At 46.0% G+C, this 57,671-nt stretch carries 63 protein-coding genes and 1 pseudogene (2 of these 64 only partly in view); 58 read left to right on the top strand and 6 right to left on the bottom strand.

The window, feature by feature from the left end; translation table 11 throughout:
- Positions 1-889: the 5' portion of an ABC transporter substrate-binding protein gene (locus ACWGXJ_RS15330; RefSeq protein ID WP_452567093.1), read on the bottom strand. The gene continues 113 nt to the left of window position 1, outside the view; 889 of the gene's 1,002 nt are visible here — the first part of the coding sequence; it begins with the start codon at positions 887-889; its stop codon lies off the left edge, out of view.
- 286 nt (positions 890-1,175) lie between these two features.
- Between ACWGXJ_RS15330 and ACWGXJ_RS15325 the strand changes: the two genes are divergently transcribed.
- From ACWGXJ_RS15325 to ACWGXJ_RS15155, 35 genes and pseudogenes are all read left to right on the top strand, one after another.
- The gene (locus tag ACWGXJ_RS15325) at positions 1,176-1,757 is read left to right on the top strand and encodes a YqhR family membrane protein (protein WP_452567092.1); all 582 of its coding nucleotides are present in this window, start codon (positions 1,176-1,178) and stop codon (positions 1,755-1,757) included.
- Positions 1,758-1,838: 81 nt separating this feature from the next.
- A complete protein-coding gene (locus ACWGXJ_RS15320) occupies positions 1,839-2,912 on the top strand; it encodes a M24 family metallopeptidase (RefSeq protein WP_061829060.1) in 1,074 nt (357 codons plus the stop codon).
- Positions 2,913-2,945: 33 nt separating this feature from the next.
- Positions 2,946-3,503 carry an elongation factor P gene (gene efp, locus ACWGXJ_RS15315; RefSeq protein ID WP_029517249.1) on the top strand — a complete coding sequence of 186 codons (558 nt, stop codon included), beginning with the start codon at positions 2,946-2,948 and terminating at the stop codon, positions 3,501-3,503.
- 196 nt (positions 3,504-3,699) lie between these two features.
- Positions 3,700-4,953: an aspartate kinase gene (locus tag ACWGXJ_RS15310; protein WP_028540593.1), complete on the top strand. Its 1,254-nt coding sequence runs from the start codon at positions 3,700-3,702 to the stop codon at positions 4,951-4,953.
- 412 nt (positions 4,954-5,365) lie between these two features.
- On the top strand, positions 5,366-6,361 hold the full coding sequence (gene spoIIIAA, locus ACWGXJ_RS15305) for a stage III sporulation protein AA (protein ID WP_452567091.1): 996 nt from the start codon (positions 5,366-5,368) through the stop codon (positions 6,359-6,361).
- Complete coding sequence (gene spoIIIAB / locus ACWGXJ_RS15300) at positions 6,354-6,872, top strand: stage III sporulation protein SpoIIIAB (protein WP_029517252.1); 519 nt, start codon at positions 6,354-6,356, stop codon at positions 6,870-6,872. The genes spoIIIAA and spoIIIAB overlap by 8 nt, the downstream gene beginning before the upstream one ends.
- Before the next feature lie 12 nt (positions 6,873-6,884).
- Positions 6,885-7,088, top strand: a complete 204-nt coding sequence (gene spoIIIAC, locus ACWGXJ_RS15295) for a stage III sporulation protein AC (protein ID WP_010345636.1) — start codon at positions 6,885-6,887, stop codon at positions 7,086-7,088.
- Positions 7,089-7,096: 8 nt separating this feature from the next.
- The gene (gene spoIIIAD, locus ACWGXJ_RS15290) at positions 7,097-7,486 is read left to right on the top strand and encodes a stage III sporulation protein AD (RefSeq protein ID WP_452567090.1); all 390 of its coding nucleotides are present in this window, start codon (positions 7,097-7,099) and stop codon (positions 7,484-7,486) included.
- Between the two features lie 12 nt (positions 7,487-7,498).
- Positions 7,499-8,689, top strand: a complete 1,191-nt coding sequence (spoIIIAE, locus tag ACWGXJ_RS15285) for a stage III sporulation protein AE (protein ID WP_039270939.1) — start codon at positions 7,499-7,501, stop codon at positions 8,687-8,689.
- Between the two features lie 39 nt (positions 8,690-8,728).
- Positions 8,729-9,499 carry a stage III sporulation protein AF gene (spoIIIAF, locus tag ACWGXJ_RS15280; RefSeq protein ID WP_452567089.1) on the top strand — a complete coding sequence of 257 codons (771 nt, stop codon included), beginning with the start codon at positions 8,729-8,731 and terminating at the stop codon, positions 9,497-9,499.
- Between the two features lie 16 nt (positions 9,500-9,515).
- Entirely contained in the window at positions 9,516-10,157 is a 642-nt protein-coding gene (gene spoIIIAG / locus ACWGXJ_RS15275) for a stage III sporulation protein AG (RefSeq protein WP_029517255.1), read from the top strand.
- 62 nt (positions 10,158-10,219) lie between these two features.
- Complete coding sequence (locus ACWGXJ_RS15270) at positions 10,220-11,044, top strand: SpoIIIAH-like family protein (protein WP_452567088.1); 825 nt, start codon at positions 10,220-10,222, stop codon at positions 11,042-11,044.
- Positions 11,045-11,182: 138 nt separating this feature from the next.
- Entirely contained in the window at positions 11,183-11,674 is a 492-nt protein-coding gene (gene accB / locus ACWGXJ_RS15265) for an acetyl-CoA carboxylase biotin carboxyl carrier protein (protein WP_039270944.1), read from the top strand.
- A 60-nt stretch (positions 11,675-11,734) separates the two neighbouring features.
- Positions 11,735-13,078 carry an acetyl-CoA carboxylase biotin carboxylase subunit gene (gene accC / locus ACWGXJ_RS15260; RefSeq protein ID WP_039270945.1) on the top strand — a complete coding sequence of 448 codons (1,344 nt, stop codon included), beginning with the start codon at positions 11,735-11,737 and terminating at the stop codon, positions 13,076-13,078.
- Positions 13,079-13,203: 125 nt separating this feature from the next.
- Positions 13,204-13,617: an Asp23/Gls24 family envelope stress response protein gene (locus tag ACWGXJ_RS15255; RefSeq protein ID WP_013310820.1), complete on the top strand. Its 414-nt coding sequence runs from the start codon at positions 13,204-13,206 to the stop codon at positions 13,615-13,617.
- Positions 13,618-13,690: 73 nt separating this feature from the next.
- A complete protein-coding gene (gene amaP / locus ACWGXJ_RS15250; protein WP_013310819.1) occupies positions 13,691-14,230 on the top strand; it encodes an alkaline shock response membrane anchor protein AmaP in 540 nt (179 codons plus the stop codon).
- A gap of 15 nt (positions 14,231-14,245) precedes the next feature.
- A complete protein-coding gene (locus ACWGXJ_RS15245; protein WP_023989248.1) occupies positions 14,246-14,479 on the top strand; it encodes a DUF2273 domain-containing protein in 234 nt (77 codons plus the stop codon).
- Positions 14,480-14,614: 135 nt separating this feature from the next.
- Entirely contained in the window at positions 14,615-15,064 is a 450-nt protein-coding gene (gene nusB / locus ACWGXJ_RS15240) for a transcription antitermination factor NusB (RefSeq protein ID WP_039270947.1), read from the top strand.
- A gap of 37 nt (positions 15,065-15,101) precedes the next feature.
- Positions 15,102-15,959, top strand: a complete 858-nt coding sequence (gene folD / locus ACWGXJ_RS15235; RefSeq protein ID WP_452567087.1) for a bifunctional methylenetetrahydrofolate dehydrogenase/methenyltetrahydrofolate cyclohydrolase FolD — start codon at positions 15,102-15,104, stop codon at positions 15,957-15,959.
- Between the two features lie 12 nt (positions 15,960-15,971).
- Positions 15,972-17,336: an exodeoxyribonuclease VII large subunit gene (gene xseA, locus ACWGXJ_RS15230; RefSeq protein WP_039270951.1), complete on the top strand. Its 1,365-nt coding sequence runs from the start codon at positions 15,972-15,974 to the stop codon at positions 17,334-17,336.
- Positions 17,326-17,586: an exodeoxyribonuclease VII small subunit gene (xseB, locus tag ACWGXJ_RS15225; protein WP_013310814.1), complete on the top strand. Its 261-nt coding sequence runs from the start codon at positions 17,326-17,328 to the stop codon at positions 17,584-17,586. The genes xseA and xseB overlap by 11 nt, the downstream gene beginning before the upstream one ends.
- The gene (locus tag ACWGXJ_RS15220) at positions 17,558-18,481 is read left to right on the top strand and encodes a polyprenyl synthetase family protein (RefSeq protein WP_254325377.1); all 924 of its coding nucleotides are present in this window, start codon (positions 17,558-17,560) and stop codon (positions 18,479-18,481) included. The genes xseB and ACWGXJ_RS15220 overlap by 29 nt, the downstream gene beginning before the upstream one ends.
- A 107-nt stretch (positions 18,482-18,588) precedes the next feature.
- Positions 18,589-20,487 carry a 1-deoxy-D-xylulose-5-phosphate synthase gene (dxs, locus tag ACWGXJ_RS15215; RefSeq protein ID WP_452567086.1) on the top strand — a complete coding sequence of 633 codons (1,899 nt, stop codon included), beginning with the start codon at positions 18,589-18,591 and terminating at the stop codon, positions 20,485-20,487.
- Between the two features lie 76 nt (positions 20,488-20,563).
- Positions 20,564-21,415 carry a TlyA family RNA methyltransferase gene (locus ACWGXJ_RS15210; RefSeq protein ID WP_023989243.1) on the top strand — a complete coding sequence of 284 codons (852 nt, stop codon included), beginning with the start codon at positions 20,564-20,566 and terminating at the stop codon, positions 21,413-21,415.
- A 155-nt stretch (positions 21,416-21,570) separates the two neighbouring features.
- Complete coding sequence (locus ACWGXJ_RS15205) at positions 21,571-22,047, top strand: hypothetical protein (RefSeq protein ID WP_452567085.1); 477 nt, start codon at positions 21,571-21,573, stop codon at positions 22,045-22,047.
- 16 nt (positions 22,048-22,063) lie between these two features.
- Entirely contained in the window at positions 22,064-22,513 is a 450-nt protein-coding gene (ahrC, locus tag ACWGXJ_RS15200) for a transcriptional regulator AhrC/ArgR (RefSeq protein WP_013310809.1), read from the top strand.
- A 58-nt stretch (positions 22,514-22,571) separates the two neighbouring features.
- A complete protein-coding gene (recN, locus tag ACWGXJ_RS15195; RefSeq protein ID WP_028540598.1) occupies positions 22,572-24,290 on the top strand; it encodes a DNA repair protein RecN in 1,719 nt (572 codons plus the stop codon).
- Positions 24,291-24,413: 123 nt separating this feature from the next.
- The gene (spoIVB, locus tag ACWGXJ_RS15190) at positions 24,414-25,574 is read left to right on the top strand and encodes a SpoIVB peptidase (RefSeq protein ID WP_452567084.1); all 1,161 of its coding nucleotides are present in this window, start codon (positions 24,414-24,416) and stop codon (positions 25,572-25,574) included.
- 216 nt (positions 25,575-25,790) lie between these two features.
- Complete coding sequence (spo0A, locus tag ACWGXJ_RS15185; protein WP_023989239.1) at positions 25,791-26,594, top strand: sporulation transcription factor Spo0A; 804 nt, start codon at positions 25,791-25,793, stop codon at positions 26,592-26,594.
- 456 nt (positions 26,595-27,050) lie between these two features.
- Positions 27,051-27,524 carry a hypothetical protein gene (locus tag ACWGXJ_RS15180; protein ID WP_452567083.1) on the top strand — a complete coding sequence of 158 codons (474 nt, stop codon included), beginning with the start codon at positions 27,051-27,053 and terminating at the stop codon, positions 27,522-27,524.
- A gap of 597 nt (positions 27,525-28,121) precedes the next feature.
- Positions 28,122-28,451 (top strand): tyrosine-type recombinase/integrase, encoded by a 330-nt coding sequence (locus ACWGXJ_RS15175; protein ID WP_452567912.1) that lies wholly within the window; start codon positions 28,122-28,124, stop codon positions 28,449-28,451.
- Between the two features lie 314 nt (positions 28,452-28,765).
- Positions 28,766-29,514: pseudogene (locus ACWGXJ_RS15170) on the top strand (class I SAM-dependent methyltransferase).
- A gap of 290 nt (positions 29,515-29,804) precedes the next feature.
- On the top strand, positions 29,805-31,505 hold the full coding sequence (locus ACWGXJ_RS15165; protein ID WP_452567082.1) for a methyl-accepting chemotaxis protein: 1,701 nt from the start codon (positions 29,805-29,807) through the stop codon (positions 31,503-31,505).
- 164 nt (positions 31,506-31,669) lie between these two features.
- The gene (locus tag ACWGXJ_RS15160; RefSeq protein WP_241081057.1) at positions 31,670-32,176 is read left to right on the top strand and encodes a hypothetical protein; all 507 of its coding nucleotides are present in this window, start codon (positions 31,670-31,672) and stop codon (positions 32,174-32,176) included.
- A gap of 234 nt (positions 32,177-32,410) precedes the next feature.
- Positions 32,411-32,815 carry a hypothetical protein gene (locus ACWGXJ_RS15155; protein ID WP_452567081.1) on the top strand — a complete coding sequence of 135 codons (405 nt, stop codon included), beginning with the start codon at positions 32,411-32,413 and terminating at the stop codon, positions 32,813-32,815.
- 107 nt (positions 32,816-32,922) lie between these two features.
- Here the strand turns inward: ACWGXJ_RS15155 and ACWGXJ_RS15150 are convergent, their stop codons facing one another.
- Positions 32,923-33,699: a sporulation protein gene (locus tag ACWGXJ_RS15150; protein WP_039270969.1), complete on the bottom strand. Its 777-nt coding sequence runs from the start codon at positions 33,697-33,699 to the stop codon at positions 32,923-32,925.
- 171 nt (positions 33,700-33,870) lie between these two features.
- Positions 33,871-34,467, bottom strand: coding sequence for a thymidine kinase (locus ACWGXJ_RS15145; RefSeq protein WP_023989232.1), 597 nt, complete (start codon positions 34,465-34,467; stop codon positions 33,871-33,873).
- A 208-nt stretch (positions 34,468-34,675) separates the two neighbouring features.
- Here ACWGXJ_RS15145 and ACWGXJ_RS15140 point away from each other — a divergent pair, with 208 nt between their 5' ends.
- The 6 genes from ACWGXJ_RS15140 (at position 34,676) to lipB (ending at position 40,836) form a co-directional block, all read left to right on the top strand.
- On the top strand, positions 34,676-34,909 hold the full coding sequence (locus tag ACWGXJ_RS15140; RefSeq protein ID WP_013310799.1) for a hypothetical protein: 234 nt from the start codon (positions 34,676-34,678) through the stop codon (positions 34,907-34,909).
- 126 nt (positions 34,910-35,035) lie between these two features.
- Positions 35,036-36,457 (top strand): dihydrolipoyl dehydrogenase, encoded by a 1,422-nt coding sequence (gene lpdA / locus ACWGXJ_RS15135; protein WP_452567080.1) that lies wholly within the window; start codon positions 35,036-35,038, stop codon positions 36,455-36,457.
- A gap of 140 nt (positions 36,458-36,597) precedes the next feature.
- Positions 36,598-37,626: a thiamine pyrophosphate-dependent dehydrogenase E1 component subunit alpha gene (locus ACWGXJ_RS15130; RefSeq protein ID WP_039270972.1), complete on the top strand. Its 1,029-nt coding sequence runs from the start codon at positions 36,598-36,600 to the stop codon at positions 37,624-37,626.
- Between the two features lie 2 nt (positions 37,627-37,628).
- Positions 37,629-38,615, top strand: a complete 987-nt coding sequence (locus ACWGXJ_RS15125) for an alpha-ketoacid dehydrogenase subunit beta (protein ID WP_452567079.1) — start codon at positions 37,629-37,631, stop codon at positions 38,613-38,615.
- A gap of 88 nt (positions 38,616-38,703) precedes the next feature.
- Positions 38,704-40,092: a dihydrolipoamide acetyltransferase family protein gene (locus ACWGXJ_RS15120; protein ID WP_452567078.1), complete on the top strand. Its 1,389-nt coding sequence runs from the start codon at positions 38,704-38,706 to the stop codon at positions 40,090-40,092.
- 45 nt (positions 40,093-40,137) lie between these two features.
- A complete protein-coding gene (lipB, locus tag ACWGXJ_RS15115) occupies positions 40,138-40,836 on the top strand; it encodes a lipoyl(octanoyl) transferase LipB (protein WP_452567077.1) in 699 nt (232 codons plus the stop codon).
- 119 nt (positions 40,837-40,955) lie between these two features.
- On the opposite strand, the gene prli42 is transcribed toward lipB, so the two are convergent.
- Positions 40,956-41,060 (bottom strand): stressosome-associated protein Prli42, encoded by a 105-nt coding sequence (gene prli42 / locus ACWGXJ_RS15110; protein ID WP_023989226.1) that lies wholly within the window; start codon positions 41,058-41,060, stop codon positions 40,956-40,958.
- Between the two features lie 85 nt (positions 41,061-41,145).
- Between prli42 and ACWGXJ_RS15105 the strand changes: the two genes are divergently transcribed.
- On the top strand, positions 41,146-42,279 hold the full coding sequence (locus tag ACWGXJ_RS15105; protein WP_039270980.1) for a tripeptidase T: 1,134 nt from the start codon (positions 41,146-41,148) through the stop codon (positions 42,277-42,279).
- A gap of 71 nt (positions 42,280-42,350) precedes the next feature.
- Here the strand turns inward: ACWGXJ_RS15105 and mciZ are convergent, their stop codons facing one another.
- Positions 42,351-42,494, bottom strand: a complete 144-nt coding sequence (mciZ, locus tag ACWGXJ_RS15100; protein WP_076159536.1) for a Z-ring formation inhibitor MciZ — start codon at positions 42,492-42,494, stop codon at positions 42,351-42,353.
- A 125-nt stretch (positions 42,495-42,619) separates the two neighbouring features.
- On the opposite strand from mciZ, the gene ACWGXJ_RS15095 reads away from it, so the two are divergent.
- From ACWGXJ_RS15095 to ACWGXJ_RS15065, 7 genes are all read left to right on the top strand, one after another.
- Positions 42,620-43,231: an NUDIX domain-containing protein gene (locus ACWGXJ_RS15095; protein WP_452567076.1), complete on the top strand. Its 612-nt coding sequence runs from the start codon at positions 42,620-42,622 to the stop codon at positions 43,229-43,231.
- A 4-nt stretch (positions 43,232-43,235) separates the two neighbouring features.
- Complete coding sequence (locus ACWGXJ_RS15090) at positions 43,236-44,432, top strand: endonuclease Q family protein (RefSeq protein WP_452567075.1); 1,197 nt, start codon at positions 43,236-43,238, stop codon at positions 44,430-44,432.
- Positions 44,433-44,621: 189 nt separating this feature from the next.
- Positions 44,622-45,275, top strand: coding sequence for a stage II sporulation protein M (spoIIM, locus tag ACWGXJ_RS15085; RefSeq protein ID WP_103048700.1), 654 nt, complete (start codon positions 44,622-44,624; stop codon positions 45,273-45,275).
- Positions 45,276-45,374: 99 nt separating this feature from the next.
- Complete coding sequence (gene fur, locus ACWGXJ_RS15080) at positions 45,375-45,872, top strand: ferric iron uptake transcriptional regulator (RefSeq protein ID WP_039270985.1); 498 nt, start codon at positions 45,375-45,377, stop codon at positions 45,870-45,872.
- Between the two features lie 166 nt (positions 45,873-46,038).
- Positions 46,039-46,281: a YqzK family protein gene (locus ACWGXJ_RS15075; protein WP_452567074.1), complete on the top strand. Its 243-nt coding sequence runs from the start codon at positions 46,039-46,041 to the stop codon at positions 46,279-46,281.
- Between the two features lie 105 nt (positions 46,282-46,386).
- Complete coding sequence (xerD, locus tag ACWGXJ_RS15070) at positions 46,387-47,331, top strand: site-specific tyrosine recombinase XerD (protein WP_250268723.1); 945 nt, start codon at positions 46,387-46,389, stop codon at positions 47,329-47,331.
- Between the two features lie 72 nt (positions 47,332-47,403).
- Positions 47,404-48,228, top strand: coding sequence for a purine-nucleoside phosphorylase (locus tag ACWGXJ_RS15065; protein ID WP_452567073.1), 825 nt, complete (start codon positions 47,404-47,406; stop codon positions 48,226-48,228).
- A gap of 124 nt (positions 48,229-48,352) precedes the next feature.
- On the opposite strand, the gene ACWGXJ_RS15060 is transcribed toward ACWGXJ_RS15065, so the two are convergent.
- Entirely contained in the window at positions 48,353-49,564 is a 1,212-nt protein-coding gene (locus tag ACWGXJ_RS15060; RefSeq protein WP_452567072.1) for an O-antigen ligase family protein, read from the bottom strand.
- A gap of 204 nt (positions 49,565-49,768) precedes the next feature.
- On the opposite strand from ACWGXJ_RS15060, the gene ACWGXJ_RS15055 reads away from it, so the two are divergent.
- The 9 genes from ACWGXJ_RS15055 to lysA all read left to right on the top strand — a co-directional run.
- Positions 49,769-51,412, top strand: a complete 1,644-nt coding sequence (locus ACWGXJ_RS15055) for a glycosyl hydrolase family 28-related protein (protein ID WP_452567071.1) — start codon at positions 49,769-49,771, stop codon at positions 51,410-51,412.
- 213 nt (positions 51,413-51,625) lie between these two features.
- Positions 51,626-52,819 (top strand): D-alanyl-D-alanine carboxypeptidase family protein, encoded by a 1,194-nt coding sequence (locus ACWGXJ_RS15050; protein WP_250268720.1) that lies wholly within the window; start codon positions 51,626-51,628, stop codon positions 52,817-52,819.
- Positions 52,820-52,915: 96 nt separating this feature from the next.
- Positions 52,916-53,269, top strand: a complete 354-nt coding sequence (gene spoIIAA / locus ACWGXJ_RS15045) for an anti-sigma F factor antagonist (protein WP_013310782.1) — start codon at positions 52,916-52,918, stop codon at positions 53,267-53,269.
- Complete coding sequence (spoIIAB, locus tag ACWGXJ_RS15040) at positions 53,266-53,721, top strand: anti-sigma F factor (RefSeq protein ID WP_039270996.1); 456 nt, start codon at positions 53,266-53,268, stop codon at positions 53,719-53,721. The genes spoIIAA and spoIIAB overlap by 4 nt, the downstream gene beginning before the upstream one ends.
- 11 nt (positions 53,722-53,732) lie before the next feature.
- Complete coding sequence (gene sigF, locus ACWGXJ_RS15035; RefSeq protein WP_023989213.1) at positions 53,733-54,488, top strand: RNA polymerase sporulation sigma factor SigF; 756 nt, start codon at positions 53,733-53,735, stop codon at positions 54,486-54,488.
- Positions 54,489-54,664: 176 nt separating this feature from the next.
- Positions 54,665-55,318 (top strand): stage V sporulation protein AA, encoded by a 654-nt coding sequence (locus ACWGXJ_RS15030; RefSeq protein WP_039270998.1) that lies wholly within the window; start codon positions 54,665-54,667, stop codon positions 55,316-55,318.
- Positions 55,315-55,737 (top strand): stage V sporulation protein AB, encoded by a 423-nt coding sequence (locus tag ACWGXJ_RS15025; RefSeq protein ID WP_039271000.1) that lies wholly within the window; start codon positions 55,315-55,317, stop codon positions 55,735-55,737. The genes ACWGXJ_RS15030 and ACWGXJ_RS15025 overlap by 4 nt, the downstream gene beginning before the upstream one ends.
- 25 nt (positions 55,738-55,762) lie before the next feature.
- Complete coding sequence (locus ACWGXJ_RS15020; RefSeq protein WP_250268719.1) at positions 55,763-57,448, top strand: spore germination protein; 1,686 nt, start codon at positions 55,763-55,765, stop codon at positions 57,446-57,448.
- Positions 57,449-57,558: 110 nt separating this feature from the next.
- Positions 57,559-57,671 carry the start of a diaminopimelate decarboxylase gene (gene lysA / locus ACWGXJ_RS15015; RefSeq protein ID WP_250268718.1) on the top strand. Its footprint extends 1,255 nt past the window's final position, so 113 of the gene's 1,368 nt are visible here — the first part of the coding sequence; it begins with the start codon at positions 57,559-57,561; its stop codon lies beyond the right edge, outside the window.

Raw genomic sequence — 57,671 nt, 5'->3', positions numbered from 1 at the left:
TTAGACCGTTCCAGACCGAATTATTTTTCATAGGTGCGCCGAAAACATTATCGTCCGGCTGCACAATATAGATAAAGTTGCTGTCCTGAACGGCAGACAGAGCTTCAATGCCTACAGTTGAAAAGCCATACTGTTCAACTTTGCTCGGTTTCCAATCATTAATCATACCGATCTTCGCCAGTGTTGCCGCGACGACTGAATTATCCGAAAACATACGGAGGCTGGCCGCATTTTGCGAAGTGAAAGCCTGTGTCAGTATATAATGATAATCCGACTTGCCAGCAGCGGTGAGCTTTTCTTTGGCTTCAGCATAATGCTGATCCAGTTCGGCAAGCACCTGCTTAGCTTTGTCTTCTTTTCCAAGAGCGACTGCGATGCTATTAAAAATTTCTACCATTTTATCATGATCGTAGCCGTTACCATCGTTCAGATTATATTCGATCGTCGGAGCGATGGCCTTGAGTTGATCATAGATAGCTTCATTCCCATCAACATTGGAAATGATCAGATCCGGCTTCAATGCAGCAATCGCCTCCAGATTCGGCTCGTTACGAGTACCGACATCGATCACGCTGCTGTCCAGAGCCGCCTCCGGTGTCACATACACCTTGTAGTTGGCATTGTCAGCATTACCAACCGGCTGAACGCCCAATGCAATCAAATCCTCTGTAAATGTCCATTCCAGTACTACGACACGCTGTGCGGGCTTGTTGAGCGTGATCGCACCACGATTATGCTTTACCGTCACAGGACCGGTCGCTGTGTCAGTCGGTTTGCTACCCGACGTGGGTGCCTGATCTTTATCCGATGCTTTGTCGTCTGCTCCGCAACCTGCCAGAGTGAGCGTAAAAACCATTAATAATAAAATGCCAATGAGTCCCTTTTTCATAGAAGCATTCTCCCGTATATATGTTTTTAGAAAATGATAATGATTATCATTTTCATCGTTATATTATGATAGAGGATTTAAATTTTGTCAATGCAAAAAATGGGTCCGAACGCTTAACTGGTAAGCTGCTATTATTCTGCATTCCGGTTCATTGTTAAACGATCCTCCTTTTGAGCATACTACCTAGCAAAATGGGAATGCAGAATCCGATGGAAGTACATGTATCTTCGATTGCAATAGTCTTTACCATGAAAAAAGTTTGCATCTTGAAAGGGGATTAAACAACATGAGTGAAACCTACTCTATACCCAAGATAGGCCATGAACAGGAGCAGTCTCGCGAATCTCAGGATCAACGTAATCATAACGACAGTGGTGGAGGCAGGCAGCAGTCAGGCAAAATACATACGCCTCTCATTCCTTTTGCACTTGAGTTGGGTTTTTTTGCGGGTGTGCTCTGGGGATTGCTGCGCTGGCTGTTTTATAAGTTGCACTTTACGATAGTAGCGCCTGGGTTTCTCGCAGAGCCTTTTTTCAAGCATTCGTTTATGAACACCATGGCGGGGCACCTGGTAGGGCTACTGTTTTTTATTGCATTATCCGTCGTAGCTTCACTGGTGTACACTCTGTTGCTGCGCAGATTTAAGGGTCCTTTACCCGGAATTGTATATGGCCTGATTTGGTGGGTTGTTTTATTTGTATTAACAGGTCCTAAGCTAGGGATGATGAATCCTCCTAATCGGTTAACATGGAATTCCTTATATACGGAAATTTGTGTGTTTTTGCTGTGGGGACTATTTATCGGATATACTGTTGCTGTCGAGTATACGGATGAAAGAAAGCGCGAGCCTGAGAAAGCTGAGGGCTGAACGTAACAAAAACTTCTCAAGCGCCTATTCCCTGTGTTAAAATAGCATTTGGTTATTTGACAGAGGGGAGCGGAATGAAAGATGAAGAATGACCGGGTGTTAAAGCTGCGGCAGGCGCTGGGCGAGCATAATTTGCGGGCTATGCTAATTACTAGCCCTGTCAATCGTCGATATTTGACAGGCTTCACAGGTTCGGCGGGTTATGTGCTGATTACGGAATCCCATAGCTATTTGCTGACTGACTTTCGCTATATGACGCAAGCGACCGAACAAGCCGAAGGCTTCACGGTGGTGCAGCACGCTGCACAGGTCATGGAAACGGTGAAAGAATTGCTGTCTTCCCATCAGATCAGCGAAACAGGCTTCGAGCAAGATGCTGTAACTGTTGCGACGCATAAAGCTTATAGCGAAGATTTGTCACCTATTTCACTGGTTCCGGTGTCGGGCATTGTGGAGAAGTTAAGAGTGTACAAGGATGCAGAAGAGCTGGAAGTAATGCAGCGGGCAGCGGATTTGGCAGATGCTACATTTGCGCACATTTTACCTTACATCAAGCCAGGTGTCAGCGAGCGTGAGCTGGATCTGGAAATGGAATTCTTCATGCGCAAGCAGGGAGCTACATCCTCTTCATTTGACACAATTGTGGCTTCCGGGGTTCGTTCGGCATTGCCTCATGGCGTAGCCAGTGCTAAGTTAGTACAAGCAGGCGAGCTGATTACGTTTGATTTTGGTGCGTTGCTGGATGGCTACTGCTCCGATTTGACACGTACAGTGGCTACACAAGGGGATTTGGCGCCCCAGTTGCGCGAAATCTACGATATTGTACTTAAGGCGCAGCTTCACGCACTCGAACATATTAAGCCGGGCATGACAGGCCGTGAAGCGGATGCACTGACCCGGGATATTATTGCGAGCCATGGCTATGGAGACAATTTCGGGCATAGTACAGGTCATGGTCTGGGTCTTGAAGTACATGAATCTACACGTCTGTCGAAGGCGAGTGATGATATTCTGGAGCCGGGTATGGTGGTAACGGTCGAGCCAGGTATCTATGTCCCTGGATTGGGCGGTGTACGGATCGAGGATGATATCGTTATTACAGATAGCGGCATCAAAGTATTAACACATTCGAGCAAAGAATTTACAGTCGTTTAATAACGATAACAGTCCTGTAGGAGGGGTATTTTAGTGATTAACGTAAATGATTTTAAAACAGGTTTGACCGTCGAGGTAGACGGAGATATTTTTACGGTGCTGGATTTCCAACACGTAAAACCGGGTAAAGGTGCTGCATTCGTACGCTCCAAGTTGAAAAACTTGCGTAACGGTAACACCGTTGAACGTACATTCCGTGCGGGTGAAACGATCGGTCGGGCGCAAATCGAAAATCGTGGTGTGTCCTATCTGTACGCTAGTGCAGACGACCATACATTCATGGATAATGAAACATATGATCAATTCACATTGTCCAGCGATCAACTGAAATGGGAGCTTAACTTCCTGAAAGAAAACATGAATGTAAATATCGTCAGCTATAACGGCGAAATTCTGGGTATTAACCTGCCTACCAGTGTGGAACTGAAAGTAATCGAAACAGAGCCAGGCATTAAAGGTAATACGGCTACAGGTGCTACCAAAAATGCCAAACTGGAAACGGGTTTGAATGTTCAAGTTCCTTTGTTCATTAACCAAGATGACGTATTGTTGATTGATACACGTGACGGCAAATACATGTCTCGCGCATAAAATTTGCAACTTTTAGATTTCCTCTGTCCTTGTTAAGGGCAGGGGATATTTTTATAAGCACTAATATTAAAAAACATTGGCTCCACACAGCACTTTCGTATTATACTGTACTAAAGTTATGCCGCAGGATGTCACGTTCAGTCGTTTGGTGCCATCTCAAGGTTACATACTGTTGAGTCTGAGGGAGTGAATAACGTTGTCTTTGTATGTCATGAAATTCGGAGGCAGTTCCGTCGGTGACACGGAGCGCATGAAGCGCGTGGCAAAACGCGTTGTTGAGAAACAGAGTGAAGGGCATCAATGTGTAGTGGTCGTTTCCGCAATGGGAGACACGACAGACGAACTGATTGACCAGGCCAAATTGTTGAATGAGCAGTTGCCTGCACGTGAGTTGGATATGTTGATGACGACGGGTGAGCAAATTTCAATCGCCTTATTGTCGATGGCTATTCAGCAGTTGGGTCATGAAGCGGTATCGTTTACGGGATGGCAGGCTGGTTTCCGTACTGAATCTGACTTTGGTCGAGCACGGATTACGGATATTCAACCTCAGCGTGTGCTGGATGCACTGAGCAGCAACAAGATCGTTGTTGTAGCTGGTTTCCAAGGGATGTCTGCAGAGGGAGACATTACGACGCTGGGACGTGGTGGCTCTGATACGACGGCCGTTGCGCTGGCGGCGGCGATTCAAGCGGATGCCTGCGAAATTTACACGGATGTGGACGGTATATATTCAACAGATCCACGGATCGTGAAAGTTGCTCGTAAGCTAAAAGAAATTTCTTATGATGAAATGCTGGAATTAGCCAATCTGGGTGCAGCTGTATTGCATCCTCGTGCGGTAGAATATGCCAAACATAACCGGGTACCGCTGATTGTGCGGTCCAGTTTTAACCATAATGAAGGAACGGTCGTAAAGGAGGATGCAGTAATGGAACAGGGCGTTGTAGTCAGTGGGATTGCATATGATAAAAATGTAGCAAGAATCAGTATTTTGGGCGTCGCCGATATCCCCGGTGTACTGGCGAAAGTATTCGGAACACTGGCGGCAGCTAAAATTGATGTAGACATTATTGTACAGAGCGGGGTCGAAGCTGGTAAAGCAGATTTCTCCTTTACAGTAGCTCTGACGGATCGTGAAGCAGCACTGAAGACGCTGGAAGGTATTCGCGGAGAGCTTCCATACCGTGAAGTAACGTCTGAGGAAAATCTGGTGAAGGTATCCATTGTAGGTGCAGGAATGGTTAGCCATCCAGGTGTTGCTGCGCAAATGTTTGCCGTACTGGCAGAGCAAGGCGTTAGCATTAAAATGGTAAGCACATCTGAAATCAAAGTATCGTGTGTAATTGAAGCGGGTAAACTTCATGAGGTTATTCAGGCGCTGCATACAGCTTATAACCTGGACACCGAGGAGCAAGCGTTTGTGGGTGGACCGCAAGACCGTCGTTAATAACTGCAACGTGATCTAGCCACTGAATATGTCTAATGTGAACGATGCTATGACAGGTAAAGGTTGATACATTATAAGTCCTCTATTTATAGTTTGATAAATCATAGAATACAGCAGTAGGTTAAGAGGTTGTTCCATCAGTGAGAGTTAAACTGAGGGGCAGCCTCTTTTTTGCTGAATCTATCTTTTCTACCCAAGGGTATCCCTTAGCCGACAAGGCTTTGAGAGGCCCTTTTTTATTTGTGCGAATTAGAGAATGGTGCTTTAACAAGCGGGGGAAAGGTCTGTTGAGCGTTGGTAGGAGTTAGCAAAAGTTTGCCTAGGTTTTCAATATATTTTCGGCATAAAAAGCGAGAGTCAACCATAGACTTGTCTTAAAGAAAAAGGACAACTGTGAGGGGGCGGCATCGGTATGGAATGGCTGGAGTTATTTCCCGAACCGTTGCACGGTATACTCGGAAGGCTTCCGGAAACGGTATTTAAGCAACTGGAAGAAATCCGGGTCAGGGAAGGAAGGCCGTTGGAAATTAATGCAAATGGTGATCATCATTTTGTAACGTCTGCGGGTCGGCTGACTTTGAACCATGTAGAAGCCTATAAGCCTGACCGTGAGGATGCCCACCGACTGCTGGATTTTATCAGCAATCATTCCCTGTATACCATGGAAGAGGAGCTTCGTAAAGGGTTTATTACGATCCCTGGCGGTCATCGTATTGGCTTGGCAGGGAGAACCGTGCTCAACCGAGGACGAGTGGAACATTTGAGGGATATAAGCAGCTTTAATGTAAGAATTGCTCGTGCAATTCCCGGCATAGCTGATCGGATATTGCCTTATGTAGCAGATCGAATGTCCGGGAAAATCCGGCACACCCTCATTTTGTCCCCTCCTCAGTATGGCAAAACGACACTGCTTAGGGACTTGGCTCGGCAACTCAGTTACGGAGGGATGGAAAGCAATGGGGGGCGACGGAATGGACTCAAGGTAGGCATTATAGACGAACGCTCTGAGATCGCTGGCAGTCACAAAGGTATCCCCGGTTTTGATGTCGGACCTCGCACCGATGTATTGGACGGATGTCCGAAAGCAGAAGGCATGATGATGATGATCCGCTCGATGTCACCGGATGTCCTCATTGTTGATGAAATCGGACGACCGGAAGATGCGGAGGCGGTGCGCGAAGCGCTTCATGCAGGCATTGCAGTCATTGCTTCCGCACATGGTCGCGATGTGGCTGAAATGGCGACCCGGCCTGCTTTTGCTGGATTAACTACAGGGCAAGAGCTGTTTCAACTCTACGTCATGCTGGACCGGACGAGCCGGGGCGTCTCATTCCGGCTGGCAGATGCCAAGCAACGCAGGATTACACTGCCTGGAGAAGGGCAGAATGGGGGCATCTCCTATGCTTAAGTTGCTGGGTGCCGCCTTGGTTATACTGGCCGCTACGCTGGCAGGCTGGCAGCGGGCAAGGCAGTTTGCGATGAGGCCGCGGCAAATCAGGGAGTTGATTCTTGCGCTGCAAAGACTGACCACCGAGGTTTCCTACGGGGTGTCTCCGCTACCAGATGCTTTCGCCAAGACAGGAGAGCCCTTGCGAGAGCCGCTGCGCACTCTGTTTCAGCAAGCCTCACGCTGGATGCACCCTTCTTTTGGCCTGACTGCCAGAGAAAGCTTGCATAAAGCCATCGAAGACTCGTGGAGCCGTTCCTCTATGAAGCAAGCCGAGAAGGAAGCGATGCGGCAGCTTGCTTACAGTCTTGGAACCAGCGACCGTGAAGACCAGATCAAGCACATTGCGCTGACCATCCAGCAGTTATCCCATGAGGAAGCGCAGGCGCAGGCAGATCAGGTGAGGTACGAGCGTATGAGCAGGAGCCTGGGACTGCTGATCGGAGCATTGATCGTCATTTTGATCTATTAGCGGGGTGCTCGAATGAATTTAGAAGTGAATGCGATTTTCCAGATTGCCGGAATTGGCATTATTATCGCTATGATTCATACCGTATTAAAGCAAATGGGCAAAGAAGACATGGCCCACTGGGTAACGGTCATCGGTTTCGTCGTGGTCCTGTTCATGGTGGTGCGAATGCTGGATAACCTTCTGCAAGAGATCAAATCTATCTTTCTTTTTCAGTAGGTGGACACATGGAAATCATTCAGGTGGTGGGCTTCGCCCTCATTGCCACAGTCCTCATTTTAGTCATTAAGGAACAGAAGCCGATGTTTGCCTTTTTGATTGCAACAGCTGCGGGAATCATCATTTTTTTGCTGCTGATTGGCAAGATCGGATCTGTGGTTTCTGTACTGGAGCGACTGGCTCGGTCTTCGGGCATGGATATGATCTATTTTAAAACCGTATTGAAAATAATCGGTATCGCTTATATTGCTGAATTTGGAGCGCAAATCGTTCGGGATGCAGGACAAGACGGGATTGCTTCCAAAATTGAGCTTACCGGAAAGGTACTCATTATGGTGCTCGCAATCCCGATTATCAGCATTATTATTGATACCATTCTGAAGCTGATGCCCGCCTGAGGGGGTGATGCCATGAAAAGGCTAGGGGGCATGCCGAATCTCAAAGTAATTGCGATGTTGTTGCTATGTCTTTGGTGTGCCTCAGCTGCGGTCCTCTTTGCAGATACACCGACTAACGAATGGATCAGACAGCAGGCGGAGCAAATGCCCAAAGATGAAGTAGAACATTATTGGGACGGGCTCATGCAGGAATACGGCGGATTTTTCCCTGATCAGAAAACGCCTTCCTTCATGGACATGCTGCTTCCAGGCGGTGAAGGATTCAGCATAAAGGGTGTATTGAGCGCTATAGCTGATTTTTTCATCCATGAAATTCGAGTAAATGCCAAGTTGCTCGTCACCATCGTCATGCTCAGCATTATGAGTATGGTGCTGGAAACGCTGCAAAGCGCTTTTGAAAGCAAACAGGTCAGCAAAGTGGCCTATGCTATCGTATACATGGTCATTATCATTCTGGCGATTAATAGCTTTAGTGTAGCGATTGGTTATGCCAAAGAAGCGATTGATAGCATGATTCACTTCATGATGGCAATGTTGCCCTTGTTGTTTACCATGTTAGCCTCGATGGGGAACGTCGTAACAGTTTCGGTGACCCACCCGCTGATTGTATTTATGATCAACACAGTCGGAACTGTCATTCATACGCTGGTTTTCCCGCTACTGTTCTTCTCGGCTGTGCTGTACTTGGTCAACTCGCTGACGGGCAAATACAAACTGACCCAGCTAGCCGATCTGATGCGGAACGCTGGAGTAGCAGTGCTGGGAGTGCTGCTGACCATATTTCTGGGAGTCATTTCGGTACAAGGCTTGACTTCGTCAGTTACTGACGGATTAACGATCCGCACAGCCAAATATATTACGGGTAGCTTTGTTCCGGTGGTCGGCAAGGCGTTGGCAGATGCGACAGATACAGTCATTTCGGCTTCGCTGCTCGTTAAAAATGCCATTGGTCTGGTAGGAGTCATTATTATATTGTTCCTGTGTGCCTTTCCCGCCCTCAAGATTCTGACACTGGCTCTCATTTATAAAGTGACAGCAGCGATCATGCAGCCTTTGGGTGATACGCCTATCGTGGAATGTCTGGATGCAATCGGCAAGAGCATGATTTATGTTTTCGCGGCGCTGGCGGCAGTGGGATTAATGTCTTTCCTTGCGATTACAGTCATGCTCGCAGCAGGCAATATGACGGTCATGATGAGGTGAACCAATGCATGTAAACCAACAAGGGGGGAGGGGAGTGACGTGACCTGGCTGGGAGGCTGGCTTAAGGAACTGGTGCTCATCGTGTTGCTGGCTTCTTTTGTCGATATGATCTTACCGAGCCGATCTATGGAAAGGTATGTCAAACTCGTTCTCAGCCTGCTTATTTTGCTGACGTTGCTGTCTCCGGTCGTGCGCTTACTGAGTAGCAGCCCCTCCGAGGTTCTAGGGCGAGCATTGGATCTTCAACGTCAGGCTGAGACAGGCAAGAGGGAACCGACATTGGAGGAGATTTTAGCAAAAGGCAGCCAGTTGAAGCAACAGCAAGAACAAAGCTCCATGCAATGGGCCGGCAAAGAGGTAGCTAAGGAAATGAAAGGACAGTTGGAACAATATACTGGGTTAGCAATTCAGTCGGTCCAGGTTACCCTTGCAAAGATTCAACAGAAGGAATCGGAGCTGAAGGCAGGAACGGGTGTCCAGTCGGTAGTGGTCAAATTGGCAGAGCAGCAGCCAGAAAAAGAAAAGAACAACACAGACGTCTCGCCTGGTGCAGATGCCAAGCCGATAATGGTGGAGCCTGTAGCCGAAAAGACAGTGAATATTCGTGTGGAACCGACACATACAAAAAATTCAGAACTTAATGAAGGAACGCGAGAAGAAGATCGTAATCCTGATAAAACTGCTGAGGACGGAAAGCCAACGGATACGAAAGCTTTTGGCCTAATTACAGGACTTCTACGTGAAAAATGGGGGATAGACAGCAAAAATGTTCAGGTGGTTTCTTCGCAGGATGGAACACATGAATGGTAACAGGAGGTGAGCAGAAATGAGCAAATGGCTGAAAAAGCTGGAGCAATGGCTGGGTGGAGGGGCGGATGGGGCGAAAAGATTCAACTCATTTCGTTGGCTGCTTATACTTGGCCTTATCGGTGTAGCGATCATGCTTTTTAATTCATTCGTTAATGTGAAAAAGGTTGATCCAGAAAACGTAGGCCGTGAGCCGCCTGGCGTGATGAAAAATGAGCCTACGTTAGAGACAACAACAGGTGAAGAAAGTTCCTTTGCCGGGATCGAGAAGGTTTTTGAGGACAATATGAAACAGATGCTGGAGCAGATTGTTGGCGTAGGAACCGTCGATGTCATGGTTACGGTAGATTCCACCGAAGAAGTTATCGTTCAACGCAATGTAAAGGACATGCAGGAAGAGAACAACGAGACGGACGCCAATGGCGGACAACGGCACACTACTCAATATACACGTGATGGCGAGATTGTCACCTATGAGTCATCAGGTGGCCAGCACACCCCGATTGTGACAAAAAAAGTAAAACCGCAGGTGAGGGGAGTGCTTGTTGTGGCTATGGGGGCAGAAAACCCTACAGTGAAGCAGCTAATTGTCGATGCTGTACAGAAGGGACTAAATGTACCTTCCTACAAAATTTCAGTCGTACCGCGCAAACAGGGATAATTTGGGATTTAAGAACAAAGAAGTTTATATTTTAAACCATTAATGAATATGGAGGACGGAACATGAATAATAAAAGACAAACCGTTTGGCTGGTGTCCATGCTGAGTTTAATGGTCGTGCTGTCTGCGTATTATTTGTTTACGGAGGACTCAAGCCCTGCAAATCCACCAGTAGCCGATAGTGAGCAAGTGAGCAAGGTTAAGCAGGATGCCGCACAGGAAGCAACGACGAAGGCAGAGGAACAATTGAACGAACTGAAGGTAAATGAAGTAGTGACGAATGGAGAAGTAACTGATGGAGCATCAGCACCTTCCACAAAATCGGATACAGCTTCCACAACTGACCCAGCAACAGAAAACTCAAAAGGCGATAAAGATACGGCAGCTACCCCTACTACTGAACCAGCGACATCCGATCAAAACACAACTGCGACTAAGACGGACGCGACAGCACAAAGTGACGACAAAGCAGCCTCTACAGCCAAAACCGACCAGCAGGTACTGGATCAAGTGGCAACCGATCAAGCTGCCCAACCTACAGCAGCAGCTGTGATTGACAACTATTTGCTGGAACGGGACGTGGAAAATCAGAAGAAAAATGATGAACTGACTACCGCAATGAACGACAGCACACCAAAGAAAGCCGCGGAGGCTCAAAAGGAATTACATGTACTTGAAGATAAGCAGGCTAAAATTACTGGAATTGAAGAAGAGCTTCAGCAGCAGTTCGCCAATGCGGTCGTCCGTGAGGAAGATGCTGATAAATACAAAGTAGTGGTTCTGAGTGAAAAATTGGATGCTAAGCAAGCGGTAACAATTGTTGATAAAGTCATGAAGGAACTGAACGTAACGCAGGATAAGATCAGTGTCCAGTATGTTACACAATAAGACAAAAAACGCGAAAAAGCCCGGATTTCTGCATTATTCCGGGCTCTTTCTATTTTTAATGATTGTGATATAATACATAAAGCTGTTTCAACAATGTAATCAGCAACCGGCAAAATGCTGAAGGAGTGATTAATAGAGATGTTTAAATTAAGCGAGATTAAGGAATTGATCAAGCTGGTGGATGAAACGTCTGTGCATGAGCTTGAAATTGAAAATGAAGGAACTCGCCTGTTGATTCGAAAACCTGGCAAAAGCGAGATCGTTACGGTACAGGCTCCTGTGGCAACACCTACTTATGCAGTGGCACCACAAGCTGTTATTCCAAATCCACAAGTACAGTCCGATGTTGGACCTGCAACTGCTGGGGAACCGAGGGAATATGCAAGCAATCTACATAAAATCGTATCTCCGATGGTAGGCACTTTCTATAGTTCTTCATCCCCAGATACGGCTCCGTATGTGAGTATTGGCAGCAAAGTGGGCGAAAAAACAACGGTATGTATCATTGAAGCGATGAAGCTGATGAATGAGCTGGAAGCTGAAGTGAAGGGCGAAATTGTGGAAATTTTGGCCGAAAACGGACAGTTGGTCGAGTATGGCCAGCCATTGTTCCTTGTGAAACCGGAGTAAAGAGCTTGTTTGAACCCTCTTTTGAGGGTTCGGCAAGACTGCTCCCAGGGAGGTAAAGTCATGACATTTCAAAAAGTATTGATTGCAAATCGTGGAGAAATTGCGGTTCGTATCATTCGCGCGTGCCGCGAGATGAATATTTCGACAGTTGCCGTATATTCGGAAGCTGACAAGGATTCGTTACATGTGCGTCTCGCAGATGAGGCTTACTGTATCGGACCGACGCTATCTAAGGACAGCTACCTTAATTTTACGAACCTGATGAGCGTTGCTACATTGACTGAATGTGATGCCATTCATCCAGGTTACGGATTTTTGGCGGAAAACGCAGACTTCGCTGAAATTTGCGAATCGTGTAATATTACGTTTATTGGTCCTTCTCCTGAAGCCATTAACAAAATGGGAGATAAGGCCGTAGCCAAGCAGACCATGAAGGATGCCGGAGTTCCGGTTATTCCGGGTTCAGACGGGCTGGTTGAGGATTTGCAGGATGCGATCAGCATCGCACGTGATATTGGATATCCGGTAATTATCAAGGCTACAGCAGGTGGTGGAGGTAAAGGTATTCGTATCGCCGAAGATGAGGATAACCTTATTCAGCAAATCACTACCGCTCAGCAGGAGGCGCAAAAAGCATTTGGCAACGCGGGTGTGTACCTAGAAAAATATTTGACCGGTATGAAACATGTGGAAATACAGATCATAGCGGACAAGCATGGTAATGTTGCCCATTTGGGCGAACGGGACTGCTCTGTTCAGCGTCGTCGTCAGAAGTTGTTGGAGGAAGCACCATGTCCTGTTATATCCCAGGATGTCCGTGAAGAAATGGGTCAGGCAGCTGTTCGCGCAGCTTTGGCCGTTCAATACTCTGGTGCAGGTACTCTCGAATTTTTGCTCGGCCCGGACAATAATTTCTATTTCATGGAAATGAATACACGTATTCAGGTAGAACATCCCGTAACAGAAATGATTACCGGTGTAGACCTGATTAAGGAAATGATTTCTGTCGCTGAAGGACATCCGCTTTCCTTTACGCAGGAAGAAGTCACCATCAATGGTTGGGCGATAGAATGCCGTATTAACGCTGAGGACCCGGATCGCAATTTTATGCCTGCACCGGGTAAAATCGGATTTTATCTGCCTCCAGGCGGTCCTGGAGTACGGGTAGACAGCGCAGCATATCCAGGTTATAGCATTCCTCCTTATTATGACTCTATGATCGCCAAGCTGATTGTGTGGGCACCTACACGGCAAGATGCAATTGCCAAAATGAAGCGGGCTTTGTCTGAGTTTGCTATTGAGGGCATACCCACAACGATTTCTTTTCATCAGCGCTTGCTAGAGCATCCGACCTTTATTAGAGGCGATTTTGATATTAAATTTTTGGAGGAAAACGAAGTTTAATCGGTATATTTCCTCAGTTTGTCATAATGAACGCCAAATGATATAGTATGGATAATAAGTGAGCATGTCTGCTTTGAAATCCAAAGCTGGAATGAAACTTATTTTGACCGAAAGGTGTTGAAGGTATGAGCACAGTGCCAACCGAATTCGAACGTACAGAAATTGGGGAGATTCAAATCGCCCCAGAAGTTATTGAAGTCATTGCTGGACTGGCTACCGTTGAGGTACCAGGCGTAGCGGGAATGAGTGGCGGATTTGCTGGTGGGTTTGCCGAACTGCTAGGCCGCAAAAATTTATCTAAAGGTGTAAAAGTGGAAGTCGGACAGCGTGAAGCTGCTGTAGACGTCTCCGTCATTATTGAGTACGGTAACCGTCTGCCTGAGGTGGCTGCTGCTATTCAGCATAATGTTAAGCGTTCGATTGAGAACATGACAGGTCTTAACGTTGTTGAAGTGAACGTGCAAATTCATGATGTTCAATTCAAAAATGCCGAAAAAGTAGAAGAGCCGGAAGTGCTGGGCGCCGGACGGGTTAAATAGAGCGATACTTTGTACAAACCCCCGACCCTTATGGGTCGAGGGTTTACTCTAATTTAAGGAGGCTGTGCGTTTCGTGGCTAAAGTTATGGACAGACTTCTGCTGTTCTTGTACAGCTTAAGTATCGGAATTATTTCCATTCTCGCCATCCTCCTCCTGAGCGGGGCCATTCCGTATGTTTTAAGTATTGAGGATGAGCGAGTGGTGTGGTTTACCAGCCTGATTATTGCAGGGGTTCTGTTGTTATTGAGTCTTCGTTTTTTTTATATCTCTATTCGACGGAACCAAACCGTACAGCATTCTATTGATCAACGAACGGAATATGGTGACATTCAGATTTCAGTGGACACCATTGAAAATCTGTGCCTCAAAGCAGCTTCCCGATTTCGCGGGATGCAGGATTTGAAAGCACGCGTTCGCGTGTTGGAATCGGGACTTGATATTACGATTCGGGCGGTTGTAGACGGGGAAAGCTCCATTCCGGTGTTAACCTCCGAGGTACAAAAGGGGGTACACGATCATGTGGAAGAAATTACAGGAATTCCTGTGTCCAATGTGTCGGTGTACATCGCTAATGTTTCTCAGTCACCCAGCTTTAAGAGTCGTGTGGAATAGAGGTGATTTTCCCTGATGCCCTGGAAAGAAATATGGGGAAGTTACAAGGGCCGGATCATGGGGATCACGGCTGGTATTTTTTTCGGTTTTATTTATTTGTGGGCAGGCTTTTGGAATATGTTGTTCTTTGCATTGATGGTGTTCATCGGATATACGCTAGGAAGACGTAGCGATTCAGCGCTTGGTTCATTTCTCCCTTGGAAGGAATGGGGCGATTGGTTGTCGCAGCGTTGGCGTCCTTTTAAATGAACCCTGTGATACGTGTTCTCCAAAATAGAGCTGTAGCTTCTTTGCGCCCAACGTTTTGGAGGATGCGTTCACAGGTTTTTTTGTGGAAATTGGTTAGAATGAAAAATAGATATAGGCAAGCGTAGGAGGCAGGGCATGAAAAGACGTCTGGCGAGGGAATTAGCGGTACAGAGTATGTACCATATGGAAATGAATGAAGTGGATGCGGCAGCAGCCGTGGACATGTTGCTTCAGGAAGCCGCTGAGGAAAACGAAGCGGAAGTTGTCGTTAAAGACGCGGCAGTGTTAAGAGCGTATGTTTTAGAGCATGTGCGGGGTACTTGGGAGCACAAGGAAGCCATTGATGGGCTGTTGGTGGATTATCTTAAAGGCTGGCAGATCAGCAGACTTTCACGTGTAGATCGTCAAATTTTGAGACTTGCGGCATATGAGATGATTTTCCGTGAGGATGTTCCAGCCAAGGTAGCTGTTAATGAAGCGATTGAGTTGTCGAAGCACTTTGGTACCGAGGAATCCGGTAAATTTGTTAATGGTGTACTGGGACGAGTGATTCAAGAACTGGAGCAATTGAAAGCACGTTTTTAAGTAGAGACTACTGAATCAGGTTGGAGAGTGGTTAAACATGTCAGCACCGATCATTGATGGTAAACAAATCTCTCAGGATATTCGCGCAAGCATTCAACAAGAGGTCATTCGTCTGAAAGAGCACCGCTTTCAACCGGGACTGGCTGTTGTATTGGTAGGCGAAGATCCCGCTTCGCAGGTGTATGTTAAAAACAAGGAAAAGGCGTGCCATGATCTCGGCTATTACTCAGAGGTTCACCGGTTGTCAGCAGATACTTCTCAGGAAGCATTACTGAAACTAGTGGACAAGCTGAACCATCAAAGTACTATCCATGGGATTTTGGTTCAACTGCCGTTGCCAAAGCATATTCATGAAAAAGCTGTCATTGACGCGATTGCAGTGGAGAAGGATGTGGATGGATTCCATCCGGTAAACGTAGGGAATTTGGTCATCGGTGACGATAGTCTATTGCCTTGTACTCCTGCTGGAGTCATTGAGTTAATCAAGCGTGCTGGAGTGGAGATTGCTGGTAAACATGCGGTAGTTATTGGTCGCAGTAATATCGTAGGCAAGCCAGTGTCTTTATTGTTGCAACGTGAAAATGCTACGGTTACGATGTGCCACTCCCGTACAGCGAATATCGGGGATCTAAGTCGACAAGCGGATATCTTAGTCGTTGCGATCGGCAAAGCCAACTTTATTGATGCTTCGTTCGTGAAGCCCGGAGCGGTTGTGATAGATGTGGGGATGAACCGTCTGGAGAACGGAAAGCTGACGGGGGACGTTGATTTTGAGAGCGTGAAGCAAGTGTCTGGTCCGATTACGCCTGTTCCCGGCGGAGTAGGCCCGATGACGATTACGATGCTGATGCAAAATACGCTTGTAGCGGCCAAGCGGTCGCACGGTTTGGCATAAGGGCAGCTGCCTATGGCTGAACAACGTATTTACTCTATAAAGGACCTGAATCGTTATATCCGGATGAAACTGGAATCGGATCAGGTGCTGTCTGATGTATGGATACGCGGGGAAATTTCTAATTTTACGCATCATTCGAGTGGTCACATGTACTTTACGCTCAAGGATGAGGGGAGCCGTATACGTTCGATTATGTTTGCAACCCATAATCAGCGGCTTCCCTTCGTACCGAAAGAAGGTACGCGTGTTATTGCCCGGGGAAACGTATCCGTGTACGAACGAGATGGACAATATCAGTTTTATGCGACTCAAATGCAGCCTGATGGTATAGGAAGCCTTTATTTGGCTTACGAACAGCTCAAGCAAAAGCTGGATGCAGAGGGACTGTTTGATACTGCTCGTAAGCGTAATCTCCCTGCCCATCCGGCAACCATTGGCGTGATTACGTCACCGACCGGAGCGGCTGTGCGTGATATTATTACGACCCTTCAACGGCGATACCCGCAGGCTGGAATTGTGTTGTATCCTGTGCTTGTACAAGGAAAAGGAGCCGCACCCTCGATCGTCAAGGCAATTGAAGCTATGAATCGTATGCAAGAGGTTCAGGTGATGATCGTCGGACGAGGAGGTGGCTCGTTGGAAGAACTGTGGGCGTTTAATGAGGAAGCGGTTGCGCGCGCCATTTACGCATCGGTCATTCCGGTTATTTCGGCAGTTGGACACGAAACGGATTTTACCATTGCCGATTTTGTGGCTGACTTGCGTGCAGCAACGCCAACCGCAGCAGCTGAGTTGGCTGTGCCTAATCAGGCAGAGCTACGGGATCAGCTGCTCCAGCGTGAGCACCGCCTGCGTAACGGCCTCCGGCAGCGGCTGGAAACCAGCCGTGAACGCTTGGTGAGGCTTCAGCGTTCACCAGTCCTGCTGCACCCACGCCGCTATATGCTACAGCATGCAGAGCGAATGGACATGCTGCATCAGCGGCTAATCCGCGCAGTGGGTAACCGTTCACGCTTAAACGCAGAAAAGAATGCACGTATGCGTCAGGTGCTAGAGCGGTTTAATCCGCGTGAACAAATTCGTTCTGCACGCAAGCAGACGGATATGGCGCAACGTCAGCTGGAGTCTGCGATGCGTGCTATTACGAAAACGGGACGGCAGCAGTTGCACACGGGAATCCGTCAGTTGGATGCGCTGAGCCCACTCAAAGTCATGGCCCGAGGCTATAGCTTGGTATACGATGAGCAGGAGAAACGGCTGATTAAGTCGCTCAAAGACGTACAGCCGGGAGATTCCATCAAGATTAAAGTGAGTGATGGGCAGTTGGACTGCCAAGTATGGGGAATGAAGGAGGACGCGAAGCACGGTGGCGAATGAAACGGAATTGAATTTTGAAGCGGCTATGGCCGCTCTTGAAGAAATTGTCGGACAACTGGAGCATGGAGACGTTCCTCTGGAGCAAGCCATTGATTTGTTCCAGCGGGGGATGAAGCTGTCTCAGCTTTGCAGTCAAAAGCTGGAGCAGGTTGAACGTAAAATTGAAATGATCGTGGAAGAGGATGGAGATTTGCGCAAAAAGCCTTTTGGCGGCGGATTAGATGAAAACGGCGGTGAAGGGCTTGAATAGACCGTCGTTCAAGGAATATTTGACCGGGACGGCGGATGCGGTTTCGTCTGCACTGACCGAGCAGTTCCCGGCCGATTGGAACATTCCCGATGTTCTTCGAGAATCTATGAATTATTCACTCACCGCAGGCGGAAAACGGCTGCGGCCTCTGCTTGTGATCGCTGCTGCTGAAGCATTCGGTGGAAGCAGGGAAGCTGCGTTGCCAGTGGCATGTGCAGTAGAAATGGTACATACGTACTCTCTCATTCATGACGACTTGCCAGCCATGGATGATGATGATTATCGGCGAGGTAAGCTGACGAATCATAAGGTATACGGCGAGGCGGTTGCCGTCCTTGCGGGTGATGCTTTGTTGACCCATGCCTTTTACAGCATTGTGCAAGCAGGACGACGTCACGGTGTTTCATCCGATTCGCTGTTGTCCATTGTTGAGGATTTGTCCGAAATGAGTGGCGCGCGGGGCATGGTAGGCGGACAGGTCGCCGATATGTCAGGCGAGCAAGGAATGACGGGGATCGAGGAACTGGAATATATCCATCTTCATAAAACTGCTGATTTGATTATTTTCTCGCTCTTGGCAGGTGGACGGATTGGTGGGGCGGACAAGAGTCAATTAGAGGCGCTTCGCCGCTTTGGACGAGACTTGGGGCTGGCTTTTCAGATACAGGACGATATACTGGACCTCATAGGCGATGAGAGCAAAATGGGTAAGAAAACGCAAAGTGATGTTGAGCAGGAGAAGGTTACCTATCCGTATTTCATTGGTATGGACGCATCTTTGCGGCAGGTGGAGGAACTCACCGCATCTGCTAAAAAAGTGATAACAGAGAGCGGTATTCCCGATTCTTCTCGTTTGCTGGAGATAGCGGATTACCTGATGAAGCGTGATCATTAGTTGCGTTAGAGCTGTTTTGACTTGTCTGCGTTTAAGCACAGTTAAAAAGTGTGATATAATACTTGTTAACTTTACACACAAACTTGAAGGAAAGCGGGGAGATATGCGTGCTGCTTCCACACATAAAGCAACCAGGCGATCTGAAATCACTGTCGGTTGAGGAGTTGGCTTCTCTAGCCGAGGAAATCAGGAGCTTTTTGATTGAGAAGCTGTCCGTGACTGGGGGGCATCTGGCATCGAATCTGGGAGTGGTTGAGCTCACGATCGCCCTGCATTATTGCTATAACAGTCCAAAGGACAAGATGATTTATGACGTTGGGCACCAAGCCTACGTACACAAAATATTGACAGGGCGAATGGACCGTTTTGATACACTTCGTCAGCGTGATGGACTTTGTGGTTTTGTAAAAAGAAGTGAGAGCGAGCATGATGTTTGGGAAGCCGGTCATAGCAGCACTTCTCTGTCGGCGGCAATGGGAATGGCCTTGGCTCGAGATTTGAAGGGCGAGGACAATAAAGTCATTGCAATGATCGGAGACGGCGCGTTGACTGGGGGGATGGCCTTCGAAGCGTTGAATCATATCGGTCATGAGCGCAAAAATTTAATGGTCATTCTGAATGACAACGAAATGTCCATAGCACCTAATGTAGGGGCCATGCATAATTATTTGAGTAAAATCCGCTCGGATCGTCATTATTTGCGAGCAAAAGATGAGCTGGAAGTTTTGCTGAAAAAAATACCCGCGATCGGCGGTAAACTTGCCAAATCGGCTGGCCGTGTCAAGGACAGTCTTAAATATATGATGGTGCCTGGTGTACTGTTTGAGGAACTGGGACTTACGTATCTCGGTCCAGTGGACGGACATGATTTGCCGAAGCTAATCGAAACCTTCCAGCAGGCTGATAATGTCACTGGCCCTGTATTGGTGCATGTCGTAACCACCAAGGGCAAGGGCTATAAACCTGCGGAAGCAGATTCACACAAATGGCATGGAATCAGTCCCTACAAAATTGAATCGGGTCAGGTACTCAAAGCTGTAGGTAATCCGATGTATACGGAAATTTTCGGTCGAACGTTGATTGAGCTGGCTGAGCAGGATGAGCGCATCGTTGCGGTTACACCCGCTATGCCTGGCGGATCAGGTTTGGTACCGTTTAGTAAAGAGTTTCCTAGCCGTATGGTTGACGTCGGCATTGCTGAACAGCATGCAGCTACCATGTGTGCTGCGTTGGCAATGGAAGGGATGAAGCCGGTGTTTGCGGTGTATTCCACTTTTATGCAGCGTGCTTATGACCAGATTGTGCATGATATCTGTCGTCATAATGCGAACGTAATGTTTGCGATTGACCGTGCAGGTTTTGTTGGGGCTGACGGGGAAACTCATCATGGCGTGTTTGATGTGGCATTCTTGCGTCATATCCCCAATCTTGTGCTTATGATGCCAAAGGATGAGAACGAGCTACGCCATATGATGAAAACAGCGCTCGACTATGAAGATGGTCCAATTGCTTATCGTTACCCGCGTGTTAATGTGGTTGGCGTGCCGATGGATAAAGAATTACAGGCTATTCCCATCGGCAGTTGGGAGCTCCTGCGTAAAGGCGAGGGCTTTGCTGTAATCGCATCAGGACCGATGCTCCAGGTGGCGACAGAGGCTGCGGAGGCGATGAAACGGGAAGGTTTGCAAGTGGGCGTCGTGAATGCCCGTTTCCTGAAGCCTTTGGACGAGGATATGTTGCGTGAGCTGGCTCGTCAGCATACGAAGCTGATCGTATTGGAAGAAGCTTCTGAAGCAGGAAGCTTGGGTAGCGCTGTACTGGAATTCTACGCTAAAGCCGAAATACAAGAGGCACAGGTGCGCCTAATGGGGATTCCCGATCTGTTCGTGGAGCATGGCTCCATCAAAGAGCAGCGTGCTGAAGTAGGTCTTACCATTGAGGATGTATGCTTAAAGCTGCGTAAATGGGCTGCTGAACCAGCATATGGCATGGGACAATCCGTATAGGGTAACTTGAAGTGAAGACCATGACGTTTATAAAAAGTATGACAAGAGCAGCCTGGCTGCCTAAAGGGAGATTAACATGTCTGTTCCGAAGGAACGCATTGATGTATTACTTGTAGAACAAGGCTTTTTTGAAAGCCGTGAAAAAGCTAAAGCTGCGATTATGGCTGGGCTAGTGCTGGCGGACAGCGAACGGATCGAGAAGGCGGGGATGAAGGTACCACGCGCTAGCGAGCTTAAAGTTAAGGGTTCGGTGCATCCGTATGTAAGCCGTGGAGGATTGAAGCTGGAGAAGGCCATCCGTCAATTTGAGCTGGATATGAAGGGCAGGACAATGCTGGATATTGGCTCGTCCACTGGAGGTTTTACGGATTGTGCGCTTCAGCATGGAGCTGAATACGTATACGCCATTGATGTGGGTTATAACCAGCTGGATTGGTCCCTTCGTAATGATGAACGAGTATGCGTAATGGAGAAAACGAATTTCAGATATATGACACCCGCGGATTTGAATGGTTCCGTGCCGAATTTCGCTAGTATTGACGTTTCCTTTATTTCATTACGTATTATTTTGCCCCCGTTGCTTGCCTTGTTGCATCAACCTGCTGATATTGTAGCTCTAATCAAGCCGCAATTCGAAGCTGGACGCGAAAAGGTCGGAAAATCCGGTGTGGTCCGTGATCCTGCTACGCATAAAGAAGTGTTGCAGACCATTCTGATGTTTGCACATGAGCTTGGACTTACGCTGCAAGGTTTGGCTTATTCGCCTATTACAGGTGGAGAAGGCAATATTGAATTTTTAGCGCATTGGCGTTTGGATGGGCTTCCTGCTGCAGAATCGCAGCTGGAGAAGATGGATTTCAGACCACTGATTGAACGTACCGTTCAGGAAGCAGGTCAGACTTTTAATAATGGTCCATCGCGTAAGTAACATTCAGGGGTTCTCCATGAGTTCTGTGAACTTAAGGGAACCTCTTTTTGGTGTGAGGGATTGATTATAGAACTCACGTTCGCCTATAATGAGATGTACAAAGGAAAAGGGATTTTACATCTTGTCCTAGAATATGTCCATGAGGTGATCGGTCCATGGACACAAGATATGATACGGTTATCATCGCTGTAATCGGGGTGATATTAGGGATATGGGCTTTGTATAGCCTACGTGCCTGGTTGAAGGAGCCAGGGCCGCTTGTACTAAAGACGATACCGATTAACGAGGACTTGGACGAAGGGCCTGTCACAGACCTACTCGAAGAAGCAGGATATGAAGTAGTGGGCGGGAAGATGAAAATACCGCTTGCTTTTAAAGTGAATGGACATACCGTGTATAGCCGTTTGTTTATAGACTACGTGGCTGTACGAAACGGTTCGACATATATGGTCAAAATGTCACGCCGCAAGAAACCAATGGAGTGGAGTGGTCCTGATTTAAGGGACAGGCTCATGCCGTATTTATTGCTCTATCCGGGTTGCACGGGTGTATTGTACGTTGATACGGACGAGCGAAGTATTCGCCTTATTACATTAGTGGAAGACCTCGAAGAAGAGGAATATGAAGGTTAATCCATAGGAGGATTATATGAAGGGTCAACGACATATTAAAATTAGGGAAATTATTTCACAACATGAGATTGAGACGCAGGATGATCTGGTTGAAGCATTGCGTAAGGCTGGTTTTCAGGTCACGCAGGCGACCGTATCGCGTGATATCAAGGAGTTGCTGCTCATCAAGGTTCCAATGGACGATGGCAGATATAAATATTCGATGCCTTCAGATCAACGTTACAATCCGGCCCAGAAACTGAAACGTACGTTGGTCGATAACTTTTTGCATATTGACTACACAACCAATCTGATTGTGATGAAATGCCTGCCGGGAACAGCCAACTCGATTGCTGCTTTATTGGACAATATTGAATGGTCCGAGATCATGGGGACGATTAGCGGGGACGATACCATTTTGATTATTTGCCGATCGGAAGAAAACAGCGAAGCTATCGTGAATCGTCTTATGGGCTACATTTCCTAATTATAATGGCTACGCATATTAGGCGTTTTAATTTGTACATCATAGAGGTGAAAGAACGATGCTGGTCACTTTGTCTATACGGAATTTGGCGGTTGTAGAGGCCGTCGATGTTCATTTTTATAAAGGGTTTCATGTGTTGAGCGGGGAAACAGGTGCTGGTAAATCCATTATTATCGATGCGCTTGGGCTGATTGCAGGCGGTAGGGGCTCTGCTGATTTAGTGCGTTACGGTTGTGATAAAGCAGAGATGGAAGCCTTATTTGAACTGCCGGTAAAACATCCAGTTTGGAATACACTTGAGGAACAAGGGATTAAGGCTAATGCAGAGGAGCATTTGCTGATTCGTCGCGAACTTACGGTTCAAGGAAAAAGCTCTTCTCGAATTAACGGCCAGATGGTTAATTTAACGATGCTGCGTGAGGTGGGTGAGCAACTCGTCAATATCCACGGGCAACATGAGCATCAAAGTCTGCTACGTGCAGATCGCCATCTGGCGCTGCTGGATACGTTCGGTGATTCGGTCATCGGTCCGGTCAAAACGCTTTATCGGGAGCGTTACAATGCTTTTGTCAAAGCGGAAAAAGAAGTAAGAGAACTGCAAAGTTCCAGTCAAAAGGCTTATCAGCTTTTGGATATGTACCGATTTCAATTAGAAGAGATCGCTGCGGCGGAGTTGAAATTGGGAGAAGATGAATTATTGGCAGAGGAACGGGTCAAGCTATCCCATAGTGAGAAAATGATGGATGGGATATCAGGAGCATACGAACTGCTAAGCGGCAGAGGTGGACTGGATACGATCAATAACGTGTTGTCCAGATTAAACGATGTCCAAAGCTATGACAGCAAAAGCCTTCAGCCCATAGCGGAGCAGATTCAGTCTGCTTTTTACCAGTTGGAGGACGCAGCATTCCAATTACGTTCTTATCGTGAGGATATTGAATTTAATCCAGGCAAGCTGCATGAAGTGGAGCAACGTTTGAATCAAATTACCGGGTTACAGCGAAAATATGGTGATAGTATAGAGCAGATTTTGGAATACTATAGCCGTATTGAGCAGGAAACCGATCTGCTGGAAAATAAAGATGAGCGGTTGGAGCAGCTCATTGCAAAACGGGATGAGTTGCTTTCCGATTTGCTTGAGATTTCGGAAGAGCTTACAGAAGCACGCGAAATTTGTGCTGAAGAGCTTGCAGAGCAAGTGGAGCAGGAGTTAAAAGACCTGCAGATGGAAAGAACGTCACTCAAGGTGCGCATTGATCCAATTGAAGATCCACGCGGATATGAGTATAAAGGTCTGAAGGTAAGACCTACCAAGCAGGGCATTGATAATGCGGAATTTCTTATATCCCCCAATCCAGGTGAGCCATTACGTCCACTTGGTAAGATCGCTTCAGGCGGTGAGCTATCACGTATCATGTTGGCGATGAAAAGTATTTTTGCGCGTCATGATCAAATTCCAGTACTCATTTTTGACGAGGTGGATACCGGGGTGAGTGGTCGTGCAGCTCAATCCATTGCCGAGAAGCTATATCGTTTATCTTCCGTTTGTCAGGTCTTTTCCATTACTCATTTGCCACAGGTGGCATGTATGGCAGATCATCAGTACCTTATTGAGAAAAATGTCCATGATGGACGGACCATGACTCAAATTGAGGGACTTACGGAGGACGGGCGTGTCAAGGAATTGGCACGGATGCTGGGCGGTGTGGAAATTACCGAAAAAACTTTGCATCACGCACAGGAAATGCTGAATTTGGCGGAAGGAAAGAAAGCCTGAAAAGAGCGGCTGGCGTAATGTTTAACAGTTATAAAAGCCTGGGGGCAAGGTTACCTTATAGGTACGCAATTGGCGACCACCTTTACTCGTCAAGCGAAAGAAGCAAAGGGAGCGTGACAGCCATTGAATTTTTACTCCAGGATCAAATTGCTCGGTCTTTTGCTTGTTTTTCTTATGTGTTCTATCGGTAACGCTCAGCATGTGCAAGCTGCGCTGCCTCCACAAGCTTCTTTGGATTTGTTCGGCTCTAAAAGCATGAGGACAACCCAAGAAAGTTTAGTTCCCGATTTAAAAGTATACCCGGGGGGGCAGACGATTGGGGTCAAAGTAAAATCTTCAGGAGTGCTTGTCGTCGGTCACCATATCATTCAGGAAAGTAATGATCGTAAGGTGTCACCTGGTGAAACAGCGGGGATTCGCCTAGGGGATCGGATTACACACATGAACGGCAAACCACTCAATAGCCTGGCAAGGGTTGCTGAGGCAGTAGACGAAGCAGGTAAGAATAAAAAGCCGCTCGACATTACACTTTGTCGAGGAGAGCAGACGATTTCCACGAAGTTAACACCAGCATATGATCAAGATGATAAAGCGTGGCGGCTTGGGTTGTACATTAGAGACTCGGCTGCAGGTGTAGGTACATTAACGTTTTACGCACCGGACCAGGGTGTATACGGGGCATTGGGCCACGTAATTACCGATATGAATACCCAAACCCCTATTGTCGTGGGGAGCGGAGAGATTGTGCAGTCCAATGTGACGTCAATTGCGAAAAGCCAAAGTGGGGAACCAGGAGAAAAACGCGCTCATTTTCTCAAAGATCATCGGGTATTAGGAAATATTGAACGAAATACGAATTTCGGAATTTTTGGGAAAATGTCAGATGAGCCGCAATATGGATTGTATTCAACTCCTATTCCGGTGGCTCTTGCGAATGAAGTAAAGGAAGGACCTGCAGAAATTTTGACTGTACTGGAAGGTCAACAAATTCAGCGGTTTCAGGCGGAAATTGTACACATTTCTCAGCAGGACAAACCAGCAACCAAAGGACTTGTGATTCGCATTGTAGATCCAAAGCTGTTGGATAAGACCGGGGGAATTGTGCAAGGAATGAGCGGTAGTCCGATTATTCAAAATGGTAAGCTTATCGGGGCTGTGACACATGTATTTGTGAATGATCCTAAATCAGGTTACGGTTGTTTTATCGAATGGATGCTGCGTGATGCAGGAATCATGCAGAATAACGTAAGCTTGAAATCATCTTCTAATCTTAAGGCGAGCTAGTTGCCTTAAGATTTTTTTGTCGAAAAGCAGGGGAATAACTCATATTTGCAAGATAAAGAATTAATTATAATAGAAACTATAAAAAAAATAAATAAAAATAATTTTCGACAGAAGGAATTCATAATTCGATGTCGAAATCATATACTCCGACAAGAAATATTTATATACTGTAAACAGATATCACAATGGAATATCACTCAATGAGGAGGAAGTACATTGCAAAAAATTGAGGTATTGTTGGCTGATGACAACCGGGAATTTACGAATTTGCTTGCTGAATATATTTCCGATCAGGAGGATATGGAAGTTACAGGAATCGCCTATAACGGCGAAGAAGTGCTCCAACGCATCGCAGAATCCCGCAACATACCTGATGTACTTATTTTAGATATTATTATGCCTCATCTGGATGGTCTCGGTGTATTGGAGCGTTTAAGAGAAATGAACCTGACTCCACAGCCGAAAATCATTATGCTGACTGCATTCGGTCAAGAAAATATTACACAGAGGGCCGTACAGCTCGGGGCATCTTATTATATTTTGAAGCCGTTTGACATGGAAGTGCTAGCTAACCGTGTTCGTCAATTAGTGGGGCCGCAGTTAGTAAGCAGCAGTCCGGTGACCATTTCATCCATGCGGTCCAACGTTGTACCTATGGGTAAGACGAAAAACCTGGATGCCAGTATCACGGCCATCATACATGAAATTGGTGTACCAGCTCACATCAAGGGCTATCAATATTTACGCGAAGCCATTACGATGGTGTACAATAATATCGAAATTTTGGGAGCCATCACCAAAACGTTATATCCGGCAATCGCCGAAAAGTTCAAAACGACGGCATCTCGCGTAGAACGCGCCATTCGTCATGCTATCGAGGTAGCATGGACCCGTGGAAATATCGACAGCATTTCACACCTGTTCGGGTACACCATTAATATCAGTAAGTCCAAACCAACCAATAGTGAATTCATAGCGATGGTAGCAGATAAGCTGAGAATTGAGAACAAGGTGTCCTGAAAGGGTCAGAATGATTGAGAAAGCAAGGGATTTTTGTGGTTTTACGTTTATCGATGATAATGCAGGGATGGCTAATTTCTAAAACAGCCGACCCGATCCGATAAACTTCTGAATAGTAGACAACTAATACCGCCTATTTATTGGTTCTTCCAAGAACCAATAAATAGGCGGTATTTTTTATGAACGATTTTGAATTTCCCCGCCACCATATCAAGTATCTACTTGAGACAGGACGAGTACAAGCTTGTAATCCAATAAGTACTAAACAATCTTGGTCGGAAGTGGTGAATAAAACGAAATGAAATATTAAAAATAATATATAAATTCAAACATTGGATAAAAATTTCAAAAAAACATATTAGTACCTTTTTACTATTGTATATGGATTAGATAAATGCAATACTAGAATGGTAGCTGGCCAGCTTAAATACTTTGCCCATAGGAGGCTTGGTTGTTGTGAAAAAAAGAATCGCCGTAATTTTATTGTTTATGTTTGCAATGTTCTCCACATTTAGCTCTGTAAGTGCAGCAGACGGAACCGTTCCGCTGTATCGTTACTACAACAACGTTGACCATTTCTATACCACTAATTTTGATGAGCTTGGCAACGGTATGAGTGGATATAGACTTGAAGGCACACAAGGTTACATTTTCTCGCAACAGCAACCAGATACATCACCGTTATATAGATACTATAATGGTACAGATCACTTTTATACCATTAATTTTGATGAGCTTGGCAATGGTATGAATGGTTATAGCCTTGAAGGCATACAAGGTTACATTTTCCCGCAACAGCAACCAGACACATCGCCGTTATATAGATACTATAACGGTACAGATCACTTCTATACCACTGATTTTAACGAGCTTGGTAATGGAGGATCCGGTTATTCTTTTGAAGGCATAGCAGGGTATATTCCGAATTGAGACGCTCACCTCAGGAATCGAAAGTTCATCGCAGTGGTGGCAGATAAACTACAGATTGAGAATAAGGTGGAGCATAACAATTCAGCCAATACCGCTGATTTATTAGGTCATCCATGACCAATAGATCAGCGGTATTTTTTTATGGAAGATTTTGAATTTCAACTGGATAATTTTATGCTTTACTGTTCGTCTAAGAATATTGCACGTAAAACTTTAGTCTACGAAACAGACCATAAAGTTGTTCGGTAAGCATTTACAAGATCAGTATCAGATTGAATACGTGAAGAAAGTTCAGTCTTGACACTTCCGGCAGTACATTAAATATTTGCAGGAACCTTGGAAGTATACAGTAGTCAATAGGTGGTGGAGACTAGGAGAAGAAGCAACTAGAGAAAAGTTCAGACCTCAAGAAGAACATTTCCACAACCACAATTGCAAACTATATTCGGAATATAAAGTTGTTCTTCAATTATCTCTACGAAGTGGAACTTGAAATACCAAAAGAATCCGGTTGAAGCATTGAGAACCCGAAAGTATAACGTAAGGTAAATAAGACTTTAACAACAGAACAAATCAAAAAGGTGTTGGGTCAATTTGATGCAGCTACTTTTCATGGGTATTCGAAACTATGCAATTACCTGTTTACTGCTTGGTAAGGGGATGAGAAAAGGTGAATGCCTGAGTCTACAGCCAGAATCATTTGATTTCAAGCACAAAAGTATATTTGTTAAGAATGCTAAGAATAAGCAGGAGAAGTATGTTTATTTTTCCTTCAGATCAGTTAACAAGATAAAAAGCTGGATGCGTTATAAAGACCGCTACTCTGAAGCCTATTTCTGCATTGCCAACCTTATATTCTGTCTAATCAATCGTACCGCTGCCAATAGTCTGCCTTGGGCTTTGCTTGTTTTAGCTTTCGCCCTTTAAATACTGTTGTACGGCTCCTTCATTAAAGATAATGGCATGGTGAGCGTCTCAGCTTTTATTCTAGTGGACGTACAATGGTGCGAAGAATATGCTTGAACGACAAGCTCTATTAGAAATATAATTAAAACAATCTTTCAAATGAGGTGAATCGGATGTCTTTCCGTATTGTTCGAGGTATTTAGTTTCCGGGCTGGAAAAAACGCGTACCAGCCGTCAAGGGGAAAGTCTATTCTTTTGACTACAAAACTAAAATACTGAATGATATCGGTCTGCTATCCCGTAGTATTTATCCCTAATTGGAAGGTGGAAAGAAAATGAATTCAATAGAGTATAAAGAGTTTTATAATAAGATTGGAAAAATCAACGGCTGGAATTTCAGCCATGTGAAATGTATCTCCGAAGGAGTAAAATGGGACTTCTACAATGAAGTAGCGAAGACATGCAAGAAGTCGGATATATTGCTTGACATCGGTATTGGCGGCGGGGAAGCAATTTTATCAATAGCAGATTCTGCATTACTTCTAGTTGGGATTGACCATTCCACTGGAATGATTGAAACAGCAACCAAGAATTCTGCTGATCAGACATAGCAAATGTTCGTTTTCTCCAGATGGATGCTGAAAATATAAATTTTCCTGAGAATTTCTTTAATGTAATCTCTTCTAGACATTCGTGTTTTTATGCAAAAGAAATAGCAAAGGTGTTAGTAAAGGGTGGTATGTTCCTGACACAGCAAGTAAGTGAAAACGACAAATTAAATATTAAAGAAGCGTTTGGAAGAGGACAGGCATGGGGTGCTAAGAAAGACTCGTTAAAAGACCAATATATTACCGAATTAAGTGACGCGGGCTTTAAGGACATACAGTCATTTGAATTCAATGCAACCGAATATTATCAGACTCCTGCAGACTTAATATTTCTCTTGAAACACACACCAATTATTCCCAACTTCGGAGAAGAAGAAATTGATTTTCAAATACTCCAACAATTTATTTTGGACAATCAAACCGAATTAGGAATAAGGACAAATTCAGAACGATTTATGGTGATTGCTAGGAAGTAAAACATAAAGGGATACCCGTTTTTTGGGTATCCTTTTTTTTGAGTTTGATGGAATGAGTGAATAAAGATTTTTAGCATCTCCCTCGCTAAATGGCAGAACCATTGGGAATTATGAGACATAATACCCTTCACACTGTTTATAAAATAAACCTGAATCAGTTGCACTAACTTTCACAATGAAAAATTTCCCTTTAGTAAACAGTTCTGAAATTGTCTTTAAATTTGATATAAACAATGTGTCGTTTCTTGTCGATATAGTATCTAATATAAAGAGAACTGAGGAGCGAATATATGAAATTTAACATCCGAACAAAATTGATATTGGGTTTTCTTGCGGTAATAATCCTGCTGATCGTGATTAGTACAACATCTATCTCAAAAATGAAAAATTTAGGCGACACTTCGATGGCAATTGATAGCCATTGGATGCCAAGTGTGACCATCCTGGGAACGCTAAATGGTGATATATCTGATGTAGAGCGGATCTCATTAAACATTATTGTAGAACGTGACCCAGAAGAAATGGAGAAGGTTCAGGCCGAATATGATAAGGTTTTAAAAAAGGTTGAGGACGATCGAAAAATATACGAAAAATTAATTGCTACCCCTAAAGAACGTGAAATGTATGAAGAATTCTCCAAAAATTATACGGAGTATTTGGCTAAGTTGCCAGAAATGATTGAAGCGGGGAAAGCTAATGATTACACTCAATCAAGCATCCTTCATCAAGAGTCCTATAAGTTATGGTATAGTTCAAACGATATGATCAGTCAGCTCATTAAAGTGAATGCAGATGGATCTAAACAGACTACGAAAGAAGCTGTTGACAACTTTATTTCAGGTAGACAACTGGTCATCGTTTTGAGTATAGCAGCCGTTATATTAGCATTGATCATGGCAATCATCATAGCCCAAATTATATCTAAACCTATCTTGCGAATCAGTCGTGCTGCTGAAAGTATCGCATCGGGTGATCTTACAAGTGAAGCTATCATTGTGAAGGGCAAGGATGAGATCAGTACGTTGGCACATTCCTTTAATGTCATGGTTGAGAACCTTCGTGAACTGATTCAATCTGTGAGTAAGACGACTGAGCTGGTAACCACTTCCTCAGAAGAATTGACGGCCAGCGCAGAGCAAAATAGCCAAGCTTCTGCACAAATAACCGAAACGGTGCAAGAAGTAGCTACTGGAACAGGAGACCAGGTAGATATGGTGACGAAATCGTCCCAAGCTATTGAGGAAATGTCTATCGGTGTTGAGCAAATCGCCATCCGCGCGCAAAATGTATTCGCATCTGCGCAAGATGCGGCCCATAAATCGGCTGAAGGTAACCAGATGATTCAACAGGCAGTTACGCAGATGAATGCCGTGAATGATTCGATGAATGGATTGGCAGATCTCATGGCTGGATTGGGAGAGCGCTCAGACGAAATTGGCAAGATCATTGATGTTATCACCAATATTTCTAGTCAGACCAACCTTCTTGCCTTGAACGCTGCGATTGAAGCGGCCCGTGCAGGAGAACATGGTCGCGGATTTGCTGTAGTTGCAGGCGAAGTTCGCAAGTTGGCTGAACAATCGGCTCATTCTGCTCAACAAATTACGGAGCTTGTGGGATTGATTCAAAAGGATACTACCCATGCTATTGAGGCGGTAGCGTCCAACGGGAAGGATGTCATGACAGGTCGTGAAGTTGTACAAAATGCAGGCGCATCCTTTGAATTAATTCAGGAAACTGTAAATAAAGTGGCCAGTGAAATTGAAGAGGTTTCTGCCGGATCAGAACAAATGTCTGCAAGTACGGATGAGATTGTTGGTTTTGTCAGACAAATTTCAGCGATTGCTGAGGAAGCCGCAGCAGGGACACAACACGTATCTGCCGCAACTCAGGAACAGCTGGCATCTATGGAGGAAATTGCTTCTTCTGCAAGAAATCTGTCCCAAATGGCGGAAGACCTGCAAGGGCAAATTGGTAAATTCAAAGTATAATTCGTATACTGCTTTTTATGTTTAAGAGGAACTAGCTGCTCTATTGTGAGCGGCTTTTTTCTGTTTTTTTTATTAATATATTGTGATTAAAGGGTGGAGATATGAGGAGCCTGTAATTGGAACGATATGATATAATGGTGTGAAATTCTTTGGGTTGGAGTGACATGATGGATAATAAGACTGAACTTAAAGCAAGTGAACTACGTCAGTTAGCGATAGACAAAATTATAGCTACACCATTTTTGAGTGATTTTAAATATCTGAAAATCAGAAAAGTTTTGAAAAAAGAAACCAAGGAATTTATATTTGAAATTAGTTTTGGTGCGACTAAATATGGTGCATTAAAAGTTTATATTGTCGTAGAATCCAAAAAAATAAAAAAGAAGTATAGTACTGGGGCTTGTTTTCACAGTGAATTGATTGCTCTGACCAAGAAATATACGGAAAACAGGGATTACCTTGTGTCCACAGAAGCAGAAAGAGAACGAGTGATCCAAGAGATCGTTGAAGATATCTACGCTTTTGCGTTGCCCTTTTTCAAGCGATTCGAACATGTAGAAACACTAGCAGAACAAGTACATAAGTCAGGCTTTTTACCGCATCGCAAACGCTTTGATAAGTTTAATCCGTTGACGAAAAGATTCATTGATTTTTATTATCAAGGGGAGTAATGTAGCCATCTGGGCCATTTTTATTCTCACCATTGGGCTATGATAAGGAGAACGATCTTCATAGAGGGGATATTATCGTTTTTCAAAAGGATGATGTACAATTTGTAAAACGGATCAATGTACTCCTCAGGAAAAGATGATTTACCTAATATGCTCAGTTAGAGGCGAGTCGGATGTTGCACGGGCTAGTGGTATTAACCCAATTGATTCTAAAGCAAAGGCGGGAATGAGAGCATGTGGAATAGTCTGACTTGGGTGTTCTTCGGCGTGTTGTTGGTGGCATTGGGTTGGATTGTTAAAGTAAGGCGTAGTCGCAGCAGCAACAAACAAATGAATGAACAGCGGGGCAGTAATGTCGTTGAATTTCGTCCTCGTAAGTCCGCTCGACAATCCCGTACCGGTAATGAATCTAAGTCTAAAATTTCTTCCGGTCCACGCGCAAATACAAAAGCAGCAGGTATTCAGGCCCAAACTGGATTTGGACTATCTGACTCTATCCAGGACACAGGCAAGCAAAAATGCTCCTTTTGTAAAAAAGAAGACAAATTAACCTTCTATGCGGATGACAATGGATCGTTGTATGGGGTATGCAAAGAGTGTAAGCATAAGGCGGAAAGACGGGATATGTTGCCACTTTAGTCTATACAGACGATTGAGGACCATCATTAAAGAAATCTTTTTATTAATAAAAACTCCCAACCGATGTAGTAAATTGGTTAGGAGTTTTTTGTTTGTATTTTACATTGTTATCTAATTTGCCTGTCAATTAGTTCCTCGAGTGCATCCGCTATGTGATCGGGTCCATAGGAGAGCTCTTCCCGGCTTAAGCTCAACCAGGCATGGCGCTCATCCATATCAAATGCAGTCTCAAGCCAACCAGATAACCCTCTGCCCCTGCGGTCTACTTCTACAAGCACGTGCACACCCTCGGGTTCCAACTGCATAACCAGCTCCAGCTCCTCGATATCACGTGCATATTCTGATCCGGGCGTAAATTCAAATTCCTGTACGTACGGAACGCCGCGTCCCAGCTTAGGATGACGTTCGCAGGTGGAGGAGCGGAATCGGAATCCCAACAGGTGAACCGCCTCAAACACTGTATTCATATAGGGATGTGGCTCGATTTTGAGTGAATCACGATCGGTCGGGTCCAAAGCCATGCCAATATCTAATGCTGTTTCCAGCCAGACGGGCTGTTTGGCGTGAGTAACAGGAGTTTCCAACGGCAATCTGAAGGAAAAAGGAATTTCAAGCTCCTGTCCTTGTTCTAGATGAAAGCCGTCAGATACCTTAATCCGTGCAATGCAGCAGGTGCTGATAGTTTTTTTATCATCGTGCTCCACGATATATTCAGTCTTGAGCTCGATGTCAATTTTACCGATTTCCTGATCAATTTTGCCGCCTTTGATGCGCATGATGCCACTAAGTTCTTCCCCAGGCACATATACAGCTTGATCCACCAGCGTATCGACTTTAGCTGAACCGATTCCTGCGCTTGCTAAGATTTTGTTAAAAAAACTCATTATTCCGTCCCCCCAGATAATCTCATGGTCATGATATACAAACGAAAACTAAAAACTTGTACAGCTTAACCGGATATACGGGGCAATGGTTCGATTCGTTCCAAAAAAATGCAAGAAAAAAGTCACTGGTACTCACGTAGGCATATTGCAGCTTGTCGAGCTATCTGTCCACTAATCGCAGTTCACTTTATGAGGAGGTATAAAGCAATTTCGACAACGAGGCTCATAAGCCTCAGAGTCGCCGATCATCACAATAGGTCCCACAGTGGAAGGTTTACCATTTACCATACGTTGCGTAAATACTGCTTCCGAGCTACCGCATACAGCGCAAAAGGAAGTCAGCTTCTCGATGTCATCCGCCATGGCCAGCAGACCACCGACATAGCCGAACTCCTTGCCTCGATAATCCAGATTCAGCCCATCGGCAATTACATGCTTGCCGCAATAAGCTAGCTCTTGTACAAGCGACATAATGTGACGACTGAAAAACTGGACTTCGTCAAAGGCAACCACGTCGGCATCTTTTGTTTCTTGCAAAATACGCTGAACGAGCTCATCTGTAAGTTTTCTTGGGATAGAGATAGCGGGCAGCCGATATCCGATCCGGCTTACTATTTCGTCCTCGGCATAGCGGTTATCTTCAGCGGGTTTGTAAGCTACCACTTTACGATGCCCGTATTGGATTAGTTTTTGACAGCGGCGAATCAATTCGCCGGATTTTTCACTGAACATGGGGCCTGTAATAATCGTAATTCGTCCTGTAGGCAAAGCGAATTCCCCTCTCTGTAACATGTACATAACACTGTAAATCTTCTTCTCCGAAAGAAAACGCCATTATAGATTACCATAACCAGCCGTATACAGACTAGAGAAAATATATTGATTTTCGACATGTTTTTGTATGTCCATTCCTAAAACGTAAATGTGGTCGTCATTGCTCTGCCGCCGCGGGCATGATATGGTGAAGCGTAGTGGAATGAAGGGAAGAGTGAAAGGCATGGACGAAAAAAATACGGATTATAGTGCCAAAAAAGGAGCATTACTGGAGCAAGGGCTGATCAGCCCGCAAGCTCTAGAACTCATCACTGAGCTGGAGACAGAGCTGAACTTTCTGCGCAAGCAAAATGAATCATTTCGCAAGGCGCTGCGAGCCAAATCAGCACAAAGTCCAAGGATGTCTACCAAATTACGAGATGCACTGTATGAATGATATGGAAAGATATCTGGATTAAAGGGTTAGCTTTTTTGTTGCCTATGCCTAAACGCTATATTTTGTACAGTGAAATAAAGAGAGTACAATAAGCTATATATAATCAATTGTTAATGGAGGAGAAACATGACTATACATTGTGATGTCGCTATTTTGGGTGGAGGTACCGGGGGGTATGTAGCAGCCATTCGTGCCGCCCAGCTAGGCAAAGAAGTGGTTATCATCGAAAAGGACAAGCTTGGCGGAACCTGTCTGCACCGTGGTTGCATTCCGAGTAAGGCCTTGCTACGCAGTGCGGAAGTATATGCCACGATTAAAGAAAGTGCACAATACGGTATCGAGACATCGGGAGCACAGCTTGTATTTCCCAAGGTTCAGGAACGTAAGGAAGCCGTTGTGGAACAACTGCATCAGGGCGTTCAATTTTTGATGCGTAAAAATAAAATTACGGTACTGAGCGGTAAGGGGCGCGTGATTGGTCCGTCTATATTTTCTCCAAAAAGCGGGGCAGTTGCCGTGGAACTAGAAGATGGTGAGATGGAAACGATTGTTCCTGCACATCTCATTATTGCAACAGGATCACGCCCGCGTGTGCTGTCCGGACTAGAGCCAGATGGCGAATTTATTCTGAGCAGTGACGAAGCGTTAACTATGGAGGAGCTGCCAGCATCCCTGATTATCGTGGGCGGTGGTGTTATTGGCGTGGAGTGGGCTTCCATGCTAAATGATTTTGGCGTGGAGGTTACGGTGGTTGAAGCTGCGAATCGACTTATTCCCACGGAAGACGAAGACGTTTCGCGTGAAATGCAGCGTTTGTTAACCAAGCGTGGTGTCAAGGTGCTGACGGGTTCACAAGTGCTGGCTGAAACATACGGCAAAGATGAGGAAGGTGTGCAGATTGACGTGCAAAAAGGGGAAGAAACCGAAACCCTCAGCGCTACCAAACTGCTCATTTCTGTAGGGCGTCAGGCAAATGTGGAAAATATAGGGCTGGAAAATACGGATATCCGCGTAGAGCGTGGCTTTATCTCAGTTAATGAACATTTGCAGACGAATGAACCACATATTTACGCCATTGGGGATTGCATCGGCGGCTTACAACTAGCGCATGCAGCGAGCTATGAAGGTTTGCAGGCGGTTCATCATCTGGCAGGCGAAGATTTTCACAGTGTACCTAACCATCTGATTCCGCGGTGTATTTATACACGTCCTGAAGCCGCAAGCGTCGGCTTAACGGAGCAAGAAGCTCGCGAGCGTGGACATCAGGTGAAGACAGGGAAGTTCCCTTTTCAAGCTATCGGAAAATCGCTAGTATACGGCAGTCGGGACGGCTTCGTCAAAGTAGTGGCCGACGAGAAGACCAATGATATTCTCGGTGTACATATGATCGGTACGCATGTGACGGACCTGATCAGCGAGGCGGCTCTTGCGCAACTGCTGGATGCTACGCCGTGGGAAGTCGGACAGCTTATTCATCCGCATCCGACGTTGTCGGAGATTTTGGGAGAAGCGATGCTGGCCGTTGATGGACAGGCGATTGGCATATAAACGTTTCAAATAAATCGGTGCTTTTCTTTTTGGGGAGAAAAGGATTATAATGGGGTTAGTCAGAGTTTAGTACCAGGTTTTAAGACAAGATGGTACTAGGTACTGGAAGTAGGATGTTTGACACTTAAGGAGGTGCCTCAATGAGTTCTAAAGGCGCTGTAGACGCTGGCTTCAGACATGAACAGCTGGGACTTACTCACGGACAAGTTATTGATATGTACAGATATATGTTGCTTGCAAGAAGATTTGACGAGCGCAACATGCTCCTGCAACGGGCAGGGAAAATTAATTTCCACGTTTCCGGCATTGGACAGGAGGCGGCACAAGTAGGTGCAGCTTTCGGCCTTGACCGGGAAAAGGACTATTTTCTTCCCTATTATCGGGATTATGGATTCGTGCTTGCGGTAGGAATGACGCCGCGCGAACTGATGCTGTCGGCATTTGCTAAAGCCGATGATCCCAATAGCGGTGGTCGCCAGATGCCAGGTCATTTTGGTAGTAAACGGCTGCGTATTGTGACAGGCTCCAGCCCAGTAACGACACAGGTTCCGCATGCAGTAGGTGTAGCTTTGGCTGCCAAAATGCAGAAAAAGGATTTTGTATCGTTTGTTACGTTTGGAGAAGGCTCCAGCAATCAGGGAGATTTTCACGAAGGCTGTAACTTTGCTGGTGTACAAAAGCTGCCAGTCATTATTATGTGCGAGAACAATCAATATGCGATATCGGTTCCGATTCATAAACAGTTGGCAGGCAAGGTAAGCGACCGTGCTTTGGGATATGGATTTCCAGGGATTCGAGTCGATGGTAATGATGCATTGGCGGTATATGCGGCGGTGAAGGAAGCACGCGAACGTGCTGTCCGCGGTGAAGGTCCTACGCTGATCGAAGCCATGATGTACCGACTGTCTCCTCACTCCACCTCGGATAATGATCTGGCTTACCGGACCAAGGAGGAAGTGGATGAGAACTGGGCCAAGGATGGCGTAGCCCGTATGAAAAGCTACTTGATCGAATGCGGCATTTGGGATGAGGCCAAGGATGCGGATCTGTCGGCTGAGCTGCTGCTCGAAGTCAAGGAAGCGATAGAATATGCAGATCAAGCGCCTTTTCCAAAGCCCGAAGATACGCTGCTGCATGTGTATGCAGATAGCGATGGGGAGGGCCGGTAACGATGGCGATTATGGAATATATTGATGCGATTCGTCTTGCCATGAAAGAAGAGATGGAGCAGGATGAAACGGTTTTTGTATTAGGTGAGGATGTTGGGGTGAAGGGCGGTGTCTTTACAACGACAAAGGGGCTTATGGACCAATTCGGTGAGCAACGTGTCATGGATACGCCATTGGCTGAGTCGGCTATTGCCGGGGTTGCGATTGGTGCGGCCATGTACGGAATGAAGCCGATTGCCGAAATGCAATATTCGGACTTCATGCTTCCGGCGACCAATCAGATTATTAGTGAAGCTGCTAAAATCCGCTACCGCTCTAACAACGATTGGAACTGTCCTGTGGTAATCCGCGCGCCAATCGGTGGTGGGATCTTTGGCGGTTTGTATCACTCTCAGTGTCCAGAATCGATCTTTTTTGGTACGCCGGGTTTGAAAATTGTTGCTCCATTTACCCCTTATGACGCAAAAGGATTGCTGAAAGCAGCCATTCGTGACCCTGATCCGGTGCTGTTTTTTGAAAATAAAAAATCCTACAAGCTGATCAAGGGTGAAGTGCCTGAGGATGATTATATCGTTCCGATTGGCAAGGCTAATCTATTACGTGAGGGTGACGATATTACGGTCATCGGTTATAGCCAGCCTTTGCATTTTGTCATGCAGGCTGCTGAGGAATTGGAGAAGGAAGATGGCATTACCGCACATGTTGTGGATTTGCGCACACTCCAACCGCTGGACCGCGAAGCCATTGTTGAGGCTGCACGACATACAGGTAAGGTATTAATCGTGCATGAGGACAACAAAACGGGCGGCATCGGTGCTGAGGTATCGGCTATTATTAATGAGGAGTGTCTGTTCGAGCTGGATGCGCCGATTGAGCGTCTATGTGCTCCTGATGTACCAGCCATGCCGATCAGTCCACCGATGGAGAAGTTTTATATGTTAAACAAGGATAAAGTTAAGGAAGCCATGCGCCGTCTTGCAATGTATTAATATAGGGCAGATTGGACGAAAGCATTCCAAAAGTATAGCGGGGGTAGCGGAAAAACGCGCCCTCCTATGATGTTAAGGAGTTGAAAAAATGTCAGACCAAACACAATGGAACGACGTGACCATGCCACAATTGGCAGAATCGCTCGTATCGGCGACAATTGCCAAATGGCTTAAACAACCTGGTGAAACGGTAGAGCAATTCGAGCCGATTTGCGAGGTTATTACAGATAAAGTGAATGCAGAAATCCCATCCACGTTGGACGGCATTATGGGTGATCTGTTGGCAGAGGAAGGTCAGACAGTAGCGGTAGGCGAGTTGATTTGCCGTATCCAGACGAAGTCGGCTGCACCTGCGGCGGCATCAGGGGCGACACCTGTTGCACCAGCATCTCAAAGTACCGTACAAACACAATCTCAGCAGAGTGCTGGATCGGATCAGTCCATGAGAGGACGTTTTTCCCCAGCGGTGCAAACCCTAGCTGCTGAGCATAATGTGGACTTAAGCCAAGTACCAGGCACGGGCATGGGGGGAAGAATTACCCGCAAAGACGTGCTGAATTATGTGCAGCAGGGAGGGGCTGCTCCTACTGGAGTATCTGGACAGCCGACTACGACGACATCAGGACAAGGCTCTCCTTTTGCAGGAAGACAGCAGTCTGCCACTCAGCAAGGTACACCGATTCAAAATATGGACCCTGCTATTCCGGTTCGTAACAGTGGGATTCATTTGACGGAGGCTCCAAAAGCTCCTGTGATCGAAGTTGAAGGTGGCAACAACAGATCCGAGTATTTTATTGATGTTACACCCATTCGCAGTGCAATTGCTCGTAATATGCGACAAAGCGTTTCCGAAATTCCACATGCTTGGACGACGATTGAGGTGGATGTGACCAACCTGGTGATGCTCCGCAACAAGATCAAAAACGAATTTAAGCAAAAAGAAGGCATTAATATTACGTATCTAGCTTTCCTCATGAAAGCAGTCGTGAATGCAATCAAGGAATATCCGATTATGAATTCGGTCTGGGCAGTGGACAAAATTATCGTCAAAAGAGACATCAATATTTCGCTAGCCGTAGGTACGGAGGACTCCGTTCTTACCCCTGTTATTAAAAAAGCGGATCAGAAAAACATTGCTGGATTAGCTCGTGAAATTGACGATTTGGCACGTAAAACCCGGGAAGGCACGCTCAAACTGGACGACATGCAAGGCGGAACGTTCACTGTAAACAACACAGGCTCCTTTGGTTCAATTTTATCTTATCCGGTGATTAATTATCCGCAGGCTGCAATTCTTACCTTTGAATCCATTGTCAAAAGACCCGTGGTTATTGATGATATGATTGCGGTCCGCTCGATGGCTAATTTGTGCTTGTCGCTGGATCATCGCATTTTGGACGGAGTGATTTGCGGACGATTCTTGCAACGGGTTAAAGAAAATCTAGAAGGCTACACTTTAGATACGAAGCTGTACTAATCATCCGAACAGTGGGGGAAATGTACGGAGAGGAAGTGACAGGCCGTGAACAGACGACCGCTTGATGTAACCTATACGAATAGGATGGAATATGCCCATGCATGGGATGTCCAGAAGGAGATCGTGGGAAAGCTGGATGCAGGAAAGGCAAGAGAAACGCTTATGCTTCTCCAGCATCCGCCGACCTATACGATTGGTTCTCAGCGGCATCCTGAACATTTGCTCCTCACACCAGAGCAACTGAAGGAGCAGGGAATCAGCGTCTTTCAGATTGACCGTGGGGGAGACATTACATATCATGGGCCGGGGCAGCTTGTCGGATATCCTCTACTTATGCTCGGCAACCGGGAGGCGCTGAATCTGCACGGATACCTTCGAAGTCTGGAAGAAGTGATCATCCGGTTGTTGGCATCTTATGGAGTTGAAGGAAGCCGTAAGCCTGAATATACGGGGGTATGGATCGGGAATCTTAAAATTGCGGCCATTGGCGTCAAATTCAACAAGTGTAAGCACCGTCGGGGCTTCGTAACCAGCCATGGCTTTGCCTTTAACATCAAATCAGGGATACAGCACGAGGGCTTTGAGGGCATTGTCCCGTGCGGAATTCAGGAATACGGTGTGACATCATTGGAGGACTGCATACAGAAGCCTATATCGGTGGAGCAGATTGCGAAGGAAATTGTACCGTACTTTGAACAGCAATTTTCATTTGTTGCGCAATGGCAAACGCATTCTTTCCAATAAAGTAAGGCGGGCTATTGTGTATCTACACGGAAGCCCGCCTGTTTGCTTTACGTAACAGCTCGTCCACTCGAGGCCTCGATAGTGCCTTAGAGCAGCCGGATACCTTGAGCGATAATTTATTATAGTGGCATAATAAACGGCTCAATTACCATGAACAGCGTAGAACCAATCATAGCTGCGAGCATAATGTAGACGAAAAAACGAACCCATTTTTTGTTCGACATGTGTAACTCCTTTAGGATAGGTTTAAGTCATAGATAAGAACATCTATCCGTATTGTAGCGTAATCGGGAAAGAGAGGAAAGTTTAATGACAGTAAAAGTAGTAAAAGACCGAATCGTACAGGAATTTATGGAACTCGTACAGGTGGATAGCGAAACGAAAAATGAGCAGGAAATATCACGTGTTCTAAAAGAAAAGTTTAATGCACTCGGGCTGGAAGTAATGGAAGACGATTCTCGTGAAAGAACTGGACATGGTTCAGGCAATCTGATCGTCACCTGGAAAGCGGAAGGTGTAGAGCAAGCACCTAAATTGTTTTTTACCTGCCACATGGATACCGTTACTCCGGGTAAAGGCATTAAGCCACAGTTGGGTGAGGATGGCTGGATTCGTAGTGATGGTTCAACGATTCTGGGGTCTGACGACAAGGCAGGAATTGCTGCTTTGTTCGAGGCGATTCGTGTCGTGCGCGAACAGAATATTCCCCATGGTCAAATCCAGTTCGTGATTACGGCTGGCGAGGAATCTGGTTTGATGGGTGCACGGGCGATGAAGCCGGAAGTGCTAGATTCTGATTTCGGATATGCTTTGGATTCAAATGGTGAGGTCGGCTCTATTTGTATAGCTGCCCCAACGCAGGCACGTATTGAAATGAAGATAACTGGGAAGTCCGCTCATGCGGGGGTAAATCCCGAAGATGGCATTAGTGCCATTCAGGTCGCTTCTAAAGCAATTTCTAAAATGAAACTAGGACGGATTGATAAGGAAACGACCGCTAACATCGGCAGTTTCGAGGGCGGCGGCGCGACAAATGTGGTATGCGATTTTGTATTGATCCGTGCAGAGGCTCGTAGTATTGTGCAAGAAAAGGTTAATCATCAAATCCAGCATATGCGTGAAGCGCTGGAAACCACCACACGTGAATTTGGTGCACAGGGAGAGTTCCGCAGTGAAGTCATCTATCCGGCATTCAGCTTTACGGAGCATGATGAAGTTGTACAGGTTGCTCAGCGTGCCATTCAAAGACTGGGACTGGCAACGCCAACCTTTCATTCCGGTGGTGGCTCAGATGCTAATGTATTCAACGGGCTTGGAATTCCAACGGTGAATTTGGCTGTGGGCTACCAGAACATCCATACAACAGAGGAAAAGATTAAGGCCGATGACCTGGTGAAGGTTGCTGAAGTTGTCGTAGCTCTGATTCAAGAAACCACAAAATAAATTTGTATTATACACTTGCAACATACTGCAAAAAGGTTCAGGTTAAAGACAGGAACAGCGTTCCTTCGTCTTTAGACCTGAACCTTTTTTGGAACAGCTAGCGAAGCGATGGTAGCGGTAGGTCCGTGTTCCTTTTGCCACTGACGCAAGAGTGCTTGAATCTGCCAGGCTTTACCAACGATATGGAGGGTGCTTTCAGTACGGTAGCTTTTCATTTCTGCATCTCCTCAGGACAGGAAGTTTGTTATCCTACCACCAGCATATGTACAAAGTGGACAAGTTAGACTAACTTTGGTGATAATTAATAAAGAAAGATAGATATGAAGGAGGAAACTTACCGATGAACGAGCAAACGAACGGACAATTAAACAAACCAACAAACGATGCACATCGCAAGCCTTATTCCAATCCTGCGCTGGAGGAAAAGACCGTGTCTACACAGCCTATCTTTGAGGGGAAGGTCATTACATTACAGGTAGACACGGTAGAGCTTCCCGACGGCTCCACTGGAAAGCGTGAGATCGTAAAGCATCCAGGGGCGGTGGCTGTTTTGGCTCTACATGAAGGGAAAATGCTGGTCGTGGACCAGTACAGACAGGCGATGGGGCGCTGTGAGGTAGAAATTCCTGCAGGTAAGCTAGAGCGGGGTGAAGACCCGATGGAAGCAGCGGGGCGTGAGCTGAGAGAAGAGACAGGTTATACTGCTAAGTCGTTGAAGCTGCTGCACTCCTTTTATACCTCTCCTGGCTTTGCGGATGAAATCATTCATCTGTATGTGGCTGAAGAACTGGAGTTAGGTGAGATGGAACCGGATGAGGATGAATTTCTGGAGCTGTTTGAGGTGACGCTGGAAGAAGCGCAGACGCTCATTCGTGAAGGACGGATAAGTGATGCTAAAACGATTCTGGCCGTCTATGCATGGCAACTCCGCCAACTTACAGGGAGCTTCTAAGCGTATGGATGAAAATATAGTAGAACTTAACGACTACTTTGCAGACTTGCATATTCATATTGGCAGGACAGAGAAGGGAAATCCGGTCAAAATTAGTGGCAGCCGCGATCTGACCTTTGCCAACATAGCAAAGGAAGCCTCCGGTCGCAAAGGAATTGGGCTGATCGGTATCATTGACTGCCATGCACCTAATGTACAGGAGGATATTCTTACCTATTTACATACGGGTGAAATGAAGGAAATCAGCGGCGGAGGTATCGCATACCGGGATACGGTCATTCTCCTTGGCACGGAGCTGGAAATACGTGCTGAAGGTCGTCCTGAGGCGCACGTACTGGGCTATTTTCCAGATCTGGCGGCGATGGAGGATTTTACCCAATGGCTGGCCCGGCATATGAAAAATGTTAATCTCAGCTCACAACGAATCTATGCACCGCCACGTGAGTTGCAGCAGCAAATTTACGGACGTGGAGGCATTATGGTGCCTGCGCACGTCTTTACTCCTCATAAGGGCATATACGGCAGTTCAGCGGCTCGTATGGAGGAACTGCTGGATATGGAGCTCATTAGTGGGGTGGAGCTGGGGCTGAGCGCAGATTCATCTATGGCCGGTTTGATTTCGGAACTGGATCGCTTCAGCTTTCTCACAAATTCAGATGCCCATTCACTTGGGAAAATCGGACGAGAATACAATAAATTATCACTGGCAAAGCCGTGTTTTGATGAATTCAGAATGGCTTTAGAGCGTCGGGAAGGACGAGGGGTGCGTGCCAATTACGGATTAAATCCGAAACTGGGCAAATACCATCGTTCATACTGTCAAAGCTGCGGTACGATTATTGACGAGCAACAGATGGCGGATGAACGTTGTCCTGACTGTGGTCATACCAAGCTTGTGCGAGGTGTGTTGGATCGAATATGGAGCATTGCCGACCGTGAGCAACCCATGATTCCGTCCCATCGTCCGCCGTACATTTACCAGATTCCACTGGAGTTTATTCCAGGTCTGGGCAAAGCCAAGCTGAACCAGCTATTGGCTGCATTTGGAACAGAAATGAATATTTTGCATGAGGTTACACAGGAGGAGTTAGCAGAAGTCGTCGGAAAAGTGCTGGCAGAGCAAATTGTGCTTTCACGCGAGGGGCGACTGTCGCTTGTATCCGGTGGTGGTGGAACATACGGCAAAATAGCTAAGTCCTAGTAAAGTCTTGTCCCTCTAAAGGCATATCAGTGTCTGCTTGTTCATAACCATAAATTATCTATGCCGCTGGCTTGGCACATCATTCGTGATGTTTGATCTGCAGCGAAAGCTGCCCCATTTCTAGCCATCAGCCGTCGGATTACGGTTGTTTTTTTGGACAAACAAGCAGATGAAAGGGGCAGGACGCCGATGCAATGGTTTCGTCATACGTTAAAGGATCAGACGCCGTATTATGTTTTCTTGGCTGTGCTGTTCCTGGTGGGAGTCGTCTTTGGCGCACTTATGGTGAACGCACTCTCGCTGGAGCAGTTACAGGATTTGTCCCGTTACCTGAAGGATTTTTTTATAACGGTCAATCAAAACGAACAGGGTTTCGCTGATTCGCAGGCGGCCTCGACCTTTTGGGATAGCGTATCTTTACATCTGAAATGGGTCGGCCTAATTTGGGTGTGTGGCCTTTCGGTTATTGGTCTACCGGGCATTCTTGTATTGAATTTCCTCAAGGGTGTGCTAATCGGATTTTCAGTAGGTTATATGGTGGGGCAATATTCGTGGAAAGGACTGCTATTTTCTTTGGTTTCAGTAGCTCCCCATAACCTACTCGTGATTCCGGTACTGCTCGTCTGCAGCGTGGCTGCGATGACTTTTTCCATCCATATGATCAAAACCAAAATACTCGCTACCCGGCCGTCAGACGGAATGCTGCGTCCGTTGCTGTCTTACGCAGGATTGACTGCTGTGATGATGGTGCTTCTTATTGGTAGCGCGTCCTTTGAAACTTGGATCACCCCGGTTATGATGCAATGGGTCACTCCTATGCTGACAGCTTCCGTGTCATCTTAATCCGTTTCAAAATGTTTGACTTTATTTGTATAGACCCCCTATAATAATAGGAGTGAAAAAAGTGCAGTAGGCAGTAGCTTTGCAGGGGGAGGGAGACACATGGAAGCACGGATCGAAAAAATTAAGCAGCAACTACAATCCCAGGGCTACAAACTAACGCCTCAGCGGGAAGCCACCGTCAGAGTTTTACTTGAGAACGAAGATGATCATCTGAGTGCGGAAGATGTATTTATGCTCGTCAAAGAGAAAGCTCCCGAAATCGGTCTGGCAACCGTATACCGTACCCTAGAACTGCTAAGTGAACTGCATGTCGTGGAGAAAATTAATTTTGGTGATGGCGTTGCGCGTTATGATTTGCGCGGCGATACAACCAAACATCACCATCACCATTTGATATGTGTGCAGTGTGGCAGTGTAGATGAAATACTGGAAGATTGGCTTGGACCATTGGAGGAGCGCCTGGAACGGGAATATAATTTTACCGTAGTGGATCATCGTTTGGACTTCCACGGTATTTGTTATCGTTGTAAGGCGAAGAATGATACGACCGCTCAGAAATCTTTGGGCAAATCCAAAAAAAACAAATCTCAGGACTAAAAGCTGACTACCCAAGCTCTCCCCGACGAAGATGCGTTCGGGAGAGCTTTTTTGGTTCGGGATCTGTTGTTCGGGATTAAGCGGTATAAAAAGGAATAGCTTGTCATACCCTTCCATAGAGAGTCCTAATTAGGGCCATATTCTGGGGAAAAGGCGGCTGATTCACATGGTACTATCGTTGCGGAGAGGACTAAAATGGCTGCGTTTGGTAATCTTGTTCGGGGTGCTGGCATGTATGCTCTTTTTTAGCCTCAGGCTCTTTACAGATTGGATAACACCTGTAGATCATTACCGAATACCGGAAGGACATGCAGTTAAGGTATTTGGCGGACAAAAAGTAAATGAAGGGTCCGAGCATGGAATAGCAGTGTTGGAACGTTTACGTTTCTTTTACTGGTATGGTGAATAGTCTAAGTAATCGGTCTTGATGAGCTTATGAAATGAAGGTAGCACACGAAGAAGCAGACGCTGAGACTGAACCGCTGTATGCAGAACAAGGAGACTTTTGGAACTCATGAAAATGTACATTCAACCTTTCGCTCAATATATGGAAGAGGAAAAGGGTTTGTCGCGCAGCACTTTGGAAGCGTATCAACGAGACGTACAGCAGTTTGTCGAGTTCGCAGAAAGCTGTGGAATTGAGCAGCCGGATAACGTCCAACGGTCACATCTGGTACTGTATTTGGGCCGTTTGAAGGAACAGGGAAAAGCTGCGGCGACGATATCACGTAGCGTCGCCTCCATTCGCTCCTTTTTTCATTTTCTTATTCGGGAGGGAATTACGATCCATGATCCGTCCGTTCTGCTGGAGCTGCCTAAAGCGACTAAAAAGAAGCCCTCGGTGCTAACGCAGGATGAGGTAGAGCGTTTGCTGGCCGCGCCAGATGTGACTGCCCCGCAAGGGGTGCGAGACAAGGCGATGCTGGAGTTGTTATATGCGACGGGCATTCGCGTATCGGAGCTGATTGCCCTTAACGTGCGTGATGTACGCACCGATCTGCGCTTTGTGCACTGTGGCGGCGAGGCAGGCAAGGAGCGTGTTGTACCGATCAGCCGTGAGGCATCACAGTGGGCACAAGCCTACATGGATGAGCAGCGTCTATTATTGCTGAGATCCGGGCAGGGTGAAGAAGCTCAGGTAGAGCAGGAAGCCATGTTCCTGAACGTATCTGGACAGCGTCTCAGTAGACAGGGCTTCTGGAAAATGATTAAGAAGTACGGCCAGGAAGCAGGCATAAGCGAGGATATCACGCCCCACACGCTGCGGCATTCCTTTGCGGTACATATGCTGGAAGGCGGAGCGGACTTACGCTCTGTACAGGAAATGCTGGGTCATGCTGATCTGTCAACGACGCAGGTATATGCGCAGACGGCAAGACGGAATATGAAGGAAGTATATGAAAAGCATCACCCGCACGGCGGCAACCGCACTTCTCATGAAAGCAAAGATCGAACGTAACGATACTTTACTTTCATAGAAAATGTGATAATGACTATAACTTTACGATTGTACAAGTCAGGAGAGATACTAATGTCAACAGCCAACCAAGCTACAATTCAGGAAGCAGCAGAATATATCCGTGCCAAAAGCGGAATACGTCCAGAGATTGGTCTTATTCTGGGATCGGGTCTCGGTATTCTGGCCGATTTAATTCAGGATGGAATTAGTATTCCTTATCAGGATATTCCCCATTTTCCTGTATCGACGGTAGAAGGTCATGAGGGAGAATTACTGTTAGGCACGATTGAAGGTCGCGCTGTCGTCATGATGAAAGGGCGCTTCCATATGTATGAGGGCTATGGCCCGCAACTGACGGCTTTTCCAGTTCGGGTGATGAAGCAATTGGGGATTCAAAATCTGCTGGTGACGAATGCAGCAGGTGGTGTAAATACTTCCTACGAAGCAGGCGATCTGATGGTCATCTCGGATCATCTTAATCTGACAGGACAAAATCCGCTGATCGGACCGAACGATGCCGGTCTGGGCGTTCGTTTTCCAGACATGTCGGAGGCGTACAGCCGCCGCTTGCGTGAAATTGCCAAGCAAACAGCTAACCAACAGGGCTTCAGCCTGCAAGAAGGTGTATATGCTGGATTGCTGGGCCCTAACTATGAAACGCCTGCTGAAATCGTTATGCTGCGTACACTGGGCGCAGATGCGGTGGGTATGTCGACCGTATCTGAGGTTATTGTAGCCCGTCATGCAGGTATTGAGGTACTGGGCTTCTCCTGTATCACGAATATGGCCGCAGGCATTCTGGATCAACCTTTGTCCCATGGTGAAGTGATGGAGACAGCAGAGAAGGTACGTGAGCAATTTTTAAAACTTGTGCTAGCGATTATTCCACAAATGTAGATTGGGGATCATGTTCAACCGAAGCGGTGGACATATATCCCAAGAACCCCGTATCCGAACGCCTTTTGTTGGCGTGGGTACGGGGTTCTTTTTCACATACAGCGGTTGAGCTGAGTATGATCTCCTAATGAAGAGGCTGTGTGCTCAATGCAGTTGAATTCGCTTTTTCTGCTACAGCAAGTTTATGTCGCTCTTGCACCTTGATCACAATAACCATAAAAATAATCCAGTAAATAGATAGCGAGTTCAGGAAACGGCTGTCCGTTATATTGTTCAATACGATAAAAAGGAAAAAAACCGCTGCCGTCAGCCATGTATACATATCTGCTTTACCAATTCTGAATTTAAATAAAGTGGTTAGGGCAAGTGTAATGGTTGCCAGTAGTCCTGTAAGGCCCACATCGATCCACAGATCTCGGAAACCGCTATGGCTGCTTGTCAGATCAAATCGAATTCCATTCGCATAGATACTGGGCCGGGCTGCCCAGTAGGAGCCGTAACCATGTCCGAACCAGTAATGGCTCTGAATAGCACCACCAATCCCCTGCCAGATTTCCGTTCTTCCAGTTAAGGTCGTTGTTTTTCCAAATTCCGACGCAATCGCATCTCCATAAGTAAAGATGAATACCAAACCCAAAAGAACGAACAAGCAGGAACAGCTAATGAAGAAACCGCGTAATGCAATGCTTCGGATTCTCTTGAATAGCAATATAAACAATATAAATACGAAGAGCGAAGATGTCAGCACCAAAGAGGTGGTAGATTGGCACTCGATGAGCAATAAGGCATTGAGTAAGATGAAGCCAATATGCAAAACTTTATGTTTACCCCTGAAAAAGTAAATAACATGTGAAACAAAACTTAACAGAGAGAGAGTTCCAAGTGTATTTTTATGACCAGAGATGCCCTTCCATAGCCCAGTATGTTCTACGCCACCATGAATAGCAAAGGAGGGAACGAGCAAAACGGCGAGTAGATTGAGTATGCTCAAAATACTTAACGTAACGACTAAGAGGCGAATGCAGCCCTGTGTTGTATAATGAGTGACCAAATAGAGTCCAAAGGTAGAGAAGGCAAGAAATTTGAGAACCATCAGCAAGGAAGAGGTCTGCTCTTGTTCAGCCCATAAACAGGAGGCAGCGATGTACAGCATGAGTAAAGTCAGCAACGGATTGTCGACTAAGGTTGCGATCAATGACTTGAGTGAAGGTAGTAGCATGGTATAGCTGAACAACAGAATAAGCAGGGAAATCGTGATAACTCTGGGGGACAAACCCTGACAAGCATAAGGAATCGAAAAAGCCAGTAAACCAGCTACGGTAAGTACATGTTTCACGATTTCACCACCTAGATACATTATGTATCTATAATATACAAAACGTATCTTCTTGTACAATAATAATAAAATATTTATTTTCATTTTTCTCAAGCCTAGAGCAAGCCCTATTGTGCATATACTCAGTCCATGCTAAGAAAATGAAGAATTCTTCGGCTTGGTTGAAAAGGAACTTTTTATGTTTTTAAACCTGGGGGTGTTCGGGTGGCGGATCATTTTACAGACCGTTTGAAGTTGAATTTGAGTGGTACAGGCAAAGACTTAACGCCGCAGCAATTAAATGAAAATTTTAAAACCATTGAAAAAGAATTCATTGAACGCAGTGTAAACGTAAGTTGGTTTGGAGCTGCTGGTGATGGTATTCAGGATGACACGGCAGCTTTGCAGGAGTTGATTAATAAGACCCCCGATTATTCCATTCTTCACATCCCCAGTGGACGGTACAAAATAACCTCTACCCTACAGATTCGCAAGCAGGGTGTGCGCATTTTTGGCATTCATAAGGGCAGATACCGACAAGGCAAAGGTGTTACGTCGATTGAATATTATGGTACGGGTCCTTGTTTTCAAATTGGAGATGAAAGTCTACCATCGTTTAGCGGATTTCAAAATGTGCAGTTTCATGACTTATCGATCCGGTACGAGGGGGCTGACAGATCCACATTAAATAATCCGTTTTCGCAGTCAGTGAAGCGTGGATATTATGGCAAAGGTACTTTAGGTATTCAGGATTGGAAGGGCGGCGGAGTTGCCCTAGATAATGTCCTAATTGAGCATTTTGAAACGGCTTTTTGGGGCTACGAAAGTGATGTGAATTTATTTAAATGCACGGAGATTAATTACAATAAAACAGGGATTCACTTGCAGAATAGAAGTTCACAGTTTACTAGCATAGCGCTTTTTACATTGGGGAACGATACGGCATTGGATCTGAACAGCTCCAACGGAGCCAGATTTTTGGCTAGCCAGCACATTAAGGATGGAAGTTCCAATGATATTCCCATTCTAATTAATGATTTTATGAACGCTGAATTTATAGGTTGCTGGTTTGAGGGACTAAGCAGAGAGCATAAGATGACAGTGCCTTCTTTTATTCAAATTGGTGCTACCAAAGAAACGAAAAATGTGGCCTTGCGTGACTCCATTTTAGCGATAGCGGACAAATTCGATGACACCCAATCCGTATGTAACTATTTTGTGGATGTGGTCATTGGCAAAAAAATTTTGGTGGACGAGGTGGGAGGGTATCCCCGTAATCTAAAGCAGCTTATTTCTTTCTCTGGTAGCTCTTCCACACAGCAGGTGACACTTCGCTCACATTTGGATTTTAGCTATAGCAATAATCGTTATGACGAGAACAATGGGACAGGGCAGGCTTTGCTGCTGGTCGAGAAATACTCGAACAACGGAATTGAGCATTTGGACGAAACCTTTGTTAAAGCCTACCTGGGAGCAAGGCAAAATCTCCCCGCAGGTAGCTGGCAGAAGGTAAAGTTCAATCAAATCAACCATGATGAGCTGATTGAATTCGACGCGGCGAATAGCCGATGGCGAGCCAAGCGAGCTGGGAAATACAGAATACAAGTTTACATTTCGACCGATCCTCAAGTGGATGGGAATCGCACACGGCTGGCACTTCACCTGAATGATGAGCAGCTTGCCGGGAGCTCCGCCTATGCCTATCTCGATGATAGGGTTATCGGCGGACTGAACTATAGTGCATTGAGTGGAGCAATGGAACTTAGACTGGAAGCGAATTCTTTTATTGATATACGGGTGTTTAGTCAAAATACAATGGATATTTTACCGGGTGGCGGTATCACATATCTCACCGTAAGCCGAATTTAAACCATTATTTCACAGACGATAGATGTTCTGTCGTTTTATATATTGGAAAAAGCGCACCATGCTGACTCAGCTTGGTGCTATTTGATGTTTTTATCCATATGGAATATTTTTCTTTCATTCTGACGACAATGGTTAGCAGCACGCGAATAGACCGGAGAGATCAGTAAATGGGCTCCGGTGCTTTACGCCAATATGTTGAGGAGGGAACCGATTGTGAAGAAAAAAGTGGTGGCGTTCATCCTGGCTTGCCTTATAGCCTTGACTGCCGTCCCTGTCGGCGGTTGGGCCGAAGAAAGCATACCTGAAAGCAAAACCAAAGAGGGATCAGCGGCTGAGCTAGCTCCCCAGGCTCTCTCGGCGATCCTGATGGATGCAGATACGGGCACAGTCATCTATGAAAAAAACAGTCGTGAAAAGCTTCCTCCAGCGAGCATCACCAAGATTATGACGATGTTGCTGACCATGGAGGCCATTCAGGATGGCAAGCTTAAGCTGACCGATAAAGTTCGTGCCAGCGAATATGCATCTTCAATGGGGGGCTCGCAAATTTTCTTGGAGCCGGGAGAAGAAATGACGGTCGATGAGATGCTGAAGGGAATCGCGATGGCTTCCGGCAACGACGCTTCTGTGGCGATGGCTGAGAAAATTGCAGGGTCTGAGCAGGTTTTTGTCGACATGATGAACGCCAAGGTGCAGCAGCTCGGGCTCAAGGATACGCATTTTGCCAATTGCAACGGTTTACCCGTAGAAAATCACTATTCTTCTGCGCATGATATTGCGGTTATGAGCCGGGAGTTGTTGAAATACCCGCAAATTACGAAATATACGGGAGCCTATCAGGACTATTTGCGCAAATCCTCAGTCAAACCCTTTTGGCTGGTGAATACGAATAAACTTGTCCGTTTCTATACTGGAGCAGACGGGCTGAAAACAGGCTATACGGGAGAAGCAAAGTTCTGTCTTTCCGCTACTGCGAAGCGTGATGGCTTGCGCGTCGTAGCTGTCGTGCTTGGGGAGCCGAATACGAAGATACGCAACAATGAAGTATCTTCCATGTTCGACTATGCGTTTTCTCAATATACAATGAAATCCATATACAAGCCGGGTGAATTGCTGGGCAGCGTAAAAGTTGAAAAAGGCGTATTGCCAGAGCTGAAAATTCAGGCTGATCGTTCCTACAGCGTGCTGGTGAAAAAAGGTGGCAACAAACAAACGTTGCGTCATGAATTACAACTGGCCCCAAGCCTCAAAGCTCCTGTCCGGGCTGGTGACCCAATCGGTAAGCTGGTCGTCTATCAGGATGGACAACGTCTTAAGGAGTTTAATATCATTTCGCCTGTGGCTATCGAAAAGGCCGGATGGTGGAAATTGTTTAAACGTACCATGTCGAACCTATTTTCTTTGTAGATTTTACGGGGTTTTCTTCTAGTTTTGTCGGAGGGCAGGAATCGTCTGCGGCTACGTAGAAATCCTTGTCCAAGACCGGGAGGAGAGTGAGTAAGCATGAACCTGCAAATTGAAATGGAGCATCACCGGGGGGTACTGATTGTAAGGCTGTCTGGTGAGCTTGATCACCATACGTCGGACATGGTCCGTATGCAAATGGATGAGGCGATTCAGCGTCGGCAATGCGAGCATATTGTGCTCAGCCTGAAGAATCTTCAGTTTATGGATAGCTCCGGCCTTGGCGTTATCTTGGGACGGTACAAATTGATCAAGCAAAAGGGCGGGAAAATGGCAGTCTGTGATGTCAATCCGCCAGTACACCGACTGCTGGATATGTCCGGGCTGTTCAAAATCATGCCCATATATGACAACGAGGGAAATGCGCTCACGGAACTGGAGGTAGTGTCATGAGAGAAGGCACGGGTAACAATTTCATGAGCTTGCAGTTTGCTGCCAAATCGGAGAATGAAGCATTTGCTCGTGTGGCTGTCGCGGCATTTATTTCTAGGCTTGATCCCACAATGGATGAGCTAAGTGATTTGAAAACCGTGGTGTCTGAAGCGGTGACAAACAGCATTATTCACGGTTATGACAGCGACCCGTCAGGTGTCGTAACGATCAAAGTCAGGATTGAAGCGGACGTGATTACGTTGGTTGTTGAGGACGCAGGCCGAGGAATTGAAGATCTGGAACTTGCCAAGCAACCTCTATATACGTCCAAACCTGAATTGGAACGCTCCGGCATGGGCTTTACGATTATGGAAAATTTCATGGATGAGTTTGAAGCAGTCAGTGAGCCGGGCGGAGGCACGTCGGTCCGGATGAAGAAAAGGATTGAATCCAAGAAAGCTTTATATAATTAGGAGTTGATCCTATGGAAGCAGGAGGAAAAAAAACTTCGCACAGCTATTTGGAGGATGCGGAAGTCAAGCGGCTTATTGCACTGAGTCAATCCGGTGATAATGAGGCTCGTGAGACACTGGTCAATAGTAATATCCGGCTCGTCTGGTCTGTCGTGCAGCGCTTTATGAACCGGGGGTATGAACCTGACGATCTTTTTCAAATTGGTTGCATCGGCTTGTTAAAATCGGTGGATAAATTCGATCTCAGCTACGAAGTCAAATTTTCAACATATGCAGTACCGATGATTATCGGTGAGATTCAACGGTTCCTGCGTGATGACGGTACACTCAAAGTTAGCCGTTCCTTGAAGGAAACGGCCAATAAGGTCCGCAAAATGAAAGACGAGCTATCCAAACGGCTCAACCGTCTGCCTACAGTCAAGGAAGTTGCTGATGAGCTGGGAGTGACACCGGAGGATGTTGTTTTTGCGCAGGAGGCCAATAAGCCGCCTACCTCCATTCACGAAACGGTGTTCGAAAATGACGGTGATCCAATTACACTTATGGATCAGATTGCTGACGAATCACAGGAAAGGTGGTTCGACAAGCTGGCACTCAATGAAGCCATTGGCGGACTATCTGAGCGGGAGCGGTTGATTGTGTACCTGCGCTATTACCGGGATCAGACTCAATCAGAGGTTGCAAGTCGGCTTGGTATTTCTCAGGTACAGGTATCACGGCTGGAAAAAAAGATTTTACAACTGATCCGCGATCAGATTGCCCAATAATAACAGTCAGGATCTTAGTGAAATCTTTATGCTTACGTATTTAAAAAGGGTATTCCAAAGCCATTTTAATGGCCAGGGGTACTCTTTTTTGCGTGGGATAAAAGACAATACACAGAATAGGTTTCCTCGCTTCGTTCCATACTAATCGATAATTACGAGGATAAGGAGGGGATCGGATGACTCATAGTCCGGCTCCTACAGTAGCTCCTATTGTCTACTTGCGGCTCCGCAGCCGTGTTCGCATGATACAAGGGCAGGATTTACATTTGGGTGATGTAGCCCATCTGCTGACTAATCCTGAATGGGAAAAGGATCTGCTTGAGCTTGTTCTCAAGCGGCCGCAGCACCAGGACGGTAATCTGATACTGATAGACATGCTGCAGATCATAGCAAAAATTAGAGATCATATTCCGGGGGTCGTAGTTGAATCTCTCGGGAAGCCACATGTACTTGTGGAACTCGTGGAGAAACCCCGTAAGCCGTCCAAAATACTGTTTGTTTTGGTATGGGTGCTTCTGTTTTTTGGTTCTGCGCTGACAATTATGAATTTTCATGCCGACGTTAGCATGATGGAGGTACAGGTTCGGATTGTGGAGATGATTACGGGACATAAAGATGAACATCCGTACCTGTTTCAAATTGCTTACTCGATCGGCATCGGCTTTGGCATGATCGTTTTTTTTAATCACTTGTTCAAGAAAAATTGGAACGAGGAGCCGACGCCGCTGGAGGTGGAAATGTATCTGTACCAGGAAAATGTGGATCAGTATGTTGTGGCAGAGGAGTATGAAAAGATGGCCCGTTTGCACACAAAGGATAAGAAACCATGATATTTGTACAGGCTGCACTTCAGATTATTTTAGGTATTGCTGGGGGCCTTGCGGTGGGTAGCGGTGTAATTGCTTTTTTTATTGTGCTGGATATCATGCCGCGATTAGCACAACTCACCCGTACGTATAAAAAATCACGTGCATACGAAAAGGCAATGATTATAGGTTCAGTGCTGGGGACTGTGGTCGATTTTTGGAACATTTGCTTGCCACTACCGGGCATATTTACATGGATACCTGGGTTGTTTTGCGGAGTGTTTATTGGTTTGCTCGCCGCGGCTTTAACGGAGGTGTTGAATCTCCTGCCTATACTCGCCAAGCGACTCCACATGACCGTGTATATGTTTGGCCTATTAATGGCAATGGTGCTTGGCAAGGTGACGGGTTCCTTATTTGACTGGTTTGTATACAACCGTTAACAACGAAAGCGAGGGGGCAAGGAATATGGATCACAGAGCGGATCAAGAGCAACATCAAGAAGACGGGGGAATCGGAAAGGAATATCATACTGACGGAGAAGAGTTGAGTCCATGGAAGGAAAAGCAGGCGCAGGAATCCGCACGTTTTAAACACAAAAAAGAGAGTGAGCGGTCTGATAACGTAGAGGAGTCCGTTCGCTACTGGCAGAACGAAGATGATATATCGCCGAGGATGAAGGATAATAAGAATACACTTGAAACAGTATTAGGTTTGGGGGAGACCTTTGATGTGGTATTCAGGGAAATGACACTGGGTGGGCGTCATACCGGATATCTGTTCCTAAATACCTTTGCGAAAGATCAGATCATGCTTGAAGTGCTAAAGCGTCTCACCTATCTGACGCCGGATAATCTCTCTTCGGATGGACTACAAGCGTATTTCGAAAATTTTATTCCACATATTCAGGTGGAGAAGACAGATAAGATGTCTGTCGTCATTAACAAGGTGCTGACAGGGATGAGTGCCTTTTTCATGGAAGGCGAACGATTTTCCCTTATTCTGGATACTCGTAATTATCCGGTGCGTAGTCCGGAGGAACCTTCTTTGGAGCGGGTTGTGCGCGGTGCCCGCGACGGGTTTACTGAAACAATGCTTACAAATGTAGGTTTGGTGCGCCGACGTTTGCGGGATCCAGGACTTAAATTTGAGGCAATGCAGGTCGGACGTCGAACCCGAACAGACGTATGTTTGGGCTACATTGACGATATTGTGGATAAGGTGATGGTGGATACTGTACGAGACAAAATTAAAAATGTTAATTTGGATGGTATTCCTCTGGCCGATAAGCAATTAGAGGAGACGATTATCAATAAAGGTTGGAATCCATATCCATTAGTACGATATTCGGAGCGACCAGATGTCGTGGCTTCGCATATTATGGAAGGAAGGCTCGTTATTTTCGTCGATACCTCACCCAGCGTGATGATCTTGCCTACCACTTTTTTTGACTTGTGTCAGCATGCAGAAGAGAATCGGCAAACTGCTTTTATGGGAAGTTATTTGCGCTGGGTACGTTTTTTAGGCATATTTGCCTCGATGTTTCTGCTTCCCATGTGGCTGCTAATGGTTATCAATCCCGAATTAAAACCGGCGTTTCTCGATTTTATCGGTCCTCAAAAGGAAGCACATCTTCCGCTGATTGCACAGTTTATCATCGTGGAACTAGGGGTCGATCTTATGCGAATGGCGGCTGTGCATACTCCGACACCACTGGCTTCCGCTATGGGCTTGATCGCAGCCATTCTAGTCGGTGACATAGCGGTTCAGACGGGACTTTTCGTGAATGAGGTCGTGCTGTATATGGCTGTCGCTGCCATAGGAATGTTCGCAACACCGAGCTACGAGCTAGGGCTGGCGAATAGACTGATTCGACTATTCCTGCTGGTTGCTGTTGCAATTTTTCACGTACCGGGCTTTGTCGTGGGTACGACACTGATCATTTTGATGCTGACGCTGCATCGGTCATATAATTCTTCGTATTTGTGGCCGTTCATTCCTTTTAATGCCAAAGCGTTAGCTTCCATCTTGTTCCGCATGCCTGTACTAGATGCACCTAACCGCCCGTCATCTAACAAAACGAGGGACAATACGCGTATGCCCCATACGGATGCCGACACAGATTCGAACTCAGGCAATGGACAAGAGCATTAATATAAATGATCTGCATAAAAATCCATTGTTCTTGATGTTTTTTTTGCTATACTGGTGTAAACATTCGATGGAATATGACTAGCTTGTTCCAGAAAGAGAGGCGCCAGAACATGTATTTGCATGGAAGCAGTAAAATTAACAGCAATGGACATTTGGAAATCGGCGGTTGTGATACAACACTTTTGAAAGAGCGTTTTGGCACACCGCTATATATTGTTGACGA

Source organism: Paenibacillus sp. S33 (assembly GCF_053615415.1).
Note: the sequence above shows the minus strand (reverse complement) of the source record. Positions and strands in the feature narration are given on the sequence as shown.

Bases quoted from the DNA above. Each gene is read 5' to 3' on its own strand.
- ACWGXJ_RS15255 (WP_013310820.1), top strand. From the start codon at position 13,204: ATGAGCACAGTGCCAACCGAATTCGAACGTACAGAAATTGGGGAGATT.
- ACWGXJ_RS15210 (WP_023989243.1), top strand. From the start codon at position 20,564: ATGTCTGTTCCGAAGGAACGCATTGATGTATTACTTGTAGAACAAGGC.
- ACWGXJ_RS15140 (WP_013310799.1), top strand. From the start codon at position 34,676: ATGAAGGGAAGAGTGAAAGGCATGGACGAAAAAAATACGGATTATAGT.
- prli42 (WP_023989226.1), bottom strand. From the start codon at position 41,060: ATGTCGAACAAAAAATGGGTTCGTTTTTTCGTCTACATTATGCTCGCA.
- lpdA (WP_452567080.1), top strand. From the start codon at position 35,036: ATGACTATACATTGTGATGTCGCTATTTTGGGTGGAGGTACCGGGGGG.
- ACWGXJ_RS15245 (WP_023989248.1), top strand. From the start codon at position 14,246: ATGCCCTGGAAAGAAATATGGGGAAGTTACAAGGGCCGGATCATGGGG.
- ACWGXJ_RS15065 (WP_452567073.1), top strand. From the start codon at position 47,404: ATGTCAACAGCCAACCAAGCTACAATTCAGGAAGCAGCAGAATATATC.
- recN (WP_028540598.1), top strand. From the start codon at position 22,572: ATGCTGGTCACTTTGTCTATACGGAATTTGGCGGTTGTAGAGGCCGTC.
- ACWGXJ_RS15325 (WP_452567092.1), top strand. From the start codon at position 1,176: ATGAGTGAAACCTACTCTATACCCAAGATAGGCCATGAACAGGAGCAG.
- ACWGXJ_RS15125 (WP_452567079.1), top strand. From the start codon at position 37,629: ATGGCGATTATGGAATATATTGATGCGATTCGTCTTGCCATGAAAGAA.
- ACWGXJ_RS15160 (WP_241081057.1), top strand. From the start codon at position 31,670: ATGATGGATAATAAGACTGAACTTAAAGCAAGTGAACTACGTCAGTTA.
- ACWGXJ_RS15205 (WP_452567085.1), top strand. From the start codon at position 21,571: ATGGACACAAGATATGATACGGTTATCATCGCTGTAATCGGGGTGATA.
- ACWGXJ_RS15025 (WP_039271000.1), top strand. From the start codon at position 55,315: ATGATATTTGTACAGGCTGCACTTCAGATTATTTTAGGTATTGCTGGG.
- xseA (WP_039270951.1), top strand. From the start codon at position 15,972: ATGGCTGAACAACGTATTTACTCTATAAAGGACCTGAATCGTTATATC.
- spoIIIAG (WP_029517255.1), top strand. From the start codon at position 9,516: ATGAGCAAATGGCTGAAAAAGCTGGAGCAATGGCTGGGTGGAGGGGCG.
- spoIIAB (WP_039270996.1), top strand. From the start codon at position 53,266: ATGAGAGAAGGCACGGGTAACAATTTCATGAGCTTGCAGTTTGCTGCC.
- ACWGXJ_RS15020 (WP_250268719.1), top strand. From the start codon at position 55,763: ATGGATCACAGAGCGGATCAAGAGCAACATCAAGAAGACGGGGGAATC.
- accC (WP_039270945.1), top strand. From the start codon at position 11,735: ATGACATTTCAAAAAGTATTGATTGCAAATCGTGGAGAAATTGCGGTT.
- sigF (WP_023989213.1), top strand. From the start codon at position 53,733: ATGGAAGCAGGAGGAAAAAAAACTTCGCACAGCTATTTGGAGGATGCG.
- ACWGXJ_RS15130 (WP_039270972.1), top strand. From the start codon at position 36,598: ATGAGTTCTAAAGGCGCTGTAGACGCTGGCTTCAGACATGAACAGCTG.
- spoIIAA (WP_013310782.1), top strand. From the start codon at position 52,916: ATGAACCTGCAAATTGAAATGGAGCATCACCGGGGGGTACTGATTGTA.
- ACWGXJ_RS15030 (WP_039270998.1), top strand. From the start codon at position 54,665: ATGACTCATAGTCCGGCTCCTACAGTAGCTCCTATTGTCTACTTGCGG.
- ACWGXJ_RS15090 (WP_452567075.1), top strand. From the start codon at position 43,236: ATGGATGAAAATATAGTAGAACTTAACGACTACTTTGCAGACTTGCAT.
- ACWGXJ_RS15105 (WP_039270980.1), top strand. From the start codon at position 41,146: ATGACAGTAAAAGTAGTAAAAGACCGAATCGTACAGGAATTTATGGAA.
- ahrC (WP_013310809.1), top strand. From the start codon at position 22,064: ATGAAGGGTCAACGACATATTAAAATTAGGGAAATTATTTCACAACAT.
- spoIIIAD (WP_452567090.1), top strand. From the start codon at position 7,097: ATGGAAATCATTCAGGTGGTGGGCTTCGCCCTCATTGCCACAGTCCTC.
- nusB (WP_039270947.1), top strand. From the start codon at position 14,615: ATGAAAAGACGTCTGGCGAGGGAATTAGCGGTACAGAGTATGTACCAT.
- spoIIIAE (WP_039270939.1), top strand. From the start codon at position 7,499: ATGAAAAGGCTAGGGGGCATGCCGAATCTCAAAGTAATTGCGATGTTG.
- ACWGXJ_RS15155 (WP_452567081.1), top strand. From the start codon at position 32,411: ATGTGGAATAGTCTGACTTGGGTGTTCTTCGGCGTGTTGTTGGTGGCA.
- spoIIIAB (WP_029517252.1), top strand. From the start codon at position 6,354: ATGCTTAAGTTGCTGGGTGCCGCCTTGGTTATACTGGCCGCTACGCTG.
- fur (WP_039270985.1), top strand. From the start codon at position 45,375: ATGGAAGCACGGATCGAAAAAATTAAGCAGCAACTACAATCCCAGGGC.
- folD (WP_452567087.1), top strand. From the start codon at position 15,102: ATGTCAGCACCGATCATTGATGGTAAACAAATCTCTCAGGATATTCGC.
- xerD (WP_250268723.1), top strand. From the start codon at position 46,387: ATGAAAATGTACATTCAACCTTTCGCTCAATATATGGAAGAGGAAAAG.
- mciZ (WP_076159536.1), bottom strand. From the start codon at position 42,494: ATGAAAAGCTACCGTACTGAAAGCACCCTCCATATCGTTGGTAAAGCC.
- accB (WP_039270944.1), top strand. From the start codon at position 11,183: ATGTTTAAATTAAGCGAGATTAAGGAATTGATCAAGCTGGTGGATGAA.
- ACWGXJ_RS15220 (WP_254325377.1), top strand. From the start codon at position 17,558: ATGAAAACGGCGGTGAAGGGCTTGAATAGACCGTCGTTCAAGGAATAT.
- ACWGXJ_RS15175 (WP_452567912.1), top strand. From the start codon at position 28,122: ATGCAGCTACTTTTCATGGGTATTCGAAACTATGCAATTACCTGTTTA.
- ACWGXJ_RS15120 (WP_452567078.1), top strand. From the start codon at position 38,704: ATGTCAGACCAAACACAATGGAACGACGTGACCATGCCACAATTGGCA.
- spoIIIAA (WP_452567091.1), top strand. From the start codon at position 5,366: ATGGAATGGCTGGAGTTATTTCCCGAACCGTTGCACGGTATACTCGGA.
- ACWGXJ_RS15270 (WP_452567088.1), top strand. From the start codon at position 10,220: ATGAATAATAAAAGACAAACCGTTTGGCTGGTGTCCATGCTGAGTTTA.
- ACWGXJ_RS15165 (WP_452567082.1), top strand. From the start codon at position 29,805: ATGAAATTTAACATCCGAACAAAATTGATATTGGGTTTTCTTGCGGTA.
- ACWGXJ_RS15075 (WP_452567074.1), top strand. From the start codon at position 46,039: ATGGTACTATCGTTGCGGAGAGGACTAAAATGGCTGCGTTTGGTAATC.
- ACWGXJ_RS15320 (WP_061829060.1), top strand. From the start codon at position 1,839: ATGAAGAATGACCGGGTGTTAAAGCTGCGGCAGGCGCTGGGCGAGCAT.
- ACWGXJ_RS15150 (WP_039270969.1), bottom strand. From the start codon at position 33,699: ATGAGTTTTTTTAACAAAATCTTAGCAAGCGCAGGAATCGGTTCAGCT.
- spoIIIAC (WP_010345636.1), top strand. From the start codon at position 6,885: ATGAATTTAGAAGTGAATGCGATTTTCCAGATTGCCGGAATTGGCATT.
- spoIIM (WP_103048700.1), top strand. From the start codon at position 44,622: ATGCAATGGTTTCGTCATACGTTAAAGGATCAGACGCCGTATTATGTT.
- ACWGXJ_RS15095 (WP_452567076.1), top strand. From the start codon at position 42,620: ATGAACGAGCAAACGAACGGACAATTAAACAAACCAACAAACGATGCA.